This is a genomic window from Kribbella sp. NPDC055071 (assembly GCF_053608045.1).
This window is the reverse complement of record NZ_JBSGUS010000003.1, coordinates 123820-180783: the sequence shown is the minus strand read 5'-3', so window position 1 is coordinate 180783 and position 56964 is coordinate 123820. Positions and strand designations below refer to the sequence as shown.

52 protein-coding genes (1 of these 52 only partly in view) are annotated in these 56964 nt (G+C 67.8%); 24 read left to right on the top strand and 28 right to left on the bottom strand.

Annotation, left to right across the window (positions count from 1 at the left end; genetic code table 11):
• Positions 1 to 1308, top strand: the final stretch of a protein-coding gene (locus ACWF4Z_RS07500; RefSeq protein ID WP_452242125.1) for a S8 family serine peptidase. The gene continues 3045 nt to the left of window position 1, outside the view; the window shows 1308 of its 4353 coding nt (coding positions 3046-4353); the start codon falls outside the window, past its left edge; its stop codon occupies positions 1306 to 1308.
• 82 nt (positions 1309 to 1390) lie between these two features.
• On the opposite strand, the gene ACWF4Z_RS07495 is transcribed toward ACWF4Z_RS07500, so the two are convergent.
• Positions 1391 to 1975, bottom strand: a complete 585-nt coding sequence (locus ACWF4Z_RS07495; RefSeq protein WP_452242124.1) for a winged helix-turn-helix domain-containing protein — start codon at positions 1973 to 1975, stop codon at positions 1391 to 1393.
• 308 nt (positions 1976 to 2283) lie between these two features.
• On the bottom strand, positions 2284 to 3594 hold the full coding sequence (locus ACWF4Z_RS07490; protein ID WP_452242123.1) for a glycoside hydrolase family 18 protein: 1311 nt from the start codon (positions 3592 to 3594) through the stop codon (positions 2284 to 2286).
• A 240-nt stretch (positions 3595 to 3834) separates the two neighbouring features.
• Between ACWF4Z_RS07490 and arfA the strand changes: the two genes are divergently transcribed.
• The 7 genes from arfA to ACWF4Z_RS07455 all read left to right on the top strand — a co-directional run bounded on the left by arfA (position 3835) and on the right by ACWF4Z_RS07455 (position 12656).
• Positions 3835 to 4926, top strand: a complete 1092-nt coding sequence (gene arfA, locus ACWF4Z_RS07485) for a channel-forming protein ArfA/OmpATb (RefSeq protein WP_452242122.1) — start codon at positions 3835 to 3837, stop codon at positions 4924 to 4926.
• A 116-nt stretch (positions 4927 to 5042) separates the two neighbouring features.
• The gene (locus ACWF4Z_RS07480) at positions 5043 to 5597 is read left to right on the top strand and encodes a sunset domain-containing protein (protein ID WP_452242121.1); all 555 of its coding nucleotides are present in this window, start codon (positions 5043 to 5045) and stop codon (positions 5595 to 5597) included.
• A gap of 64 nt (positions 5598 to 5661) precedes the next feature.
• The gene (locus ACWF4Z_RS07475; RefSeq protein ID WP_452242120.1) at positions 5662 to 5874 is read left to right on the top strand and encodes a type II toxin-antitoxin system HicB family antitoxin; all 213 of its coding nucleotides are present in this window, start codon (positions 5662 to 5664) and stop codon (positions 5872 to 5874) included.
• Complete coding sequence (locus tag ACWF4Z_RS07470; protein WP_452242119.1) at positions 5874 to 6236, top strand: type II toxin-antitoxin system HicA family toxin; 363 nt, start codon at positions 5874 to 5876, stop codon at positions 6234 to 6236. Before ACWF4Z_RS07475 ends, ACWF4Z_RS07470 begins: the two co-directional genes overlap by 1 nt.
• Before the next feature lie 299 nt (positions 6237 to 6535).
• Positions 6536 to 8254 carry a maltose alpha-D-glucosyltransferase gene (gene treS / locus ACWF4Z_RS07465; protein ID WP_452242118.1) on the top strand — a complete coding sequence of 573 codons (1719 nt, stop codon included), beginning with the start codon at positions 6536 to 6538 and terminating at the stop codon, positions 8252 to 8254.
• On the top strand, positions 8251 to 9666 hold the full coding sequence (locus tag ACWF4Z_RS07460; RefSeq protein ID WP_452242117.1) for a maltokinase N-terminal cap-like domain-containing protein: 1416 nt from the start codon (positions 8251 to 8253) through the stop codon (positions 9664 to 9666). The genes treS and ACWF4Z_RS07460 overlap by 4 nt, the downstream gene beginning before the upstream one ends.
• A gap of 86 nt (positions 9667 to 9752) precedes the next feature.
• Positions 9753 to 12656, top strand: coding sequence for an ATP-binding protein (locus ACWF4Z_RS07455; RefSeq protein WP_452242116.1), 2904 nt, complete (start codon positions 9753 to 9755; stop codon positions 12654 to 12656).
• Here the strand turns inward: ACWF4Z_RS07455 and ACWF4Z_RS07450 are convergent.
• Complete coding sequence (locus tag ACWF4Z_RS07450) at positions 12653 to 13057, bottom strand: type II toxin-antitoxin system VapC family toxin (protein WP_452242328.1); 405 nt, start codon at positions 13055 to 13057, stop codon at positions 12653 to 12655. The genes ACWF4Z_RS07455 and ACWF4Z_RS07450 overlap by 4 nt on opposite strands.
• Positions 13057 to 13293 carry a ribbon-helix-helix domain-containing protein gene (locus ACWF4Z_RS07445; protein WP_452242115.1) on the bottom strand — a complete coding sequence of 79 codons (237 nt, stop codon included), beginning with the start codon at positions 13291 to 13293 and terminating at the stop codon, positions 13057 to 13059. Before ACWF4Z_RS07445 ends, ACWF4Z_RS07450 begins: the two co-directional genes overlap by 1 nt.
• Positions 13294 to 13447: 154 nt before the next feature.
• Here ACWF4Z_RS07445 and glgB point away from each other — a divergent pair, with 154 nt between their 5' ends.
• Both glgB and ACWF4Z_RS07435 read left to right on the top strand, forming a co-directional pair.
• Positions 13448 to 15670: a 1,4-alpha-glucan branching protein GlgB gene (gene glgB / locus ACWF4Z_RS07440; protein ID WP_452242114.1), complete on the top strand. Its 2223-nt coding sequence runs from the start codon at positions 13448 to 13450 to the stop codon at positions 15668 to 15670.
• 10 nt (positions 15671 to 15680) lie between these two features.
• A complete protein-coding gene (locus tag ACWF4Z_RS07435) occupies positions 15681 to 16556 on the top strand; it encodes an NUDIX hydrolase (protein ID WP_452242113.1) in 876 nt (291 codons plus the stop codon).
• Here ACWF4Z_RS07435 and ACWF4Z_RS07430 read toward each other — a convergent pair.
• A complete protein-coding gene (locus ACWF4Z_RS07430) occupies positions 16549 to 17706 on the bottom strand; it encodes an MFS transporter (RefSeq protein ID WP_452242112.1) in 1158 nt (385 codons plus the stop codon). The two genes, ACWF4Z_RS07435 and ACWF4Z_RS07430, sit on opposite strands and share 8 nt — an antisense overlap.
• 24 nt (positions 17707 to 17730) lie before the next feature.
• Between ACWF4Z_RS07430 and ACWF4Z_RS07425 the strand changes: the two genes are divergently transcribed.
• On the top strand, positions 17731 to 18183 hold the full coding sequence (locus tag ACWF4Z_RS07425) for a MerR family transcriptional regulator (RefSeq protein WP_452242111.1): 453 nt from the start codon (positions 17731 to 17733) through the stop codon (positions 18181 to 18183).
• Here the strand turns inward: ACWF4Z_RS07425 and ACWF4Z_RS07420 are convergent.
• Positions 18163 to 19449 carry an RNA polymerase sigma factor gene (locus tag ACWF4Z_RS07420; protein WP_452242110.1) on the bottom strand — a complete coding sequence of 429 codons (1287 nt, stop codon included), beginning with the start codon at positions 19447 to 19449 and terminating at the stop codon, positions 18163 to 18165. The two genes, ACWF4Z_RS07425 and ACWF4Z_RS07420, sit on opposite strands and share 21 nt — an antisense overlap.
• A gap of 1 nt (position 19450) precedes the next feature.
• On the bottom strand, positions 19451 to 19822 hold the full coding sequence (locus tag ACWF4Z_RS07415; RefSeq protein ID WP_452242109.1) for a YciI family protein: 372 nt from the start codon (positions 19820 to 19822) through the stop codon (positions 19451 to 19453).
• 153 nt (positions 19823 to 19975) lie between these two features.
• Between ACWF4Z_RS07415 and ACWF4Z_RS07410 the strand changes: the two genes are divergently transcribed.
• A complete protein-coding gene (locus ACWF4Z_RS07410; RefSeq protein ID WP_452242108.1) occupies positions 19976 to 21463 on the top strand; it encodes a flavin-containing monooxygenase in 1488 nt (495 codons plus the stop codon).
• On the opposite strand, the gene ACWF4Z_RS07405 is transcribed toward ACWF4Z_RS07410, so the two are convergent.
• A complete protein-coding gene (locus tag ACWF4Z_RS07405; protein ID WP_452242107.1) occupies positions 21411 to 22550 on the bottom strand; it encodes a citrate/2-methylcitrate synthase in 1140 nt (379 codons plus the stop codon). The genes ACWF4Z_RS07410 and ACWF4Z_RS07405 overlap by 53 nt on opposite strands.
• A 95-nt stretch (positions 22551 to 22645) precedes the next feature.
• On the opposite strand from ACWF4Z_RS07405, the gene ACWF4Z_RS07400 reads away from it, so the two are divergent.
• A complete protein-coding gene (locus ACWF4Z_RS07400) occupies positions 22646 to 23806 on the top strand; it encodes a citrate synthase (protein ID WP_452242106.1) in 1161 nt (386 codons plus the stop codon).
• Positions 23807 to 23809: 3 nt separating this feature from the next.
• Here the strand turns inward: ACWF4Z_RS07400 and ACWF4Z_RS07395 are convergent, their stop codons facing one another.
• From ACWF4Z_RS07395 to ACWF4Z_RS07385, 3 genes are all read right to left on the bottom strand, one after another.
• Positions 23810 to 25222: a hypothetical protein gene (locus ACWF4Z_RS07395; RefSeq protein ID WP_452242105.1), complete on the bottom strand. Its 1413-nt coding sequence runs from the start codon at positions 25220 to 25222 to the stop codon at positions 23810 to 23812.
• Positions 25223 to 25258: 36 nt separating this feature from the next.
• A complete protein-coding gene (locus tag ACWF4Z_RS07390; protein WP_452242104.1) occupies positions 25259 to 26143 on the bottom strand; it encodes a MurR/RpiR family transcriptional regulator in 885 nt (294 codons plus the stop codon).
• A gap of 70 nt (positions 26144 to 26213) precedes the next feature.
• Entirely contained in the window at positions 26214 to 27191 is a 978-nt protein-coding gene (locus ACWF4Z_RS07385) for a hypothetical protein (RefSeq protein ID WP_452242103.1), read from the bottom strand.
• Positions 27192 to 27288: 97 nt separating this feature from the next.
• Between ACWF4Z_RS07385 and ACWF4Z_RS07380 the strand changes: the two genes are divergently transcribed.
• Positions 27289 to 27735 (top strand): MarR family winged helix-turn-helix transcriptional regulator, encoded by a 447-nt coding sequence (locus ACWF4Z_RS07380; protein WP_452242102.1) that lies wholly within the window; start codon positions 27289 to 27291, stop codon positions 27733 to 27735.
• Here the strand turns inward: ACWF4Z_RS07380 and ACWF4Z_RS07375 are convergent.
• From ACWF4Z_RS07375 to ACWF4Z_RS07330, 10 genes are all read right to left on the bottom strand, one after another.
• Positions 27732 to 28673, bottom strand: coding sequence for a tetratricopeptide repeat protein (locus ACWF4Z_RS07375; RefSeq protein WP_452242101.1), 942 nt, complete (start codon positions 28671 to 28673; stop codon positions 27732 to 27734). The two genes, ACWF4Z_RS07380 and ACWF4Z_RS07375, sit on opposite strands and share 4 nt — an antisense overlap.
• A gap of 52 nt (positions 28674 to 28725) precedes the next feature.
• Positions 28726 to 30513, bottom strand: a complete 1788-nt coding sequence (locus ACWF4Z_RS07370) for an NAD-binding protein (protein WP_452242100.1) — start codon at positions 30511 to 30513, stop codon at positions 28726 to 28728.
• On the bottom strand, positions 30434 to 32107 hold the full coding sequence (locus tag ACWF4Z_RS07365) for an acyl-CoA mutase large subunit family protein (protein ID WP_452242099.1): 1674 nt from the start codon (positions 32105 to 32107) through the stop codon (positions 30434 to 30436). The genes ACWF4Z_RS07370 and ACWF4Z_RS07365 overlap by 80 nt, the downstream gene beginning before the upstream one ends.
• 67 nt (positions 32108 to 32174) lie before the next feature.
• Complete coding sequence (locus tag ACWF4Z_RS07360) at positions 32175 to 33794, bottom strand: dipeptide ABC transporter ATP-binding protein (RefSeq protein ID WP_452242098.1); 1620 nt, start codon at positions 33792 to 33794, stop codon at positions 32175 to 32177.
• The gene (locus tag ACWF4Z_RS07355; protein WP_452242097.1) at positions 33791 to 34297 is read right to left on the bottom strand and encodes a GbsR/MarR family transcriptional regulator; all 507 of its coding nucleotides are present in this window, start codon (positions 34295 to 34297) and stop codon (positions 33791 to 33793) included. The genes ACWF4Z_RS07360 and ACWF4Z_RS07355 overlap by 4 nt, the downstream gene beginning before the upstream one ends.
• Positions 34297 to 35754: a serine hydrolase domain-containing protein gene (locus ACWF4Z_RS07350; protein WP_452242096.1), complete on the bottom strand. Its 1458-nt coding sequence runs from the start codon at positions 35752 to 35754 to the stop codon at positions 34297 to 34299. The genes ACWF4Z_RS07355 and ACWF4Z_RS07350 overlap by 1 nt, the downstream gene beginning before the upstream one ends.
• A complete protein-coding gene (locus tag ACWF4Z_RS07345) occupies positions 35755 to 36636 on the bottom strand; it encodes an ABC transporter permease (RefSeq protein WP_452242095.1) in 882 nt (293 codons plus the stop codon). It lies immediately after the preceding gene.
• The gene (locus ACWF4Z_RS07340) at positions 36629 to 37555 is read right to left on the bottom strand and encodes an ABC transporter permease (RefSeq protein ID WP_452242327.1); all 927 of its coding nucleotides are present in this window, start codon (positions 37553 to 37555) and stop codon (positions 36629 to 36631) included. Before ACWF4Z_RS07340 ends, ACWF4Z_RS07345 begins: the two co-directional genes overlap by 8 nt.
• Positions 37555 to 39141, bottom strand: coding sequence for a peptide ABC transporter substrate-binding protein (locus ACWF4Z_RS07335; RefSeq protein WP_452242094.1), 1587 nt, complete (start codon positions 39139 to 39141; stop codon positions 37555 to 37557). Before ACWF4Z_RS07335 ends, ACWF4Z_RS07340 begins: the two co-directional genes overlap by 1 nt.
• Positions 39142 to 39272: 131 nt before the next feature.
• Complete coding sequence (locus ACWF4Z_RS07330) at positions 39273 to 39776, bottom strand: MarR family winged helix-turn-helix transcriptional regulator (protein ID WP_452242093.1); 504 nt, start codon at positions 39774 to 39776, stop codon at positions 39273 to 39275.
• A gap of 63 nt (positions 39777 to 39839) precedes the next feature.
• Between ACWF4Z_RS07330 and ACWF4Z_RS07325 the strand changes: the two genes are divergently transcribed.
• The 3 genes from ACWF4Z_RS07325 to ACWF4Z_RS07315 are packed head-to-tail and all read left to right on the top strand — an operon-like array spanning position 39840 to position 42224.
• Positions 39840 to 40586, top strand: a complete 747-nt coding sequence (locus ACWF4Z_RS07325) for a maleylpyruvate isomerase family mycothiol-dependent enzyme (RefSeq protein ID WP_452242092.1) — start codon at positions 39840 to 39842, stop codon at positions 40584 to 40586.
• A 60-nt stretch (positions 40587 to 40646) separates the two neighbouring features.
• On the top strand, positions 40647 to 40994 hold the full coding sequence (locus ACWF4Z_RS07320; RefSeq protein ID WP_452242091.1) for a YciI family protein: 348 nt from the start codon (positions 40647 to 40649) through the stop codon (positions 40992 to 40994).
• A gap of 6 nt (positions 40995 to 41000) precedes the next feature.
• Positions 41001 to 42224, top strand: coding sequence for an RNA polymerase sigma factor (locus tag ACWF4Z_RS07315; protein ID WP_452242090.1), 1224 nt, complete (start codon positions 41001 to 41003; stop codon positions 42222 to 42224).
• On the opposite strand, the gene ACWF4Z_RS07310 is transcribed toward ACWF4Z_RS07315, so the two are convergent.
• The 4 genes from ACWF4Z_RS07310 to ACWF4Z_RS07295 form a co-directional block, all read right to left on the bottom strand.
• On the bottom strand, positions 42221 to 42940 hold the full coding sequence (locus ACWF4Z_RS07310; protein ID WP_452242089.1) for a PH domain-containing protein: 720 nt from the start codon (positions 42938 to 42940) through the stop codon (positions 42221 to 42223). The genes ACWF4Z_RS07315 and ACWF4Z_RS07310 overlap by 4 nt on opposite strands.
• Before the next feature lie 90 nt (positions 42941 to 43030).
• The gene (locus ACWF4Z_RS07305; RefSeq protein WP_452242088.1) at positions 43031 to 43189 is read right to left on the bottom strand and encodes a hypothetical protein; all 159 of its coding nucleotides are present in this window, start codon (positions 43187 to 43189) and stop codon (positions 43031 to 43033) included.
• Positions 43190 to 43486: 297 nt separating this feature from the next.
• On the bottom strand, positions 43487 to 44443 hold the full coding sequence (gene meaB, locus ACWF4Z_RS07300) for a methylmalonyl Co-A mutase-associated GTPase MeaB (RefSeq protein ID WP_452242087.1): 957 nt from the start codon (positions 44441 to 44443) through the stop codon (positions 43487 to 43489).
• The gene (locus ACWF4Z_RS07295; protein ID WP_452242086.1) at positions 44444 to 45643 is read right to left on the bottom strand and encodes an acetyl-CoA C-acetyltransferase; all 1200 of its coding nucleotides are present in this window, start codon (positions 45641 to 45643) and stop codon (positions 44444 to 44446) included.
• A 92-nt stretch (positions 45644 to 45735) separates the two neighbouring features.
• On the opposite strand from ACWF4Z_RS07295, the gene mce reads away from it, so the two are divergent.
• From mce to ACWF4Z_RS07260, 7 genes are all read left to right on the top strand, one after another.
• Positions 45736 to 46155 carry a methylmalonyl-CoA epimerase gene (gene mce / locus ACWF4Z_RS07290; protein WP_452242085.1) on the top strand — a complete coding sequence of 140 codons (420 nt, stop codon included), beginning with the start codon at positions 45736 to 45738 and terminating at the stop codon, positions 46153 to 46155.
• 91 nt (positions 46156 to 46246) lie between these two features.
• The gene (locus ACWF4Z_RS07285) at positions 46247 to 47149 is read left to right on the top strand and encodes an anti-sigma factor RsbA family regulatory protein (RefSeq protein WP_452242084.1); all 903 of its coding nucleotides are present in this window, start codon (positions 46247 to 46249) and stop codon (positions 47147 to 47149) included.
• 146 nt (positions 47150 to 47295) lie between these two features.
• On the top strand, positions 47296 to 48627 hold the full coding sequence (gene ccrA, locus ACWF4Z_RS07280; RefSeq protein ID WP_452242083.1) for a crotonyl-CoA carboxylase/reductase: 1332 nt from the start codon (positions 47296 to 47298) through the stop codon (positions 48625 to 48627).
• 92 nt (positions 48628 to 48719) lie between these two features.
• Positions 48720 to 50279: a transposase gene (locus ACWF4Z_RS07275; protein WP_452242082.1), complete on the top strand. Its 1560-nt coding sequence runs from the start codon at positions 48720 to 48722 to the stop codon at positions 50277 to 50279.
• Entirely contained in the window at positions 50276 to 51658 is a 1383-nt protein-coding gene (locus tag ACWF4Z_RS07270; RefSeq protein WP_452242081.1) for an AI-2E family transporter, read from the top strand. The genes ACWF4Z_RS07275 and ACWF4Z_RS07270 overlap by 4 nt, the downstream gene beginning before the upstream one ends.
• 387 nt (positions 51659 to 52045) lie before the next feature.
• Positions 52046 to 54082: a DUF222 domain-containing protein gene (locus ACWF4Z_RS07265; protein ID WP_452242080.1), complete on the top strand. Its 2037-nt coding sequence runs from the start codon at positions 52046 to 52048 to the stop codon at positions 54080 to 54082.
• Positions 54083 to 54462: 380 nt separating this feature from the next.
• A complete protein-coding gene (locus tag ACWF4Z_RS07260; RefSeq protein ID WP_452242079.1) occupies positions 54463 to 55026 on the top strand; it encodes a hypothetical protein in 564 nt (187 codons plus the stop codon).
• Here the strand turns inward: ACWF4Z_RS07260 and ACWF4Z_RS07255 are convergent, their stop codons facing one another.
• The 3 genes from ACWF4Z_RS07255 to ACWF4Z_RS07245 form a co-directional block, all read right to left on the bottom strand.
• On the bottom strand, positions 55027 to 55743 hold the full coding sequence (locus ACWF4Z_RS07255; RefSeq protein ID WP_452242078.1) for a PIG-L deacetylase family protein: 717 nt from the start codon (positions 55741 to 55743) through the stop codon (positions 55027 to 55029).
• A 156-nt stretch (positions 55744 to 55899) separates the two neighbouring features.
• Positions 55900 to 56664: an alpha/beta fold hydrolase gene (locus ACWF4Z_RS07250; RefSeq protein WP_452242077.1), complete on the bottom strand. Its 765-nt coding sequence runs from the start codon at positions 56662 to 56664 to the stop codon at positions 55900 to 55902.
• Positions 56665 to 56675: 11 nt separating this feature from the next.
• Complete coding sequence (locus ACWF4Z_RS07245; RefSeq protein ID WP_452242326.1) at positions 56676 to 56918, bottom strand: hypothetical protein; 243 nt, start codon at positions 56916 to 56918, stop codon at positions 56676 to 56678.
• Between the last annotated feature and the right edge of the window lie 46 nt (positions 56919 to 56964).

Genomic DNA, 56964 nt, shown 5'->3' with positions numbered 1-56964 from the left:
TACCCGGCGGCAGTGATGGACAACCGGGTGGTCAGCCTCGACGGCAAGACCTACTCGATTGCCGGTGGCAACGGTTCGGCCTCGAGTGCGAACAGCTACGTGTACGACCCGGCGTCGCTGGCCTGGACGCCGATCGCTCCGCTGCCGGCCGCCCGTAACGCCATCACCGTCGGCGTCGTGGGTGGCAAGATCATCGCCAGCTCCGGCTGGGGTGCATCCGGTCCGGACGCGGCGACGTGGTCCTACGACCCGGCTGCGAACGCCTGGACGGCCCTCGCGGCCAACCCGGCGCCGCGGGCCGCGGCCGGCCAGGCTGTCGCGGACGGCAAGCTGTACGCCGTCGGTGGCTGCACGACCGCAAGCTGCCTGCCGATGAGCAACACGGTGGTCCGGTACGACCCGGCCGCCAACTCGTGGCAGACACTGGCGAACTACCCGCAGTCGGTCGCGTTCGCGTCCTGCGGCACCATCGACGGCAAGGTCTACTGCGCCGGTGGTAACGACGGCACGAACTCGCTGAAGTCGGCGTACGTCTACGACCCGGGAGCGGACTCCTGGACCGCGATCGCCGATGCTCCGGCCGACCACTGGGCGGCGTCGTACGCCGTTGCCAACGGCAAACTTCTTGTCGTCGGCGGTGTCCAGGCCGGTGCCGTCACCAACGCCGGGTTCTCCTACGACCCGGCGACGGACAGCTGGACGGCCCTGCCGAACGCCAACCAGGCACGCTACCGCGGTGGCGCGGCCTGTGGCTTCTACAAGGTCGGTGGCTCGTCCGGTGGCTTCACCGCCACGGTCGACAGTGAGGTCCTGCCGGGTCTGGAGGACTGCTCCGAGTCCGCGGCGGACGTGAGCTGGTTGTCGCTCGACAAGACCGAGGCCACCCTGGCCCCGGGACAGTCGACGACGGTCAAGGTCACGCTCACCGCGAACGTCGACCAGCCCGGCACCTACAGCGGTGCCGTGACGATCGGCGAGAACACCCCCTACACGGTCGCACCGGTCGGCGTGACGATGGTCGTCACTCCCCCGAACACCTGGAGCAAGCTGCAAGGCACCGTCACGAGCGTCAGCTCGACCGGCGTCACAGCACCGCTCCCGGGCGCGACCGTCGAGGTGGACTCGTGGGCACAGTCGTACACCTTCATCACCGACAAGGACGGCAAGTACGCCTACTGGCTGGACCGTCGCAACAACCCGCTCACCCTGATCGCCGCCAAGGACGGCTACAAGCCCCAGACCCGCACCACCAAACTGGTCGCCGGTGAGCCAGTAACCGAAGACTTCGCCCTGAAGTCGATCAAGTAATCACAACGCAGTAGAAACGCCCGGCCCCGGACACATTGTCCGGGGCCGGGCCTGTTCCCGGTCTAGAAACGGGGCGGGCGCGCTAGGCGGTCTGTAGTAGGTGGAAGCCGACGCCGCGGACGGCGTGAATCGTTACAGTGGCGCCCAGGTTGGAGAGCTTTTGGCGCAGGCGCTTGACCACCGAGTGGATGTGGGAGCCGTGGCCGAGGTGTTCGTTGCCCCAGACTGCGTGGTGCAAGCGCTGGTAAGTCCAGACGCGTCCGGGTTCCGCCACCAGGCAGTGCAGGAAGTCGTGCTCCAGCCGGGTCAGTGAGACCTCACGGTCCTTCCACCGAACCACTCTGCGCCCCTCGTCGAGCTCGATCTGGTCAGCCTCGACCGGAGCAGCCTCGACCGGTACAGCCTCGATCGAGGCAGCGACAGGCAGCTGGGCAGCCGAAACCTGAGCAGCCACAGGCATCTGGGCAACGGTGGGCAGCACCGTCGGAGTCAGTACGACGGGACCGACCGGAGTGACCGAGGTGAGCTCCAGGAACGCCCGGGCTTGATCCGCGCTCGACACCAGCAGCAGTGCGTCCGCCCCACCCAACAGCCGCGCGAGTTGCACCCGTTCGGCCGTCGAGGTAGCCACCCCGATGATCAACGACGAATCCGACGACCTCTGCATGGCAAGCCCCTCCCCAATCCAACGCCGGCCAGCCACAAGTACGGTTCACGGCACGAACTAAGTCAAGGGATTCCCCGCGCGCAGGGCTGGCACATATGCGCCCTGTCCGAGAAAGGACAAGACCGCGGACGGGCCAAAATCGAAGCAGAACCTGATCGCAAACACACAGCGTGCGCACAGCTGTGCCGATCATGGGCCGATCATGGGCCGAACAAGCGCCGGACAAGGGCAGCCAAGGACACGTGAAGAGCCGGCCGGGCCCGGGGCGGCGGGCGCGGCCGGCGGTCCTGCAGTGGTGTTGGCAGGGGTCAGCCGATCGTCTTCACCGCGCTGATCAGCGTGCCGCTGGTGGTGTCGCCGGACAGCTCCCAGAAGAAGGCGCCGCCGAGGCCCTGGTTGTTCGCGTACGTCATCTTGGTCTGGATCGTGGCAGGCGTGTCATAGCCCCACCACTGCCCGTTGCAGAACGCGTACGCCGTACCTCCGACCGTCCCCGTGGACGGGCAGCGGGTCGAGATCAGCTTGTAGTCCTCGATCCCGGCCTCGTACTTGCCGGGCGCCGCGCCGGTCGCTGAACCACCGGGCGCGGCCTGCGTGACCCCGGTCCAGCCACGACCGTAGAACCCGACCCCGAGCAGCAGCTTGGACGCCGGGATGCCCTTCGACTTCAGCTTCTGGATCGCGGCATCGCTGTAGAAGCCGGCGGTCGGGATTCCGGCGTACGACGTCAACGGCGAGTGCGGCGCGGTCGGGCCTTGTGAGCTGAATGCCCCGAAGTAGTCATAGGTCATGGGCATCAGCCAGTCGAGCTTCCCGGCCGCGGCGGCGTAGTCGGTCGCGTCGATCTTGCCGCCGTTCGTACCGTCGGCCGTGATCGCGGCGGTCACCAATGCCGACGAGCCGAACTTGTTACGCAACGCGGTGATCACGTTGTTGAAGGCGCTCGGGCCGGAGGTGTCGCAGCTGAGGCCGCAGGCGTTCGGGTACTCCCAGTCGATGTCGATGCCGTCGAACACGTCGGCCCACCGCGGGTCCTTGACCAGGCTGTAGCAGGAGTCCGCGAACGCGGTCGGGTTCCTGGCGGCGTCGGTGAAGCCGCCGGACCACGTCCAGCCACCGAACGACCAGACCACCTTGAGGTTCGGGAACTCCTTCTTCAGCTTGCGCAGCTGATTGAAGTTGCCGCGCAGCGCACCGGTGTCCCAGGTGTCCGCGACGCCGTCGACCGACGACGCCGCGTCGTAGAACTTGTCGTACGCCGCGTACGAGTCGCCGATCGCACAACGGCCACCGGTGGTGTTGCCGAACGCGTAGACGATCGTGGTCAGCTTCGCGGCCGATCCACTCGTCTTGATGTTCTTCACGTGGTAGTTGCGGTCGTAGACACCCCACTCGGTGAAGTAGCCGACGACCTTCTTACCAGCGGCGGGCTGTGCGGCGGGCTGTGCCGCCGACTGTGCCGCCGACTGTGCCGCCGACTGTGCCGCCGACTGTGCCGCCGACTGGGCCGCCGACTGGGCCGCCGGTTCAGCTGTTGGTCGAGCGGCGATGGCGGGCGACGCCAGACCGGCGCCGAGAAGGGCCGTCGCGGCGGCCAGAACCAGAAAACGCAGACGCATGAGAGTTACCTCCTGGGGGGCGGAAGAGGAACTGTCCGCACCCTATCGACCACATCCAGTTAAGAAAAGAAGTTAACCGAATAAAAATGAGCTCGTGATCATCGCGTCGCGGCAGGTAACCCGTTCACCACCGCGATCCGACACGCCGTCCGGGAGTTGCCGATCGGCGTGCGGTGGGAGTGCGAAGCGGAGTAATCTCCTCGCGCACGGTCACTCTTGACCGCATCCGACGGAGGAACAGTGCCCAGTCCGGTTCGACGGCCGCTCGTTCGGCGACCGCTCGTCATCTGGCTGCTCGCGGCCCTCGCCGTCCCGGTGCTGCTGACGGCGATCCTCATCCCGGCCAGGGCAGGCACCACCGAGGACGATCTGCACGATCGGACCCTGGCCGCACTCCAGGCCCGCGGGATCGAGACCGGCTCGATCGACTTCGACGGTCGCGATGCGAAGGTCGTCGTACCGGCTGGTGTCGATGCCGAGCTCGTGCGTCAGGTGGTCGGATCCGTCGACGGCGTCCGTACGGTCCGGATCGAGGGTGCGACGACGTCACCGTCGGCCGCTCCACCCGCCGAGCCGGCGGTTTCGCCGTTCGAGGTGGGCCGGACCGATCAGTCGATCCGAGTGCAGGGTGCGGTCAAGGATCAAGCGGTCCAGGACGCGATCGCCGCCGAGGTCGCGAAGGTGCTCGGAGACAATCGCGAGTACGACGACCGCACGACGATCGACGCGAACGGCCTGCCCGACGCGACTGCGGTGTCCTCGCTGTTGTCCGCGATCGCGGTGGGGAGCGGTGACGCGTCGGTGCGGTGGGACGGCAGCACACTCACCTTGTCGGGTGAGGTGCCGGACCAGGCGACCAAGGCCACCATGGCCCGGGCCGCCGCGAAGGCCGTGCCTGGTGCCGTGATCGCCAACCAGCTCGAGGTTCCGCCGCCACCGGTGGCTCAGGTCAGCGAAGCGTGCCGGACGTTCCCGAGCCGGCTGTCGGAGTTCACCCGGCAGCACAAGATCAACTTCCTGTCCGGTACGGCGATCGTCAACGACGCATCGAAGCCGACCGTCGTCAAGGCGGCCGCGTTGCTGAAGACGTGTCCGGACGCGTTCATCGAGGTGGCCGGTCACACCGACAACCTCGGGTCGCCGGCGAGCAGTCTGCCGCTGTCCGAACGCCGGGCCGCCGAGGTCAAGGCCGAACTGGTCAAGCTCGGCGTGGCCGCCAACCACATCCACTCGACCGGTTACGGCCAGGCCTTCCCGATCGCGTCCAACTCCACCGCCGGCGGCCGGATCGAGAACCGCCGAGCCGAGATCCGAGTACTGCAAGGGAACTGAATGAGCTGGCTGATCGCACAGACCTGGGTCCTGCTGCTGGTCGCGTTCGTACTCGGCAGCGCGGCCGCCTGGATCGTCCACCGGCTGGTCCGCACCCCGGCGAGAGGAGACCGCTGATGAGCTGGCTGTTCCGCAACAACTGGCCGTGGTCCCTCCTGGCCTTCTTCGTCGGCGCCGTCATCACGTGGATCCTCCTCGAACGCCGCACTCCCCCGCTCGCCGCAGACCCAGAACCTGAGCAGGAGAAGGAAGAGGTCCTCGTCGGCGCAACCACGGTCGCCGACCCGGCCGAACCCGCGGTGCAGGCCAAACCCGAGAAGCCCGCCGCGAAGCCGTTCTCCGAACTGATGGAGCCCGACCCGACGCTCTTCGACGACATCGAGCCGGCCGACGCCCCGAAACCTCCACAGCCGTTGCAGTCGCGGGAGTACGCCGAAACCCCGCCCGGACGCTTCGGTGCGGGGTCGGCCGACGCCGTACCGCACCAGGCCGCGCCGGACGGTTTCACCATCAAGGGCAACGCCCAGTCGATGCTGTTCCACACCCCCGACTCGCCCTACTACGGCCGCACCAAACCCGAAGTCTGGTTCCGCACCGAAGCCGACGCCGAACGAGCCGGCTTCACCAAATACACCCGCCGCCCCCGCAAATCCACAGACCCCCGCAACTGACGTCCTACGCTGACCCTGGCCCGGTCCTACGATCGCGGAAACACTGAGTAACCAGGAGGCGAAGTTGCAACGCGACATCACAGTTCCCTTCACCATCGAGCAGGACGAGAACGGCACCTGGTGCGCCTCGGCCGCACTGAACCCGGACTCCTTCGCCAACGGTGATGGGGCGACGCGGGAAGCGGCCATCGAGGACCTGAAGGAGGCCATCATCGCCCTGGCCGACGTGGTCGGCGTACCTGAGCAGGTGACCGTCACCGTCGAGGTCGACGGCTGATGGCGGCTCCGAAGAAGCGTCGTGACGCCGAGCGGGAGCTGAAGAAGAAGGGCTTCGCACCCGTCAAGGGTCGCGGCAAGGGCAGCCACGAGGTGTGGCAGGACCCGAGCGGTAAGTCGGTCGTCGTCCCGAAGCACGGCGACGAGATCGCGGCCGGTACCTGGCGGTCGATCGAGAAGCAGGCCCAGGCACCGGCGCGGGACACCCAGGCAGCGGCCGACACGGACGCCGCGCAGAGACTGGCCAACGGCGGTCAACGTCGAGCCGGCAGCGGCACCGGTCAGGAGGGTCAAGGCCAGCGAGGTCAGCAGGGCGGCCAGCAGGCCGCACCCAAGAAAAAAGGGATCTTCCGCCGCAGCTGAAACAGCCGATCGGCCCGGCCGGCACCCGATCGGGTGCCGGTCGGATAGGGGGATCGGGCCCCCATTTGCTTGTACTGGCAAAGGGCGGTCAGACTAGGCGGAACGCCTTGCGGGACCGTCCTACCGACGGCGTCACCACATCAGTGGGTTCGTCCGGCTTCATCGTGTTGTTCCCCTTTTTGTGAACCCTCGAACGGGGTACGGGACCAGTGCGGATCCGGGTGGTTCCACACATCGCTGTCACGTCGTGGCGGCAAGCCCAGTTACACGCGCAGTACCGCTAGGTTTGGAGACACCCGATGGAGGTGAGCGTGACCGACATGCTGCCGGAGCAGCACCACGGACTGACGAAGAGTGACCCGCTGTGGTTCAAGCGGGCCGTCTTCTACGAAGTCCTCGTGCGGTCCTTCAAGGACTCGAACGCCGACGGCGTCGGCGACCTGCAAGGCCTGACCGAGAAGCTCGACTACCTCGAGTGGCTCGGCGTGGACTGCCTCTGGTTACCGCCGTTCCAGCCGTCACCGCTGCGCGACGGCGGGTACGACATCTCCGACTACACCGGCGTGATGCCCGAGGTCGGCACGATCGCCGACTTCGCCGCGCTGATGGACGCCGCGCACGCGCGCGGGATCCGGATCATCGTCGACTTCGTGATGAACCACACCTCGGACCAGCATCCGTGGTTCCAGGCCTCGCGCGAAGACCCCGACGGTCCGTACGGCGACTTCTACGTGTGGTCGGACACCGACGAGAAGTACTCCGACGCCCGGATCATCTTCGTCGACACCGAGTCCTCGAACTGGACCTGGGATCCAGTGCGCGGACAGTACTTCTGGCACCGGTTCTACTCCAACCAGCCGGACCTGAACTTCGAGAACCCGGCCGTCGGCGACGCGATGATCGAGGCGCTGAAGTTCTGGCTCGACCTGGGGGTCGACGGTTTCCGGCTGGACGCCGTTCCGTACCTGTTCGAGTCCGAGGGCACCAACTGCGAGAACCTCCCGCGCACCCACGAGTTCCTCAAGCGGGTCCGCAAGGAGGTCGACGCGAACTACCCCGACCGGGTGATGCTCTGCGAGGCCAACCAGTGGCCGGCCGACGTGGTCGAGTACTTCGGCGACCGCAGCTCGGGCGGCGACGAGTGCCAGATGGCGTTCCACTTCCCGGTGATGCCGCGCATCTTCATGGGCGTACGCCGCGAGTCCCGCTTCCCGATCTCGGAGATCCTGGCTCAGACTCCAGCGATCCCCGACACCTGCCAGTGGGGCATCTTCCTGCGCAACCACGACGAGCTCACGCTCGAGATGGTCAGCGACGAGGACCGCGACTACATGTGGGGCGAGTACGCGCAGGACCCGCGGATGAAGGCGAACATCGGGATCCGCCGCCGGCTCGCGCCGCTGCTGGACAACGACGTGAACAAGATGGAGCTGTTCACGTCGATGCTGCTCAGCCTGCCCGGTTCCCCGATCCTGTACTACGGCGACGAGATCGGCATGGGCGACAACATCTGGCTCGGTGACCGCGACGGCGTGCGGACGCCGATGCAGTGGTCCCCGGACCGGAACGCGTCGTTCTCCACCGCGACACCGGGCAAGCTCAGCCTGCCGGTGATCATGGATCCGGTCTACGGCTACCAGGCGGTGAACGTCGAGGCCGAGATGGAGAACGCGTCCTCGTTGCTGCACTGGACCCGGCGGATGATCCAGACCCGTAAGCAGCACCCGTGTTTCGGCATGGGTACCTTCACGGACCTGGGGGGATCCAATCCGAGCGTGCTGTCGTACGTTCGCGAGTTCGGTGACGACGTGGTGCTGTGCGTGAACAATCTGTCCCGGTTCCCGCAGCCGATCGAGCTGGACCTGCGGCAGTGGCAAGGGGTGGATCCGGTCGAGCTGCTCGGTGGTGTGCACTTCCCGACGATCGGTGAGTTGCCCTACCTTTTGACGCTCGGCGCGCACGGTTTCTACTGGTTCCGGTTGCCGGTGCCGGCTGACCATGAGGAGAGCGATTCGTGACTTCCCATCTGGACCAGGTCCAGTCCTTCTGTGCGGGCCAGAGGTGGTTCGGGGAGAAGGGACACGACGTCCGTGTCGACGCGATGGCCACCTCGGTGTGGTTGTCCGGCGCGGACGCCTGGCCCGCGGTCCGGATCGGGTTCGTCTACTGTTCGGGGCCTCCCGGGGTGGAGATCCCGATCCGGGTCTACCAACTCCCGGTCAGCTACCACCGCGCCCCGGTGGACAATCTCGGCCACGCGCTGATCGGCGAGTGGTCCGAGCCCGACCTCGACGACGCGCAGGTCTGGGTGTACGACGCTTTGCACGACAAGGAAGCGACGCCGTACTGGCTCGACGGGCTGACCCACGGCCGGCGGCTGGACGGGTTGGAGTTCCATCCCGTCCACGCTCCGGACCGGAGCCTCGTCGTACCGGAGGACGCGCAGTCGCTCGTCCTCACCGTCGAGCAGAGCAACACGTCGCTGGTCTTCGGCGATGTCGCGCTGCTGAAGGTGTTCCGCCGGCTCGAGCCCGGGAGCAATCCCGGCGTCGAGATCGAGTCGGCGCTCACCGAGGCCGGGTCCGAGCTGGTCCCGGAGGTGCTCGGATCGGCGCGCGGCAGCTGGCCGCGCGCCGGCGGCGGCACCGACAACGGTGAGCTCGCGATGATGACGGCGTTCCAGAAGAACGCGACCGACGGCTGGACGTTCGCGACCTCGTCGGTGCGGGACCTGTACGCCGAGGCCGACCTGCACGCCGAGGAGGTCGGCGGCGACTTCGCGGGCGAGTCGCACCGGCTCGGCGCGAGCACCGCTCAGGTCCATTCCGAGCTCGCCAAAGCGCTCGGGACGGACATCTGGGAGCCCGCGAAGCTGGTCGAGAGCGCGGCGGCGATGCGGCGGCGGCTGGACCAGGCGGCCGCCGCGATCCCCGAGCTCCAGCCGTATGCGGCCGGTCTCGCCCGCGCGTTCGACGCACTCGCGTCGTACGGGCAGGCGGTGACGGTGCAGCGGATCCACGGTGACTTCCATCTGGGTCAGGTGCTGCGGACCATCGACGGCTGGAAGCTGATCGACTTCGAGGGTGAGCCGGCCAAGTCCCTGATCGAACGGCGGGCGCTCGACACCCCGATCAAGGACATCGCCGGGATGCTGCGCTCGTTCGACTACGCGGCCCGGTCGCTGCTGCTGGCCGATCACAACGGCGACCAGCAGATCGCCTACCGCGCCGCGGAGTGGGCCGGCCGCAACCAGCAGGCCTTCTGCGACGGGTACGCCGAGGTCGCCGGGACGGATCCACGCGAGCAGAAGGTCCTGCTCGACGCGTTCCTGGCCGACAAAGTGATCTACGAGACACTCTACGAGGCCCGGAACCGGCCGACCTGGCTCCGCATCCCGATGGCTGCGGCGGCCCAGTTGGCCGAACGGTAAGGATTACCCCAAATCTCAGCTAAGTAATCCTCAGCGAGATGAGAATTACAGAGCGTGGGTGAGCGACCACTGTAATACTTGCGGGTATGCCCCCCGAGCCGCAACTAGAGGTCCTGGTCCTCGGGCCTCTGGTCGTCAGGCTCGGCGGTGCCTCGATCTCGGTCGACCGTCCGCTGGAGCGGGCGCTGCTGGTCCGGCTCGCGCTGGCCGGCGGCATGTCGGTCCCGGATCACCGGCTCGCGGCCGACCTGTGGGGTGACGTCGATCTGGCCCGCCCGACCGAGCGGTTGCGCGTGCTGGCGTCCCGGCTCCGGGCCGCGATCGACTCCCCCAACTCGCTGACCCGCGTCAATGGCGGCTACGCCCTGGCGGCCGAGCTCACCGACCTGGCCGAGGCCCGCGCGGCGGCCGAGCGCATGCACGCTGCGGTCCGCACCGGCGACCACTTCGCGGTCCGCAGCGCAGCCCGGGACGCCCTCGCGCACTGGCGCGGGTCGTCGCTGGCCGACCTCCGGACGATTCCGTACGCCGTTGCCGAGGGCGAGCAACTGGATGCCTGGCGGCTGACCCTGCAGGTGGAGCTGTTGTCTGCCGAGCTTTCGCTCGGTCACGCGGCCGAGGCAGGCCGTGAGCTCGAGGCTCTCGCCGCCGAGAACCCGCTGCACGAACGCCTGTGGTGTTTGCTTGCCTTGGCCCTCTATCGGACCGGCCGGCAGGCGGATGCCCTGGCCCGGATGGCGAAACTGCGCACCCGGCTCGCGGACGAGCTCGGCGTCGACCCGGCGCCGGACACCGCCGCGATGGAGTTGCGGTTGCTTCGGCAGGACCCGACGTTGTTGCTGCAGGCCACTGAATCGACGCCTCCCCCGGCCGTCCCGGCGGAGGGCCCGGCGGCCGAGCTCCCGTCGCCGCTGACGAGTTTCGTCGGCCGGGAGAAGGAGCTGTCGTCGCTGGTCAAGCGGCTCGGCGAGCCCGGTCTGACCACGCTGACCGGCGGTCCCGGCAGTGGCAAGTCGCGGCTGTCGTTCGAGGCCGCGCGGGCAGTGTCGGGTCGCGCCGTTCGACTGGTCGAACTGGCTCCACTCCAGCGTGAGAGCGCCGTACTGGAAGCCATCGTGGGCGATGACGCCAGCGGTCACGACCCGTTGGGGGCGGCTGCTGCGGCCTTGGACGGCTCGGTGCTGGTGCTCGACAACGCCGAGCATGTGGTCGAGCAGGTCGCGGAGATCGTCAGCGGATTGTTGCGGCGGGCACCTACTTTGACGGTCCTGGTGACGTCGCAGCGGCCGCTGCAGCTCGGCGCCGAGGAGGTCCGGCCGATGCGGCCGTTGGACGCGCTCGCCGCGGCCCGGCTGTTCACCGAGCGCTGTGCTGCCGATGCGCAGGGAGCCGATCCGGAGCAGGTCGCAGCGATCTGTACGGCGGTCGACCGGTATCCACTCGGGATCGAGCTGGCTGCCGGTCTGACCAGGACGCTGACCGTTCCGCAGTTGGCGCAGCGGTTGGCCGATCGGATGCGGTTGCTCGTGGCCGGCGGCCGTGATTCGCAGCTGCGGCACACCAGTCTGGTCGCCGCACTGGACTGGAGTCACCAACTTCTGGGGGACGTGGAGCGCGCCGTACTGCGTCGGGTCGCTGTCTTCGCCGGCGGGTTCACGCTGGAGGCAGCCGAGCAGGTCGCCCTCGATCCGCGGGACGTCGCACCCGCGTTGACCGAGCTGGCCGACCGGAGCCTGCTGACGGTCGAGGCCGTGAACGGCCGGCGGTTCCGGTTGCTCGAGACCGTCCGCGAGTATGCGCTGGCGAAGCTCGAAGAGGCCGGCGAGACCGAGCTGGTCCGGGCGGCCGAGCTCGACTGGGCGCTGAACTATGTGCTCGCGGCCGGACGCAGCGACGACGACTTCGCGCATGCCGAATCGGTCGCCGACGTCTTCGCCGAGTGGCCGAATCTGCTCGACATCCTGGATCGCGCGCCCGGCACGGACCGCGCGGTGGTCGCACTGCGGCTCACGCTCGCCATGCACACCCCCTGGCTGATCCGCGGCTGGTATGCCGAGGCCGCGCGGCACTTCGGCGCGTTGACGAACGCACCGGGCGCGATCACGGGCGAGCGGATCACCGCGCTGTCGAACCACGGCTTCGTGCTGACGATGCGCGGCCGGTTCGACGAGGCGGCGGCGTTGCTGTCCGAGGCCGAGGCGCTGGCCCGGACACAGGACGACGACACGCTCACGCTGACGGCGCTCTACTACCGCAGCATCGTCGAGATCGAGCGCGGTCACCTCCTCGACGCGTTCACCCCGTTGCTCGCCGGCCAGGCGCTGGCCCGTACGTCGCCGGAGCACGAACGCCGACTGTCGTCGTTCACCGACGCACTCGGCACCCTGTATGTGTACGCCGGTCAGCCGGAGAAGGCGCTCGAATGCTACGACGTCTGCATCGTCGCCGACCGCGAGTACGGCGATGAGCACGGCCTGTCCCGTGGACTCAGCAACCTGGCCGGCGCACTCATCAGCTTGAACCGGCTGGACGACGCCCTGCGCGCAGCGGCCGAATCGGATCACTACGCCCGCCGCCTCGACGACCGGCAGATCCTTCCGCTGAACGACGTGATCCGCGGCCTGGTCGCGATCGAGCAGGGCCACCTGGACGACGCGGAGAAGTTCCTGCGGGCCGCGGTCGACTACGCGATCGCCGACGACACCGGCATCACGCACGCCTACATCGACCTGGCCGACCTCCTCATCCGCCAGGGCGAGATCGTCGAGGCGGCCACGCTTCTCGACGCCGTCTTCGCCGAAACCCCCGAGTACAGCACCTCCTGGCTGGCCGGCCGCGCCGTCGCCGCCGCCCTTGCCCTGGCCCAGGGCGACCACGCCCGAGCCACCGCCCTGGTCGCCGAAACCACCACCGCCTACACCAGAACCGGCTTCGGCTGGCCCCGCTACGTAGCCCGTCTCAACGAGGTCCGCGCCGCCTTGAATGCTTAGGGAAGCAGCAGGAATGCCTCACAGTGGATGGGCCGGACGACGCTGAAATGGCGGCGATCCAACGTTGCCACCTCCTCGACGCCGAGACGCTCGGCCGCGGTAATCACCGACGCGTCCGCCGTCCCCAACGGCAGATCGCGGTAGACCGACGTCAGTTCGGCAATGCGAAGCCAGTCCCTTGGAACGACGGGCTCCGCGACCAGATTGCCGTTCGCGAGATCGCCGAGGAAGCGAATCTCCGGAACCGGCCCGAGCCGGCTCGCGAGCAGATAGGTCACCTCGGTGACGACGAGCATCGGCACCAGCAAAGGACCTGGATGGGTGGCCAGCAGCTCGAGGCATTCCTCATGATGCTTGTCGTCCGCGTCGACGTAGGCGTAGAGCGGACCGGCATCGACGATCAGCGCGATCGGTCGACCTCCGCCGCGAGGATCTCCTCGATCCGCTCCGACACATCCGACTGTCCGCTCCGCCCGGCACCGGCCGCCAGCAGCCGTCGCCGCTTGGTCCGGCCGTTGGCCAGGTGGGTTTCGACGGCCTCACGAGTCAGCTCCGAGATCGTCATTCCACGGCGTGCCGCCTCGTGCCGCAGCCGGGAATCGAGCTCGTCGGGGAGCTTCACTGTGGTTCGCTTCATGGTATGCCAGCATACCGTACAGCGGGCTTCGGGGTGTCGCCCCCGAGCCGGTGGGTACTGGGTGCAGTCAAGGTGAGTGTGATCGGGCAGGATGGGGTTTATGGGATCGAGCGAGCGGGACGCCGGGCCGGCGACCGATGCTTTGGTGGAGCCAGTGACTGACGCTTTTGTGGAGCCGGTAGCCGAGGCCGAAGAGCCTGTGGTGACAGCGGTTCCGGTGGATCGGAGCGTGCTGGAGCGAGTGGTCGGCGGGACCTTCCACGATCCTCATCAGGTGCTCGGGCCGCACCTCGGCGAGCACGGCGTCACGGTCCGCGCGCTGCGGCCGTTCGCCAAGAGCGTGACGGTCTTGTACGACGACGAGCGGCTCGACCTGCGGCACGAGTTCGAGGGCATCTGGGTCGGCGTGCTCGACACCGACAAGGTGCCCGATTACCGCCTCGAGGTCACCTACACCGACGGCCCCGCGGTCGAGCTCGACGATCCGTACCGCTACCTCCCCTCGCTCGGCGAGGTCGACCTGCACCTGATCGGCGAGGGCCGGCACGAGCAGCTGTGGACAGTCCTCGGCGCCCACGTCCGGCGGTACGACGGATCAGGCGGCACCATCACGGGGACGTCGTTCGCCGTCTGGGCACCCAACGCACAAGGCATCCGGCTGACCGCGGACTTCAACTTCTGGGACGGCCGCGCACATCCGATGCGCTCGCTGGGATCGTCCGGCGTGTGGGAGCTGTTCGTGCCCGGCGTAGGCGCGGGCACCCGGTACAAGTTCGACATCTGCGGTCGTGACGGCGTGTGGCGGCAGAAGGCCGACCCGATGGCCAACCTGGCCGAGGTCCCCCCGGCGAATGCGTCCGTCGTGCACGAGTCGTCGTACGAATGGAACGACGCGGCCTGGCTGGAGCAGCGGGCCGCGGCGCAGGCCTACGCCGAGCCGATGAGCGTGTACGAGGTGCACGTCGGGTCGTGGCGCGAGGACAAGTCGTACGCCCAGCTGGCCGACGAGCTTGTTGCCTATGTCAACGATATGGGATTCACCCACGTCGAGTTCATGCCGGTGATGGAGCATCCCTTCGGCGGTTCGTGGGGTTACCAGGTCACGTCGTACTTCGCGCCGACCTCGCGCTTCGGCGACCCGGACGAGTTCCGGTTGCTGGTCGACAAGCTGCACCAGGCCGGTATCGGCGTACTGGTGGACTGGGTGCCGGCGCACTTCCCGAAGGACGCGTGGGCGTTGGCCCGCTTCGACGGGACCCCGCTGTACGAGCACCCGGACCCGCGCCGCGGCGAGCAGCCCGACTGGGGCACGCTGGTCTTCGACTTCGGCCGTCCGCAGGTCCGCAACTTCCTGGTCGCGAACGCGATCTACTGGGCCGAGGAGTTCCACATCGACGGCCTGCGGGTCGATGCGGTCGCGTCGATGCTGTACCTGGACTACTCCCGCACCGAAGGTCAGTGGGTGCCGAACCAGTTCGGCGGCCGCGAGAACCTCGAGGCGGTGTCGTTCCTGCAGGAGATGAACGCGACCCTCTACAAGCGGGTCCCCGGCGTCATCACCGTGGCCGAGGAGTCGACCTCGTGGCCGGGCGTGACCCGGGCGACGCATCTGGGCGGGCTCGGCTTCGGCTTCAAGTGGAACATGGGCTGGATGAACGACTCGCTGCGCTACCTGGAGCACGAGCCGATCCACCGCCAGTACCACCACCATGAGCTGACGTTCTCGATGATGTACGCGTACTCGGAGAACTTCGTCCTCCCGCTGTCGCACGACGAGGTTGTGCACGGCAAGGGTTCGCTGCTGCGCAAGATGCCGGGCGACCGCTGGCAGCAGCTGGCGAACCTGCGCGCCTACCTGGCGATGATGTGGGCGCACCCGGGCAAGCAGCTGCTGTTCATGGGCAGCGAGTTCGGCCAGGAGTCGGAGTGGTCGGAGAAGGGCGAGCTCGACTGGTGGTTGCTCGACCACAGTGATCACCAGGGCCTGCAGCAGCTGGTCCGCGACCTGAACGGCGTCTACCGCGACACCGCGGCGCTCTGGCGGCACGACCACGAGCCGGAGAAGTTCACCTGGATCGACGCCAACGACGCCGCCAACAACGTCTTCTCGTTCATCCGGTACGGCGCGGACGGCGAGCCGACCATCGCCTGCGTCGCCAACTTCTCCGCGGTCCCGCACTTCGGCTACCGCCTCGGCCTGCCGTACGCCGGACGCTGGGAAGAGGCGGTCAACACCGACGCCGAGTCGTACGGCGGATCCGGGGTCGGCAACTTCGGCGCCGTACAGGCTGACGGCCCGGAGTGGCACGGTATGACGACCAGCACCGAACTGTCCGTCCCACCCCTCGCGACGGTGTACCTGCGCTACACGGGGTAGCGTTCACGGGGTGACCGCCATACCCCCACTCACCGATGGCGACCTGACCCTGCAACTGATGCGGAACGACGATGAGGTCGTCGGCTTCGACGCCTTCCACGGGAACCGCCTCGGCACGGTCGAGATCCGGCGTACGTCGGCCGGCGTCGGCCTGGTCGTGTGGGCACTCGAGGGCGGGCCCGGAGCCGCGCAGCAGGCGGTCCGGTTGGTCGCCGAGTATGCGTTCAAGGAACTCGGTCTGGAGCGTCTGCAGATCGAGGTCGACCCGGAGTTGCGCAGGTTCGGCATGGTCGCCATCCGGTCCGGATTCCGGCGCGAGGGGTTGCTGCGCGGCGGGGCGTTGGTCGATGGTGAGCGCCGCGATGTCGCGGTCTACGGGATGCGCGCCGACGACCCGCGCCCGGACACCCTGCACGGGTGGACCGCGCTGATGGACTCCACGCTGCCCAAGAAGCGCGTGATCGCGCATGTGGTCGTGCGAGACACCGCCGGCCGCGTGCTGCTGTGTCAGGTCAGCTATAAGCAGGACCTGGAGCTGCCGGGCGGTGTGGTCGAGCCCGACGAGGATCCGGCGACCGGCGCCTCCCGCGAGATGACCGAGGAACTCGGCGTCGCCCTGCCGCTACTCGGCGTACTCGCCATCGACTGGCTCCCCCGCTGGGAAGGCTGGGGCGACGCGGTAGAGATCCTGTACGACGGCGGCGTCCACGACCCGACGTTGATCGACCAACTACAACCGGACGGCTTCGAGATCAAGGCCCTCTCGTGGCACGAGCCGGACGCCCTCGCCGGCCTGGTCTCCCCGCTGAACGCCCGTCGTCTCCCCCTGATCCTCAGCAACCCGTCGACGCTCTACAACCTCAGCAACGGTTCGCCCATCACCTGACAGTCCGCTGCGCCCACGCGCTTGTGCTGACGAGGGCGAGTACGACGACCACGACGCCCATCCCGATCGTCGGCCACCAGACCGTGTGAGCGTTTCGGGTGAATACGCGCGGGTCGGTCGCGGTGGACCCGACGATCGATCCCGCGATCGCGATGCCGAGGGAGACGCCGGTCTGGCGGCCGACACTGGCTAGTGAGGCGGCCAGGTCGGTCATCGAGGCGGGCATGCCGGAGACGGCGGAGTTGGCGATCGGTGGATTGACGGTGCCGAGGAAGATGCCGAAGAGCAGGAAGGTCGCGAGTACGACGAACAGCGGGGTCGCCGGCCCGATCCCGAGGGAGGCGACCGCGGTCAGGGTGAGCGCCGTACCGGCAACGACGAGAGGCAGGCGCGGCCCGATCGAACCGACGATGCGACCGGTGAGTGGGGACAGCACGATGATGAGGACGCCGACCGGGAGCAGGCAGAGGCCGGCGGCGAGGGCGGACAGACCGCGGACGCTTTGCAGGTAAAGCGTGGTGACGAAGAGGAACGCGCCGAAACCGCAATACGCGAAGAGGGCGATCACCACCGCCGAGCTGAACGGGACGGAGCGGAACAGCCGGAGCTCCAGGAGGGGTTGTGCGCGGCGGTTCTCGGACGCGATCAGGGCGACGGCCGAGATCGCGGCCACGGCCAGGAGGGCGAGGACGAGCGCCGTACCCCAACCGTTCTTCTCGGACTCGATGATCCCGGCAACGAGGCCGCCGAGGGACAGGACCACAAGCGCCTGACCGACCGGATTGAGCATCGTGCCACCGACGGCCTGGATGGCGCGGGCGGCGATCAGTACGCCGATGCTCGGCGCGAGGCTGCACAGGAGCGAGCCGACGCCGAAGCTGATCAGACCGAGCCGGAACATCCGGCGCCGACCAAACCGGTCCGCGCTGGATCCGGCCAGCAGCAGGAAGCAGGCCAGGACCAGCGTGTAGGCGTCGACAGTCCACTGCAGCCCGGCCGTCGAGGCCTGCAGGTCGTCGCGGATCGAGGGCAGGGCGACGTTGACGATGGAGATGTCCATCACCGAGACCAGCAGGCTCGTACAGCAGATGACCAGGACGGCGACCTTGCGCGCCGGGCTCAGGGTGGTCGTCGCTTGAAGGGCGGTCATATCCTCGACGGTAGGATTTAGAGCGTGCTCGAAGTCAAACAATCTGCTGAGATCCCCGCGCAAGGCATCAGCATCGCCGAGGCCGCCGAGCGGACCGGAGTGAGCGTGCACACCCTGCGCTACTACGAACGCGCCGGCCTCGTCGTCACGAGCGTCGGCCGGACCGCGGGCGGCCGCCGACGCTACCACCAGCTCGACCTCGACTGGATCCGTATCTGCACCCGCTTCCGCGCCACCGGCATGCCCATCCGCAGCATCCGCCGGTACGCCGAACTCGTCATCGCCGGCCGCGGCAACGAGAAGGACCGCTTGGAACTCCTCGAGTCCCACCGGGCCGAGGTCCTCACCAAACTCGCCGAGCTCCAGGACAGCCTCGAGCTCATCGACCACAAGATCGACGTCTACCGCGGCCGCCTCCAGGCCGGCGACGCCGACCAACTCTGGGCGCCGCTGCCGTCAGAGGTCGAGGGCGCTTAGGCGGCGGGTGAGGAAGCGGCGTTCGGTTTCGTTGGGGGTCAGGGTGATGGCCACCTGGTAGGCGGCGGCTGCTTCTTCGGCGCGGTTCAGACGGGTCAGGATGTCGGCCCGGGCCGCGGGGAGGTAGGCGTAGGTCGCCAGGGCCGGTTCGTTGCTGAGGGCATCTAGTTCGGCGAGGACGGCGGTCAGGTCGGCGCCCGGGACGAGGCTGTGGGCCGCGGCTCGGTTGAGGGCGACGATCGGCGTCGGCCAGCTGATCATCATCGCGTCGTACATCCGGACGACTTGTTTCCAGTTGGTCTTCTCCCACGACGGCGCGGTGACGTGGAGACCGGCCACCGCGGCCTGAAGCACGAAGCGGCCCTGCCCCCGAGACAGAGCCGCGGTCGCTCGTGACACTCCTTCCGCCAGGAGATGCACGTCCCATCGCGAACGGTCCTGGTCTGCCAGGAGCACCAGTTCACCGTCCGCGCTGACCCGCGCATCGCCGCGCGCCTCCGTCATCAGCAGCAATCCCAGCAAGGCCTGCGGCTCCGGCTCGTCCGGCATCAACCGAACCAGCAATCGCGCGAGCTCCACCGCCCGCCCGGTCAGGTCGGTCCGCGTCAACTCCGGACCCGCCGCAACATGCCCAGCCGTGTACACCAGGTGCACAACCGTCAGTACGACGTCGAGCCGCGCCGGCAACTCGTGATCCGCCGGGATCCGGTACGGGATGCCCGCGGCGGCGATCTTCTTCTTCGCCCGGGTGATCCGCGCGGCCGCGGTCGGCTCGCTGATCAACAGCACAGCCGCGACCTCGCGGGTCGTGAGTCCGCAGATCAACCTGAGTGTCAACGCCACTTGAGAATCGCGCGCCAAAGCCGGGTGGCAGCAGGTGAACACAAGCCGTAGTGGGTCCGTCGGCTGCTCGACATCGCCCGGTGCGATCGGGTCCTCGACCAGCAACGGCAGCTTCCGCCACAGCGTCGTCTCCCGGCGCAACCGGTCGAGCGCGAGCCGCCGCGCGACGGTCGTCAGCCACCCGCCCGGATTCGACGGTATCCCGTCCGGCCAGGACCGCAGCGCCCGGACGAACGCGTCCTGCGTGCAGTCCTCGGCCAGATCCAGATCCCGGGTCAGCCGCACCACCGAGGCGAGCACAGTCGACCAGCACTCCCGATGCGCGGCAGCAACGACCCGCGCGACCTCCACCGCCGTCGCCTGCTCGCTGACGGCAGGCGGGTCCCCCGACGGGTGTCGTCGAGTACCCGCCTGCTCGGTCACGTCAGGCCGGGCCTTGCGACCCGCCGGAGGTGTCCATCACCGGTCGGACCTCGACGTTGCCGGAAGGACAGATCTTGGCGAGCTCGAGGGCCTGGTCGAGGTCGCGGGCCTCGATCACGTAGAAGCCACCGAGGGCTTCCTTGGTCTCGATGAACGGTCCGTCGGTGACCAGCGGCTCGCCACCCTCGCGCTGCTTGACCGTGCTGGCCGTACTCGACCGCTCCAGCGCCTCCCCACCGAGTATCCGCGCGCCGGCCTTCTCGACCGCCTCGGCGAAGGCACCGTGCAGCTTCATCGCCTGCTGCCACTCCTCTGCGGTGACGTTGTCGTACCACTCTTCGCTGTCGAACAGCAGGAACATGTACTGCGCCATCTTCGACTCCCAGGGTTGGTGCTCTTGTAGGACATCTTGCTGACGAACGACACCGGAGGGAATCGACAGCCCGCACGAACGAGTTTTTGTGCGTACTGTTGACCATGTACTCAACAAGCCCCTGCGTACTTACCAAGACCCGGGAGGTATCCGGTGGAGCACCTCGACGTCCTGATCATCGGCGCCGGACTGTCCGGTATCGGAGCCGCCTACCGTCTGCAGACGCGCTGCCCGGACCGCTCGTTCGCGATCCTCGAGGCCCGCGACAACCTCGGCGGCACCTGGGACCTGTTCCGCTACCCCGGGGTCCGGTCGGACTCCGACATGTTCACGCTCGGATTCCCCTTCCACCCGTGGAAGGCCGCCAAGTCGATCGCCGACGGACCGTCCATCCTCGAGTACATCCACGAAACCGCGTCCACGTACGGCATCGACAAGAAGATCCGGTACGGCGAACACGTAGTACGCGCGGACTGGTCGTCGGACGACGCGCTCTGGACCGTGGAGACCAGCAAGGGGACGTACACCTGCTCCTTCCTGTATGCCTGCACCGGCTACTACAACTACGACCAGGGTTATGTGGTCGACTTCCCGGGCCAGAGCGACTTCGAGGGGCGGATCGTCCATCCGCAGCACTGGCCCGAGGATCTGGATTACACGGGTCAGCGCGTGGTTGTGATCGGCAGTGGTGCGACCGCGGTGACGCTGGTGCCGACAATGGCCCGTACGGCGGAGCACGTGACGATGCTGCAGCGTTCACCGAGCTATGTGGTGTCGACGCCGGCCCATGACCCGGTCGCGGACCGTATCCGCGCCGTGCTGCCGGAGAAGCTCGCCCACCACGTCATTCGCGGCAAGAACGTCGCGGTGAGCACTGCGCTCTACAACGCACTGCGGAAGTGGCCTGCCCACGGGGCCTGGTTCCTGAACAGCACAGCGGCCAAGCAACTGCCCGACTCCATCCCGGCGGATCCACACTTCCGGCCGCGCTACAAGCCGTGGGACGAACGGCTCTGTCTGGTGCCAGATGCGGATCTCTTCAAGGCGCTGCGGACAGGGTCCGCCTCTGTGGTCACCGACGAGATCGAGGCCTTCACCCCAACCGGGCTGCGACTGCGATCCGGTCAGGAACTGCCGGCCGACCTCGTGATCACTGCGACCGGACTGAGCATGGTTGCACTCGGCAATATCAGGCTGACGGTCGACAGGCGGTCGATCGATCCGCACGACACCTTTGTCTACAAGGGGACGATGCTGAGCGGTGTACCGAACCTGGCCTGGTGTGTCGGCTACACGAACAACTCCTGGACGCTGCGCTCCGACCTGACGTCCCAGTACCTGTGCCGGCTGCTCAACCACCTCAGCGCCACCGGCACCGACATCTGCGTCCCCGACATCGACCCGGCCGAGTACGACGCTCCCCGGCGTCCCGTGGTCGAGCTCACGTCCGGCTACATCCAACGCGCCGCCCATCTCCTCCCGCGCCAGGGCTCCACCGGCCCCTGGCGCCTGCGACAAAACTACCCCCGCGACCTGCTCGCGCTCCGCCTGAACCGCGTCGACGACGGCATCATGCAGTTCAGAACAGCTACGGGACCGGCACAGGCGGCTGTGGGCCGACGTACGTCGCGATCGGCCTGATGATCTTGGGATCCATCGACTGCTCGAGGATGTTGGCGGACCACCCGATCACCCGGCTGACTGCGAACGTCGGCGTGAACATGGCCCGCGGGATCCCGCAGAGCTCCATCACCACACCGGCGTAGAACTCGACGTTCGCGTACAGGTTGCGACCGGGCTTGAGCTCGGCCAGTACGTCGACGATGCGCTGCTCGACCGTGGTGGCGAAGTCGACCAGGTCGCCGCCGATCCCGCGGGCGATGTCGCGCAGCATCAGGGAGCGCGGGTCCTCGGTCCGGTAGACCGCGTGGCCGAAGCCCATGATCCGGTCACCGGCCTCCACCTTCTGCCGCACCCAGGCGTCGATGCGGTCCGGAGTACCGATCTCGTCGAGGCTTGCCAGCGCCCGGTCCGGAGCGCCGCCGTGGAGTGGGCCGGAGAAGGCGCCGATCGCGCCGGCGACCGCGGAGACGACGTCGGCGCCGGTCGACGCGATCACCCGCGCGGTGAACGTGGATGCATTGAACCCGTGATCCATCGTGGCGACGAGGTAGTGCTCGATCGCGGTCGCCTCCACGACGCTCGGCTCGGTGCCTGTCACCAGGTACAGCCAGTTGGCCGCAGCGGTGAGGTCGGCGCGCGGCTCCAGCGGCTCGAATCCCGCCCGCAACCGGTACAGGGCCGCGAGGATCGTCGGCGTCACGGCGCAGACCAGCATCGCGTCGGCCTTCCGGCGGTCCGGATCGGCGTCCCACAGCGGCGGCAGAGCACGGACAGCGGCCAACAGCGACAACGCGGTCCGCAGACCGGCGAGCGGATTGAACGTCGGGCCCGCCGTCGCGATCGCGGGCAGGACCGCGCGGACCTCTTCGGGCAGGACCCTGAGCGGTGCCAACTCGGCGGCGAAGCGTTCGTGCTCCGCCGGCGTCGGGAGGTGTCCCTCGAACATCAGGAACCAGACGTCTTCGAGCGTCTTCGACTTGGCGAGCTCGATCGCCGAGTACTGCCGGTAGTGGTAGAAACCTTCGTCGCCGCGCACGTCTCCGAGGGTTGTCTCGGTCACCACGACGTTGCGAAGGCCTGGCGGAACATTGATCGTTGTTGACATATCTTCAGAGTTGATAGCTAATCAACTATTGTCAATGTTGATCCAGTCAATGTGAACGCTCGACGAGGCCCGATCGACGCTCGGAGGAGCGGGAGATGTCAGACCAGAGTGACGAGAATTACCTGACCACGGCCGAGGTCGCGCGCCGGCTCCAGGTGAAGCCGGAGACCATCTACGCGTACGTGAGCCGCGGTCTGCTGACCAGCGTTCGCGCTCGGGGCCGCCGCGGCAGCCTGTTCGCGACGGCCGACGTCGAGCGACTGGCGAGCAGATCGATCGAGCACTCCGGCGTGGTCGAGCGGATCGAGTCCGAGCTCACCCTGCTGCAGGACGACGAGCTGTACTACCGCGGCCAGTCGGTCCGCGATCTCGCGGCCACCTCGACGTTCGAGGCGGTCGCCCGACTGCTCTGGACCGGCCGGCTCGGCCAACACCGGCCCTTTGAGACGCAGCGTTCGTCGGTCCGGCTGGCGAGGTCCGCGATGGCGGTCGTGCCCAGCTCAGCCCGCCTCACCGATCACCTCCGCGTGGCCGTCGCCGTGCTGGGAGCTGGGGATCCGCTGCGCTTCGACCTCTCCCCCGGCTCGATCACCACGGCAGCCGAGACCGTCATCGAGACACTGGTCACCGCCCTCCCAGGCCCCACCGCATGGGAATCGAAGACCCTGGCCGCAGGGCTCTGGCCGAAGCTGTCGTCCCAACCACCTCAGCCGGAGATCCTCAACCAGGCCCTCATCCTGCTGGCCGATCACGGGCTGGCCGTGTCGACCGTCGCCGCCCGAGTGGCCGCCAGCGCCCGAGCCAATCTGTACGCCGTGATTTCCGCGGGCCTCGGCGCGCTCGACGGCCAGTACCACGGCGCCGCACCGACCCTCGCCTACGAATTCCTCAGCCGAGCACAGCACGATCCGGTCGGCGCCTTGTCGGACCAACTGCGTTCAGGCGAACCCGTCCCAGGCTTCGGCCACAAGATCTACCAGCAGCACGACCCGCGCGCCGAGGTCCTCCTCGCCCTCCTCGGCGACCACCCGATCGTGAAGACTGTGGCCACGATCGCCGAGCGGACCCCGGCGTTCCCGAACAGCGATCTGGCCGTCGCCGCGATGATGCATGCCTACGATTTCCGGCCCGACGCAGGAGACGCGTTGTTCGCCCTGGCACGGATCGTGGGCTGGACCGCGCACGCGTTGGAGGAGTACGCGGCCCCAGCCCTCCGCTTCCGCGCGATGGGTGTCTACACCGGCCAGACCACCTGATCGCTACTTCGCGTCGAGATAAACGAGGGTTGCCGCGCCAGGCGCGAGGTCGAGCCGCACCGGACCCGCGCCGTGGCGGCGGTAGGTCTCGCTCGCCGGCTGGAAGATGCTGACCGAGCCGACGTTTGTCGCGTTCGGCGTCAGTACGGCGTGGGTCCGTGTGCTGTGTGAGCGGTTGGCGACCAGCACCCAGCGATCACCCGAGCCTACGGACGAATCGCGAGACCGGAACGTCCCGACCACAACAGCACCACCGGTGATACTCGTGACCAGGTTGGTCGGAGTGAAAGCGAGAGTCCCGTTGGGTAGCGGGCTTTCGTTCGCGTGGGCAACGGACTCGGACACCAACGGCTTGAGTTGGCGACCGACCTGGTGAAGCCAGGTGGTGTTGATGGTGCGGGCTGCGGCGTACCGGGGTGTTCGACGGCCGTCGACGGTGATCAACGCGGGGCCGAAGCCTTCGCCGCGGGCGGCTTCGGGCGTCCAGTACGTGAAGTACTGAATGCCCTTCGCGCCGTACGCGAGGCTGATGTTGACCTGCCACAACAGCTCGGCCGCGCTCGGTTCGCGATGGTTGTTATAGGCAAGCGTCTGGATGAACACCCAGGCGGGGATATCGCCGTGCAGTGCCGCGTCGCGGACGATCGCCCAGTTGTGGAAGTAGTTCGCGTCCTCGCGCCCCTCGGACAGCAACGGATACCGGTCGAACGAGATCAGCGACGGCTTCACGACGTCGACGAAGTCGCGGTAGTACGCCGGATCGTCCGACGGGAGCATGTTGATGTACGGCAGCAGTCCAGGCGCGAGGTCGCGCGAGATCGCCAAGGTCTTGGCGAGCGTGCCGAACCAGCCCGCGCCGGGTTCGTCGTAGAAGTTGAAGCCGGCCAGCGACGAGAACGGACCATAGGCGTCGCGGGCGCGGACATACAGAGCGCGTGCCTCGTCCGGGGTGACGCTGAGGAAGTCCGCGGGATTGTCGGAGATGGAGAACCAGCGGGACATGTTGCGGATCTGGATGTCGTCCGAGATCAGCAGCTGCAGACCGGCGGTCCGGGCCAGTCCCAGCTGGTACTGGAAGATGTTGCCGTCGCCGGCGTAGTTGCCGGACAGAATGAAGTCGAACCCGGCGGACTTGATCTCGGCGTACCGCTCCGCCGTACTCGCGTAAGGATGCGGCGGCCAGAAGATCCCGATCGGAAACTCCGGACCACCGGTCAACGGCAAACTGTCCGGCGACGGGATGGCCGCCGGTGACGCAGCAGCCGGTACGACGGCGCCCGCGGAGGCGGCGACCCCGGAGGCGGCGACCCCGGAGGCGGAGGCGACGTCGGCTGTTGCGGCGGTCAGGGCGGTGGCGCCGGCGCCGAGCAGCAGCGAGCGGCGGCTAGGACCGAGGACGCGGTGTGGACTCTCCATAGTTTCTCCTCCGAAGGGCGGTCGAGCGGAGTGGGTTCAGCTACGGCGGCGGTGTTGCGAGACAGCGTCAGCGGTGGCGTCGAAGGCCTGCTCGGCCAGTGGATAATCGCGTTGAGCCACGCCGAGATAGAGCGCGTCGAGCACGATCATCTGCGCGTGCCGCCCGGACAACCCACCCGTGCGGAACGTCACGTCACGAGCGGCAGTCAGCAGTACGACGTCAGCCGCAAGAGCCAACGGCGAGCGGGGATAGTTGGTGATGGCAACGGTCGTAGCGCCCTGACCGGCAGCCCGAGCCAGTGGTTCGAGCACCTCGACGGTCTCGCCACTGTGCGAGATGCCGACGGCAACGTCCCCGACCCCCAACAGAGCCGAGCTCGCCAGCGCGGTGTGGACATCGCTCCATGTGCTGGCGCCGCGCCCGATCCGATGCAGCCGAAGCCGAAGATCCTCGGCGACCGATGCCGATCCGGCCACGGCGTACAGGTCGATCCGGCGGGCGTCGGAGATCGCCCGGACCGCACGACCGAGCGCGTCGACGTCGAGCGCCGCGACCGTGTCCTCGAGAGCGCGCGTGTCGGCACGCAGCAAAGTCCGGAGGACGTCGTCGAGCGAGTCGTCCGGGCCGACTTCGGACCCGGTCCCCCGCTCCCAGCTGATGCTGCTCCGGCCGCTCTCGGCCGCGAGTGCCAGCCGGAGCTCGGCGTACCCAGACAGGCCGAGCGCGATGCAGAACCGCGTCACGCTTGGCAGCGACGTCCCGCACCGGGCTGCCAACTGGCCGATCGTGGAGCCTGCCACCGCGCCAGGATCCCGGAGTACCTCGGTCGCGATCCGGGTCTGCGCCGGGCTGAGCACCGGCAGCAGACCATGGATGCGCGCTTCCAGACTGGGCCGCGGCGACTCGGCGAGAACCGTCATGTGAATTATTCTCAGACCATCCTCAACCTGATTGCAAGAGTTCACACCGAGCCGCCCGCGGCCACCGCAATCACATCCGGTGCAGCGTGAACGCGTCGGACTGACCACCGGCCACGAGTACGTCGATACTCCCGCTCAACACATAGAGCCCGGACGGCGTGATCGCGGCCGTCGTGGGACCACTCACCGGCCACGGCGTGACCGACCGCACGCGCGTGCTGCGGTAATCGTCCGTGCTGCTCAGCACGGTGACAGCCTCGACTCCAGCAGCGCCAAGCTTGTTGGTGACGGCAATCAACCGGCGATCTGCCGTGAACGCCAGTCCGTCACCACCAACCAACCGGTTGCCAAGAGCAACTTCAGCCAGATCTCCACGCGTAGAGATCCGGAAGAGCTGCCCGGTGTCATAACGAACAGCGAGCAGGAACCCCGCCGGATCCCACACGATGCCATTGGCACCGATCGTGGAACTGCGCAGCTGGTCATCGCGAACCAGCACCGACGCCCGCCCCGACGGTGTGATCCGGTAGATCGCATCGCCGGCCGGATCGGTGACGTAAGCGTTGCCCACGGCATCGATCGCGAGATCGTTCACGCTGTGATGTCCCCCGGCGGGGTTCAGCTGAAGGGTGTTCAGATCGACCCTGCGCTCCAGCCGGCCGGTGCGCAGGTTGTAGATACCGACTCCGGATTGCGTGTACGCCGTCGCGTCCGACGAGCGTTCACCGTTGCCGATGTCGCCGTACGTGACCAGGAACCGGTTGCGGGCCACGTCGACATGCAGCCCGAACGTGGAGACGCCAGGCGCCGCGGCAAAAGGATGCGGTACGCCGTCGCGCCCGACGACGGAGATGCGGCCGGTGGCGATCGAACCGATCAGGAACGCCTGCCGGGTCGGATCCCAGGCGATGCCCTCCGGATACCGATCGGCGGTCCGGCCGTGGATCTCAGCCGGAAGCGCCGGCCGGGCCACGGCCGGAACGACGGACAGCGAGATGGAAACTGTGGCAGCGGTCAGGACCGCGGCCAGGAGGTGACGAAGCTTCATGACCAACCTCTCGTGAGCGGATACGAACACAGAGACTAATCAGAGCCCTGATGATAGTCAATGCATATATCATCGACGGGGTTCGTACGATGGACCCATGCGGATGTCCTTCGACCAGCGGCTCGGTAGTCACCTCAAGCGGGTCGAGCAAGAACTCCAGGCCGCCAAGTCGGCCGCCGTGAAACCGGCAGGCCTGACCGTGCCGCAGTACGCGGCGCTGTTCGTCCTGGACGAGCAGCCGGGGATCTCAGCCGCCGAGCTGGCGCGTCGCTGCGCCGTCACCCCACAGACGATGACGACGATCCTGCGCAACCTGGAGTCGGCAGGGTTGATCGAGCGGACCCCACATCCGCTGCACAAGCACGTGATCGAGACCCGCCCGACCCCGGCCGGCCGCAAGGCCCTGGATCACGCGGACGAGCGCGCGGCCGGCGTCGAACGCAGACTGGCCGCGGCGTTCAGCGAGGAAGAGCTCGACACGCTCCGAGCCCTCCTCGCCCGCGTCTCGGAGTCGTTGACGAACGACCCCATCCTGAACAGTTAGAAGAGCGCGGCCATCAGCCGGCGACGCGCCTTCACGACCCGGTCGTCGTCCGTGCCGACGACCTCGAAGAGCTCGAGCAGGTGCAGCCGGACGGCGTTCCGCTCGTCCCCAGCCGTCACCTGAACCGTGCTGATCAACCGGCTGAACGCATCATCGATGTGCCCACCCATCAGATCGACGTCCGCGACCAGCAGCTGCGCCTCGACATCCGCCGGGTTGTCGGCGGCGCGCGTCCGTACGTCGGCGGGCACGTCCTGCGTCCGCTTCACCAGCTGCACCCGGGCCAGCCCGGCCTTCGCCTCGGCGTCGTTCGGCGTCTCCTTGAGCAGCTCCTCGTACGCCGCAATCGCGCCATCGAGATCGCCTGCGGCAACGGCGTTGTCAGCCTTCTCGTACCGCGGGTTCGCCGGCTCTTCTTCCTCCGGGCCGGCGCCGTCCTCGGCCGCAGGACCGACGGGCTCGGCGCGACCGGTGATGCCGTTGGCCACCGCAACCGTCAGCAGTTGGTCGAAGTACTGCCGCGCCTCCGCGTCCCCGAGCGCACCCTGGAACAGCGGAACGACCTGACCACGCAGCACCGCGATCACCAGCGGCACCGACTGAACGCCGACCGCCTGCGCCAGCTGGGGGTTCGCGTCGATGTCCACGCGGGCCAGCAGGAACTTCCCGGCGTACTCGGTCGACAGCCGGGCCAGCACCGGACCGAGAGCGATCGAGGCCTCGGAGCGCGGTGACCAGAACTCGACCACCACCGGGACCTGCAGGGACCGCTCGATCACGTCGCTCTGGAAGGTCGGCTCGCTCACATTGAGCACGTATGCCCCGCCGGCAGCCGCACCGGCACCGGCCGGCCCCGCCGACCCAGCCGGCGCCCCGGCAGGCTTGCGCAGAGACGACAGATCGATCGCCCCAGGACGGGAGAAGTTCGACTGACTCACGACTGCCCTCGCATTCCGTTCACGTTCACTGGACCATCTTCCCCGACCGGCCCTAACCGTGGTGAGCCCGGGTGGCCAGGAGCAGGCGGGCCAGGCCGCTTCGGGTGCCGGCGACGGCGATCCGATCGCCCGCGCGGAGCGCCCGGTCGTACGCCGGAGTCCAGTCCCACCGGTCAGCTCCGGCCAACCGCGCCAGCACCCGCAGCCCGCCCGCCTCGTCCAACTCGCCCAGCCGCAGACCCACCGCGACCGAGCCCGGCTCGACCGTCACCTCCGTGAGCAGCAGCACGCGCCGTCCGGCCAGGACCGTGGTCTGACTGCGCCGGTTCGCCACCGCGGCCGCGATCGCCGGCGCGACCAGCATCGACACGGACCGGCTGTGCCCGAGCCCGAGCCGCCGTTCGACCCGTTGGGCCAGGTCGTGATCGAACATCCGCAGCGTGATCCGCGCCTCGGGGTTCAGATCGCGCACGACCATCGCGGACTCGAGGTTCGTGATGTCCCCGTTGGTGATCGCGAGCACGGACTGACACCGCAGTACGCCGGCCGACCGCAGCGTCTCCTCGTTGCTGCTGTCACCGATCACCACCGGGATCCGGAGCCGATGCGCAGTCTGTACGCCGGGTGCGTCGTCGGACTGCTCGACCCCGACCACCGCGACCCCACGCTCGGCGAGGATCTCCAGCACCCGGGCTCCGACCGTACCGAGGCCGCAGACGATGACGTGATTGCGCGGCCGCCCACGAACCCCACCGATCACCCGCGACAACCGGGCACCGATCAGCGAGTCGACGACCACCGCGGTCAGCAGCGCCATCAGCACGATGCCGGTCAGCTGCACCACGACCGAGACCACCTTCACCCAGGGCGGCGCACCGGAGAAGCTGTCGTCCTCGATCCCGGCGGACGTCACCGCACCGGCCGAGAGATAGATCGCCCGCCACCACTCGATGTGCGCAAGGAAATGGACCAGCGCCGTCCCGCCGATGATCAGGAGCGCCATCACCGCGGCGATCCGCCGGACCCGTCGATCGAAGACATCGCGCAGACCCATCAGCCAGCCTGCCCGCCGCACATCCTTGCGCCGCCGGAAGGTCCGTACGCCGGTCCCGAGCACGATGTCGCCGGCCGGGTCGAAGCTCGCGATCGGTAGCAGGTCGGGCGTCGCCGACGAGGTCGTATCGGCCAGCACGGTCAGGTGCGGCTCCCGGATCAGATTGGCCTGCCCGGCAACGAGCCGGCGGCCGCCGAGCTCGAGCCAGGTGAGCTCGTCGTCCTCGAGTGCATCCGAGACGAAGGCCGGCGCCGCCAGTGCGGGACCGGAGATCACCAGGCAGTCGCCCAGCAGCGTGTGCAACTGCTTGCCCAGTCGCGGGTTGACCATCTGCACGATGATGCGCAGATCGGGATCCATGTCGCGTGCCGTCAACGCGGTGTGGACGTTGCGGACGTCGTCGGTGTCCAGCAAGACCAAGGCCTGGGCGGTCGACGGAATGACCGCCTCTCCGTCGTCCCCGAGCTGTGCGTCGATCCCGGCCCGGCGCAGCAGGCTCTCGCTCACGACGCGAACGCCGATCACCTGCGCGCCTAGCTCGTTGATCCGGTCGTAGTGCCGCGAACCGGGGTTGACGATCGCGGTCACCCGCTCACCCGAACTCACCAGCTCGGTGACGACTCGCAGCATGTTGCGGTCCGACCCGATGACAACGACGCTGCGCCCATCCGGGGGGTCGGCCGGTGGGGGCAGCTCCGGCCGCTCCTCAGAATCGGGCGGGCTCTCGGTACTCTCCCCACTGTTCCCGAAGAACGTGACAGATTTCCCCCATCGTGGCCTCCGCACGCGCCGCCTCCAGCATGGGCTCGATCATGTTGCCAGTCCCTTTGGCAGCCTCCACCAAAGCCGCAAGCGTACGACGAACCCGGTCCTCGTCGCGCTGACTCTTGCGCGCCGCGAGCACCCGGCACTGCTCCACCTCGACCTCGTGGCTGACCCGGAGGATCTCCAGCTCGCCGGAGACGGTGTCGGTCAGCGTGTTCACGCCGACGATCTTCTTCTCGCCCTTCTCCAGTTTCTGCTGGTACTCGAAGGCGGCGTCGGCGATCTCGCCCATGAACCAGCCGTCCTCGATCCCGCGCAGGATGCCGCCGGTCATCGTCTCGTCCGGGCTCAGCTCCTTGATCCGGGCGAAGATCTCCTCGGCCTCGGCCTCGAGCTTGTCGGTGAGGGCCTCGACGTACCACGATCCACCGAGCGGGTCCGCGACGTTCGTGACGCCGATCTCCTCCATCAGCACCGACTGCGTGCGCAGCGCGATCTCGGCCGACTCCTCGCTGGGCAGTGCGAGGGTCTCGTCGAGTGCGTTCGTGTGCAGCGAGTTGGTCCCGCCGAGGATCGCGGCCAGCGCCTCGACTGCCGTGCGTACGACGTTGTTGTACGGCTGCTGTGCCGTGAGTGAGACCCCGGCCGTCTGGGTGTGGAATCGCAACCACTGCGCCTTGTCGGTCTTGGCGCCGTAGACATCGCGCAGCCAGCGCGCCCAGATCCGCCGGGCCGCGCGGAACTTCGCGATCTCCTCGAAGAAGTCCAGGTGGCTGTCGAAGAAGAACGAGAGGCCGGGTGCGAACACGTCGACGTCGAGTCCTCGGGACAGCCCGAGCTCGACGTACCCGAAGCCGTCGGCGAGCGTGTACGCAAGCTCCTGGCCGGCCGTCGAGCCGGCCTCGCGGATGTGGTAGCCGGAGACGCTGAGTGGCTTGTACGCCGGGATGTTGGCGGCGCAGTACTCCATCAGGTCACCGATCAGGCGCAGGTGCGGCTCCGGCGGGAACAGCCACTCCTTCTGCGCGATGTACTCCTTGAAGATGTCGGTCTGCAGCGTCCCGTTCAGCTTGGTGATGTCCGCGCCCTGGCGCTCGGCCGAGACCAGGTACATCACGAACGCCGGTACGGCGGGGCCGGAGATCGTCATCGACGTCGTGACGTCCTGCAGCGGGATGTCCTTGAACAGCCGGTCCATGTCCGTGGCCGAGTCGATCGCGACGCCGCAATGGCCGACCTCGCCGAGCGACTTCGGCTCGTCGGAGTCACGGCCCATCAGCGTCGGCATGTCGAACGCGACGGACAGGCCGCCGCCACCGCCGGACAGAATCATCTTGTACCGCTCGTTGGTCTGCTCGGCGTTGCCGAAGCCCGCGAACTGGCGGATCGTCCAGGTCCGGCCGCGGTACCCGGTCGCGTACAACCCTCGCGTGAACGGGAACTCCCCCGGCCACCCGATCCGCTCCATCCGCGGGTCGTCGAACCCCTCCGGAGGCCCGTAGGCCGGCTCCACCTCGGTGCCGGACAGCGTGGTGAAGTCCGCTTCCCGCTTCCGCGCCGCGTCGTACCGCGCCTGCCACCGGCTCCGGCCGGCGCCGATCTCCTCGGCATCCATCAGTCAGACCTCCTCGGTCCCTCCCTAAAATACTAGGACGTCCAACTATTTCCAACCTCGTACGCGGTCAGCTTGCGGTGCGGAGAGTCCGGCGGCGGGATTGTTCTTGGGGGTCGGGGACGGGGGCCGCCGCCAAGAGACGGATTGTGTAGGGGTGCTGGGGTGAGCGCAGCACTGACTCGCGGGATCCGTGTTCGACGAGCTTGCCTTGGTTCAGGACGGCTACCTGGTCGCAGACCTGGTCTACTACGGCCAGGTCGTGGCTGATGAAGAGGCAGGCGAAGTGCAGGCGGTCCTGGATGGATCGGAGCAGCTCGAGCACGGTCGCCTGGACGGAGACATCCAGGGCGGACGTGGGTTCGTCGGCGATCAGGAGGTCGGGGTCGAGCGAGATCGCGCGGGCGATGGAGACGCGTTGGCGCTGACCACCAGAGAGCTCGTGCGGATACCGCCCGGCCCAGCCGCGTGGCAGCTCGACGCTGTCCAGCAGCTCTTCGACCCGACCACGCAACGCCGCACCTCGTACGCCGCGATGCACGGCCAGCGGCTCGCCGATCGACGTCCCGATCGTGGCACGCGGATTCAGTGCGCCGGCCGGGTTCTGGAAGACGACGCCGATCCGCGCCCGGGTCTTCCGCAGTACCGCGGACGAAGCACCAGTGAGTGCTTGCCCGGCGACCCGGACCTCACCCGAGGTGATCGGTGCCAAGCCCAGCACGGCCTTCCCGATCGTCGACTTCCCCGACCCCGACTCACCCACCAAGCCCGTGAACTCCCCCGGCTTCAGCTCCAGACTCACGTGATCCACAGCCAGCACTGTTCGCCGCCCGCGATACTCGACCACGAGATCCTCGACAGACAGCGCGGACACCCCCTGCGAAGGCAACGAGACGCTCTCCCGCAGCCCGCCACGCGGCACCGCATCCAACAACGCCCGCGTATACGCCTCAGCCGGCGCGTCGAACAACGCGTGCACCTCGGCCGTCTCCACCACGGACCCCTCGCGCAGGACAACGACCCGATCGGCCACATCCGCGACCACTCCCAGGTCGTGGGTGATGATCATGATCGACCCCGAGAGCTTCGACCGCATCGCGAGCAGTACGTCGAGAACCTCCTGCTGCACGGTCACATCGAGCGCCGTCGTCGGCTCGTCCGCGATCAGCAACTCCGGATCACACGCCACCGCGATCGCGATCATCACCCGCTGACACTGCCCGCCGGACAGCTGATGCGGGTAATACCTGAACCGCGACTCCGGGATCTCGACCATCCGCAACAACTCGAGCGCCCGCTCCCGGGCCTCGCCCCGCGACACCCCCGGTTGATGCGCCCGGATCATCTCGACCAGTTGCGACCCCACCGTGAACACCGGATCGAGCGCGCCGACCGGATCCTGGAAGATCATCGCGATCCGCCCACCACGCAACCCCGTCAGCTCACCGCGCGACATCGCCAACACATCCTGCCCGCCGAAGCTGATCCGCCCGCCGACGGTCGCGGTCGACGGCAGCAATCCGAGCGCCGCCAACGCGGTCACGCTCTTCCCCGATCCCGACTCCCCGACCACCGCAAGGACCTCGCCCGACCGGACCTCGAAGCTCACACCGTCCACCGCGCGATGCGTCGTACCGCCGACGGTGAAGTCGACGGTCAGGTCCTGAAACGCCAGCACCGAAGAGCTCATTCAGGATCTCCGGCATCGAGTTTGGCCTTGTATTCCTGCCAATCGACCAGCATCTTGCGGTGGTACGACGCCAGCCACTCGAAGTAGTTGCGCGCGTTCCGCAGCCGCTTCCGCGGATCCGGCATCCCTTCGGGCAACTCGGCGAGCATGTCCTCGAAGACCTGGCGTTGCTTGCCGAGAAACCGCCGTTCGCCCGCGAGGAAGCTGCCCCAGACGTCGTCCTCGACCTTGAAGTAGTGACTGCGATCCCCTGGTACGGCGTGCCGCGCGATGAACCCGAGATCGATCAGCCGGCGCGTCGTACTCGAGATCGAGCCGGCACTCGCGGACAACGCGCGGGCCAACTCGGCCGACGACACATACGCCTTGTTGCTGACCATCAGATAGCCGATGACGCGGCCTTCCATCCGGGGCGAACCGGCGGCCTCGAACAGCAGCGCGAACTGCTCCACGAAGTCCGCCCGACGTGGGTCCTCCTCCCACTCGTCGTCGTCGATCGCCATCAAGACCTCCTTGCCGCTGCATGCACGTCCGCTGCGGCGATCTGCGCCGCCCGCCGCTCCCGGAACACCTCGACCGGCCACCGCGAGCTCCCGCCGTACCGGATCTGCGCCGCCTTTCCCTCGTCGTCCCACGTGTAGACGACGGACTCGCCGATCGATCCGAACCCGGCAGTCGGTACGACGGCGAGGGTGTTCTCGTCGACGACCTGCAGCTCCTCGTAACTCTCGACCGGATCCGGTGCGGCGGCGAAGAACCCGACCAGGCGTCCGCCGAGCAGGGCGACGTTCATCACGCCCATCAGGTTCGCGAAGCTCCCACAAAACCGGCCGGCGTCAACAGCGGTCGGCACCTGCGAGCCGGCCGGCGGTGCGGCCGCGAGGTTGAGCAGCTTGACCACACCGGTCGCGAGGTTCCCAGCGGGTCCGCCGATGCAGTTCGTCAGCACAGAGACGACAATCTGCTCGTCGGGGTCGATGAAGGTCCGGGTGATGTGCCCCGGGTACCCGCCGCTGTGGCCGACCAGCCGCCGCCCACCGATCGTGGTGATGTCCATCCCGAGCCCGTACCGGCCGATTTCCTTGCCATAGGCATTGACCAGGCTCTCGTCCCGCTGCAACAGTCGTTTGCTCGCGTCGGACAGCAACTCCTCGGCCCCGAAGAAGTGCGCGGCGCCGTACGTCGTCAGATCCTCGGCAGTCGAGTAGAACCCGGTAGCAGCGGCCATCGCCCGGGTATCCACGTGCGGGATGACCTCGCGTACGTCGCTTCCGTCGAGCAGACCGGTGTGACCGCCGGCGTAGTCGCCGGCACGCTCGGGATCCCACTCGGCGCCGGTGTTGGTAAGACCCAGCGGGTCCACGATGCCGGCCGCGACCTGGCCGGCGTACGACAGGCCGCTCGCCGACTCGATCACCAGGCCGAGCAGCGAGTAGCCGATATTGGTGTACTTGAAGTGCTCGTTGCGCTCGAAGACCTGGCCGTGTGATCGGCACAGCTCGATCAGGGCCGCACGGTCCGGGAACGGATCCATCAACTGCCAGTAGTCCTTGTCCACGCCGTCGCGGATCACGCCGCCCTGGTGACCGAGCAGCTCCCGGACCGTGATCGGACCGAGTGCGGTGCCGGCCAGCTCCCCGACGTACTGCGCGACCGGATCGTCGAGGCGGACCTTGCCCTGCTCGACGAGCTGCATGATCGCGGTCGCGGTGAAGGTCTTGCTGTGCGACGCGATCCGGAACAGATGGTCGGTCCGCAGCGGCGTCCCGGCGACCTCGTCGCTGGAGCCGAGCGCGACCGAGAGGACCACCTCGGCACCGACTCTGATCGCCGCTTGGATCCCTGGTGTGCGCAGGTAGCGACGCTGGAACTCGAGCCAGCTCTGGATGGCTGGGGCGGCTTCGCGGGCGGTGTCGAGCGAGTAGAACAAGGCGGCGTCCGTTCTGTGTGAGGTAGGCATTCAGGAACGTCCCTTCGGGTTGACCGCGTCGCGCAGCACGTCCCCGAGGGTGATCAGGCTCAGGACGGTCGCGGCGAGGAAGAGACCCGGATAGATCAGGGTGTGCGGCGCCTGCTGGAACCGCGACTGCGCGGTGGCGAGTTGCAGGCCCCACGAGATCGACGGCGCCCGCAGGCCGAGCCCGAGGAACGTCAGCGTCGACTCCGCGACGATCACGCCACCCACGGTCAGCGTTGCGACCGCGAGGACCGGGCCGATCGCGTTCGGCAGGACGTAGTGCGTGAGGATCCGCGTGGCCGGGAACCCCATCGCCTTCGCCGCCTGGACGTACTCCGCGTCCCGCGTCGAGCGCACCGTCGTCCGGACGATCCGGGCCAGCACCGGCCAGGAGAACACCGCGAGCACCAAGGAGACCGACACCACCGACCGGTCGCCGAGGCTGTTCAGTACGACGATCGCCCCCAGCAGGAACGGGAATCCGAGGAACACATCGGTGAGCCGAGCGAGAACCGAGTCCGCCCAGCCCCCGACGTACCCGGCGACGGTCCCGACCAGTACGGCGATCACCAGCGCGATCACCGTCGAGATCAGGCCGACCGACAACGAGGCCCGTGCACCGTGGATGACATTGGAGTAGACGTCACACCCCTGGAGATCCTCCCCGAAGGGGTGACCCGGCGACGACGCACGCGCGCTGGCCGAGATGTCGCAGGCCCGCGGATCGGCATGCGCGAACCATTGCGGGACAACGGCCAGCAGGAACAGTACGGCGAGGACGGCGACCGGCAGCCAGAACAGCACACGCCGCCGGACGGTCGCCCACACGCCACGACCGGCAAGCACATCGTCTCGGACGGTTTGCGCGAGTACCTGATCAGTCATGGCGGATCCTCGGGTCGAGGAGGGAGTTCAAGATATCGACGATCACGCTGGTCAGCAGGAAGATCAAGATCAGAGCGGTCGAGATTCCGACCACAGTCGGCCCTTCGTGCACCCGGATCGACTCGAACAGCAACTGCCCGACGCCCGGCAGGTTGAAGATCCCCTCCACCACGACGGCACCGCCGAGCAGCGCACCGAGGTCGATCGCGAGATAGGTCAGCACCGGGATCGCCGAGTTCCGCAGGACGTGGACACCGATCACGCGGCGCCGCGACAACCCCTTGGCCCACAGGGCGCGGACGAAGTCGGAGCTCATCGTGTCGATCACGCTCCCCCGGGTCAGCCGCGCGACCGCGGCCAGTCCGTAGAGCGCGATAATCGTTGCCGGAAGCAAGTACGACAGCGGCCAGCCGTCGGTGACGCCGGCGATCGGCAGCAGCGACAGCTTCACGCCGAAGACCAGCTGCGCCGTCACCGCCAGCACGAAGACGGGCACCGACGAGATCAGGATGGTCAGGAGCAGGATGCCGCGATCGATCCAGGTGTTCTTCCGCAACCCGGCGACCAGACCGAGACCGGTACCGATCACGACCTGGATCACCCACGCGGTCACCGCGAGCCGGATCGTCACCGGCCAGCGCAGCGCCAGCCGCTCGGACACCGACCGCCCGTGGAAGTCGATGCCGAGGTCGCCGGTGAGCAGATGGCCCAGATAGCGCAGGTACTGCGACCAGAGCGGATCGTTGAGGTGGTACAGCTCGCGGATCCGCTCGACCACCGCCGGCGACAGCGGCTGATCGCCGCCGAGGCTCGCGATCGGATCACCCGGCAGCGCGAACACGGCCGCGTAGATCGCGAACGTGACCCCGAAGAACACGATCACGAGCTCGACCAGCCGCCGGATGGTGAACCGCAGCATCACTTCGCCGCGACGGTGGTGTTCTCCAGCTCGATGCCGCTCGAGCCTTCGGTGAGTCCGGCGATGTGGTCCGAGGTGGCGAACGCGTACTTCTCGAAGAACATCGGCGGCGCCGGGAAGTCCTTGAGGATCGCCTTCTGGACGTCGACGTACCCCTGGGTCGCCTGCTCCGGATCAACCTGCGCGTCGGCCTTGGCGAGCAACTGCTCGACCTGCGGCGGGTAATACGGCACGCAGTTCACGCAGCCGCCGACCTTGGTGTAGATGTTGCGCAAGGTGTTCTGCTGGCTGGCGTAGAGGGCGCCCCACCGGGAGAAGTACGGGCCGCTCAGCTTCTGGTCGCTGCGCAGCTTCAGGAACTCCGGGAAGTCGGTCGTCGGCGTCGCGGTGACGTCCTTGAGACCGAGGTTCTGCCGGAGCTGGTTCGCGTAGGCGTTGAAGAGGTCGTCGAAGCCGGAACCACCCGGGTACCTGAGCTCCATCTTGCCGCTGAAGCCGCCCGCCTCGGCCAGCAACTGCTTGGCCTTGGTCGGGTTGAACGTGCACGGCTCTCCACACAGGCCTACCGGCGTACCTGCCTCGCCCGGCGGGGTCAGCGCGGTCGCAGGGGTCCAGATGCCGCCGTAGATCACGTTGCTGACGGCCTGACGGTCGATCGCCATCGAGATCGCCTTGCGGACCCGGATGTCCTGATAGCGCTTGTCCCACAGCGGCAGGCCGAGGTAGTTCATGCCGAGACCCTGGAAGACGTACGCGTGATCGCCGAAGTCCTTCTTCAGCTGGGCCATTCGGCTCGCCCCGACGAACAGGACGTCGAGGTTGCCGGCCTGGACGTCGGTGTAGGCGGTGTTCGTGTCGGAGTACGGCTTGAAGACGATCTCGTCGACGGACGGCTTCGGGCCCTTGTACCCGGCGTACGCCTTGACCGTGATCGGCTCGTTCTCGGTGTAGGTGCCGGTCATCTCGAACGGTCCGTTGCCGATCGGCTTCTTCCCGAACCCGTCGAGATCCTGGTACGCCGCCGCCGGCAACGGGAAGAACCCGGTCTGGGCCTGCGAGAGCTGGACCGGGAACTGGCCGTCCGGGCTCTTCAGCGTCACGATGAAGGTGAGGTCGTCGATCACCTTCAGACCCGACAGGTGGGTGGTGGCGGGCTTGCCCTTGGGCGGGTTCAGCCCGTCGTACCCGGCGATGTTGACGAGCTGCCCGCTGTTCTCCCAGCCATTGGGGCCATAGGCAGCCGTGTCCCAGGCCTTCACGTAGCTCTGGGCGGTGACCTTCTCGCCGTTGTGGAACGTCCAGTCCGGGCGCAGCTTGATGGTCCAGTGCACCGCGTCGGTGGATTTCACCGACTCCGCGTTGCGGTAGGTCAGCGTGCCGTCGCGCTTGACGTAGGTGAGGCTCGAGAAGAGCTGCTCGACCTGCGAGAAGGCGAGCGTCTGGCGGCCCGGATTCAGGGTCACCGGATCGCTGACGCCGTCCGAGATCGACCTGATCCCACTGTCGCCCTCACTGCCGGAACCGCCTCCGGAACAGCCGGCCACCATCATTGTGCCGACCAGCAGGGCGGCGGCAGCACGCTTCATGGATCCTCCAACGACGTCCCGATGTGTGTCCCGATCGTGGCGTGGAGGCTGCTGTCTGGCAATAGGGAAACTACGGAAGTTTCAGTAGGAAATGAACTTTTAACACGACGGACCCGCGGAAGAGGGCAGGGTCAGCTGAAGTCGCCGGCGTTGTGGCGCAGTGGCTCCAGCACCGACCAGAGCATCTTGAGCTGCTCGTCGGTCAGTCCGCTGAGCGCGAAGTCGGCGGCGACCAGGTCCGCGGTGGCGCGCTCGACCAGCTCACGGCCCTCGGTCGTGATCTCGCACAGGATCGCCCGCCCGTCGTCCGGGTGCGGCGTGCGGGTGACGAGTCCGGCCGCCTCGAGCCGCCGGACGATCGAGGTCACCGAGGTGGGGTGGACCTGCAGCCGCTCGCCCATCTTGCCCAGCGGCAGCGAACCGCGGCGCGAGAACGTCAGCAGCACCAGGGCCTCGAACCGCGCGAACGTCAGCCCGTGCTTGCGCAGGATGTCGTCCAGCTCACCGATGACGATCTGCTGAGCCCGCATCAGCGACGTGACGGCGCGCATCTGCTCGACCGCGCCCCAGCGCCGCCCCCACTGCCGCGACGCCTCTTCGATCGGGTCGAACGGCAACGCCCTCTTCCTCGCCATGTGCCGAACATTAACCCGAACCCACGCTGGCAAACTGTCCGTGCCGTCTGGAAGTGTCCGGGTATGACGTTGTCGACAGAGCGAGCCTCGTTCTATCTGGGGCAGGTGCGGGCCGACTCAGCCCGCTTGGGTGAGGTTGGCCGGATGGGGCTGGAGGCAGCCGTGCCGAGCTGTCCGGGCTGGACCGTGGAATCGGTGCTGCAGCACGTGGCCCAGGTCTACGAGCACAAGCTCGAGGTGTTGCGGCTCGGCGCGCTACCCGCCGACTGGCCACCGGACTTCAGCGGACGCGAGACCTTCGAGTGGTACGACGAGACTCGATCGGCGATCGTCGACGCGCTGGAGAAGGTCGGGCCCGCGCTGGAGACGTGGACCTTCAACCCACGCGATACGACCTCGGCGTTCTGGTACCGGCGGATGGCGATGGAGAGCCTGGTCCACCGGATCGACGCCGAACAGGCCCATGACGTCGTCACCCCGATCGACCCGGAGCTGGCGCTGGACGGGATCGACGAGGTGCTCTATCCCAACCTCGGCGGCCCGTGGTGGGCGGAGGGCGATACCGAGCATCCGATCGACGCGACCGTCCGCATCACCTCGGCCGGCCGGTCCTGGACGATTCGCGCGGACAGCACGAGTATCGAGATCAGTCAGGGTGCCGAGGGCGATCCGGACGCGGAGATTTTCGGTGACCCGGCTCCGGTCTACCTGTGGCTGTGGGGCCGGGTCGGCGACGACGCGATCCAGACCGCCGGCGACGAGGACGTCGTACGGGCGTTCCGCGCTCGGCTCGCGGAATCGACCAGGTGATGTCCTTCCCGGCTCTCGCTGTTCGTTCCTCTCCAAAGGAACCATTCAAGGAGGACTCCGATGGCGCAGTACCTTGCACTGACCTACACCGCGGACGTGGATTGGTGGGCACCTGAGCAGGCCGACGAGCTGGCCGAGTACCGGAGGTTCGGCGTCGAGTACGCCGAGCAGGTCAAGGCGAGCGCAGTCCTGCACCCGACCGCGACGGCGACCGTCGTCCGGGTCGAGGGCGCCCGCGGCGGACCGGTGATCACCGCCGACGGTCCGTACGCCGAAACCAAGGAAGCACTCACCGGGTACTACCTGATCGACGCCGAGGACCTGGAGGAGGCGGTCAAGATCGCGGCCCAGATCCCGGCGGCCTGGAACGGCGCGGTCGAGGTCCGCCCGGTCATCGTCGCCAAGTAGCCAAGCATGTACGACGTCGTCGCCGACACGATCCGGATCGAGGGCACGCGCATTCTCGCGACCCTGATCCGGACCGTCGGCGACGTCCAGCTGGCCGAGGACGCGGTCCAGGAAGCGACCCTGGCCGCCCTCAACGCGTGGCCGGTGACCGGCGTACCGCCCGAGCCGCGGGCCTGGCTGACCGTGACCGCCCGCCGGAAGGCGATCGACATCATCCGGCGCGAACAGGCTCGCTCCACCAAGGAGCGGGACGGGACGCGGCTCATCGAGCTCCGCCGACGCGTCGAGACCCAGCCCGCGGAGACTGAGGACGATCTGCTCCGGTTGATCTTCACCTGCTGCCATCCGGCGCTCTCCCCGCCGACCCGCGTCGCCCTGGCACTGCGGACGTTGTGCGGTCTCTCGCCGGGACAGATCGCCGGCGTGCTGCTCACCACCGAGGTCGCGACCACGAAGCGTCTGACCCGCGCACGCCAGAAGATCGCCGCCGCCCGCATCCCGTACCGCGTCCCGTCCGAGGCCGACCTCCCCGACCGTCTCCCGGCCGTTTGCGCGGTCATCCACAGCCTCTACACCGCGGGACACGCTCCCGTCGAGGGCGAGGCGCCGTACGACGTCGACGTCTGCGCGGAGGCGATCCGCCTGGCTGAGCTCCTGCACTCGCTCCTGCCCGACCAGCCCACGCCAACGGCGGTCCTGGCCCTGCTCCTCCTCACCGAGGCCCGCCGCCCAGCTCGCGTCGACGCAGCCGGCGACGTGGTCACGCTCGACGAACAGGACCGGACCCGCTGGGACCAAGACCTGATCACCCGCGGTATCGCCTTACTGAACGACTCCCTGCAGCGCTCCAACCGCCAGGCCGACGCGTACCAACTCCAAGCCGCGATCGCCGCCGAGCACGCCCGAGTCCCCAGCTACACCGCCACGGACTGGCGCGAGATCCTCCGCCTCTACGACCTACTCGTCGAGATCGCCCCCAGCCCACCCGCCCAACTAGCCCGAATAGTCGCCCTAGCCGAGTCCGGCAACGTCCCCTCAGCCCTAACCCTCCTGGACGCCGAACCCCGAACCCCCCGCTGGCACGCTCTCCGAGCCGAACTCCTGGCCCGACAAAGCCACTACGCGGAAGCCGTCAAAGAACTAGACCAGGCCCTGGCAACCGCCCCCGCAAACCACCCCGAACGCCCCCACCGAGAACGTCGGCGGGCTTACTTCGCACGGCAGGCTTAGTCGCGGTCTTCGGTCCAGTTGCCTCGGTCGCTGTTGAAGATTGACTTGGCGCTGGAGGAGGCCGGGGCGGGGCGATGCCCGCCGCCGGAGTTGGAGGGCGCCGAGGTCGTGGTGGAGACCTCCTGCGCGGAGTCCATCCCGATCGGGCCGGTGCCGTCGTCGTCGGTATCGTCGTCGCCCTGCACGACGTCGACGCTCGCCGACGCGCGCAGGCCGGTGCGCTGGATGACCCGCTGGATCGTCAGGTCGCGGTCGTCGGGCCGGCTGACCCACTTGATCTCGCGGAAACCCTGGTCCTGCGCGGCGGACTCGAACACGAAGTGGCCGTAGCCGAAGATCCGCCCGACGATCGGCTTCTGCAGCGTGATGTCGAGGATTCGCGCGATCGGGGTGGTCGCGACCGTCTGCGAGAAGACCCCGCGGATCCGCATCACCCGCATGTTGGTGACGACGAACCGGTCGCGATGTTGCGTGAGGAATTGCCAGAAGGCGTGCGCCAGCAGCACCAGCACGATCACCAGCAGCACCTGCGCGCCGCCGATCGAGGTCGTCACCAGGGCGACCAGCAGGGCCGTCGCGAGGATGACCTCCAGCACGGGCACCGTGAACACCACCCAGTGGTGCCGCACCTCGTCGATGACGACTTCGCCCTCGTCCGAGATCAGATGGCGCCGAACCTTCGGGTCGAAGATCCGGAACAGGCCTATTCCGGCCATCCGCTCACTCCCCTGTCACGCCGCGTCGGTGTCCTCACAGGACAAGTGTCCCGCACGATCGCTCGTCGCGGGACACTTGAACGCAGCGGTTCAGGCGAACAGCGCGGTCAGGAACGTGATGACGCTCCCGAACGCGTCGCCGACGGCGGAGAACGCGCCTCCGACCGCGTCAGCGGCGCCCTTCGGCTGAGTGAACAGATAGAAACCGGCAAAGGCGATGAGCGACCAGATCAACAGCTTCTTCGGCATGTCGCCACTCCTCGTTCGCAACCACTCGGTCGACTGTGTTTGAGTTTGTATCACGGACCGTCACCAATTGTCACTGACTGAACACAGCCCACCGCACAATGCTCACCAGCTACAAGGTCCATTGTGTAACGGATCCGGGGGCATGGCACCCACCGGCGCGCCGCCGGGATGCGTGGATCGCCCCTTCGGGCGCACTTCCCGGAGTGTTTGCCCGAATTCGGAACAACATGTGGGGAATGACGCGGGAAGAAACGATGTGACAGTGCGTGGTCGAGTGTTCCACTACCGAGACCAGAATCACAGGGCTGCGATCACTTCGTCCGCTGCCGAATAGGGATCCGTCCCCCCATCGGCGACCTTGGCCGCGAGTACGTCCAGCCGCGCGTCACCGTGCAGATGCGCGAACCGGGACCGCAGCGCCGTCATCGCGATCGCCTCGATCTCGTCCCGCGCCCGGGACTGCCGCCGCTGAGTCAGTACGCCGTTCGCCCGCATCCACCTCAGTCGTTCGTCGATCGCGACGACCACCTCGGCGACCCCCTCGTTGCGCGAGGCGACCGTCTTGAGGATCGGCGGCGACCAGGCGCCCGCGGGACGCTCGGCCAGCGCGAGCATGTTGCGCAGGTCGCGGGTGACGGCCTGCACCCCGTCGCGATCGGCCTTGTTCACCACGTAGATGTCGCCGACCTCGAGGATCCCGGCCTTGGCCGCCTGAATGCCGTCCCCCATCCCGGGCGCGAGCAGCACCATCGTGGTGTCGGCCATCCCGGCGATCTCCACCTCCGACTGCCCCACCCCGACCGTCTCGACCAGAACCACGTCGAACCCGGCCGCATCCAGGACCCGCAACGCCTGCGGCGTCGACCACGCCAACCCACCGAGATGCCCACGCGACGCCATCGACCGGATGAACACCCCGGTGTCGGTCGCGTGATCCTGCATCCGCACCCGGTCCCCCAGCAACGCTCCACCGGAGAACGGGGACGACGGGTCCACCGCGAGTACGCCGACCCGCTTGCCGGTCTCCCGGTACGCCGAGACCAGCGCCGACGTCGACGTGGATTTGCCGACCCCCGGCGATCCCGTGATCCCGACGATGTGCGCGTGCCCGACGTACGGCGACAGGGCCGCCATCACCTCACGCAGCAGCGGCGACTCGTCCTCGACCAGCGAGATCAGCCGAGCGACGGCCCGGGAATCACCCTCCCGGGCCCGCTCGACCAGCTCGCCGACGGGGGCGGTGCGGCGTGGCATCTAGTTCGCTACGCGGACGATCAGAGCGTCGCCCTGACCGCCACCTCCACACAGCGCTGCAGCACCAACGCCACCGCCCCGCCGCTTCAACTCGAGCGCGAGGTGCAGCACGAGCCGCGCCCCGGACATCCCGATCGGGTGCCCGAGGGCGATCGCTCCGCCGTTCACGTTGACCTTGTCGGCATCGACCTTCAGCTCCCGCGTCGACGCGATCCCCACGGCCGCGAAGGCTTCGTTGATCTCGATCAGGTCGAGATCGCTCGGCTCGATGCCCTCCTTGCCGCACGCCTTGAGGATCGCGTTGGCCGGCTGGCTCTGCAGCGACGAGTCCGGCCCGGCGACCGAGCCGTGCGCGCCGATCTCGGCGAGCCAGGTCAGCCCGAGCTCCTCGGCCTTCGCCTTGCTCATCACGACGACCGCACACCCGCCGTCGGAGATCTGCGAGGCCGAACCCGCCGTGATCGTGCCGTCCTTGCCGAACGCCGGCCGCAACCTCGCCAGCGTCTCCACCGAGGTGTCGCTGCGGACGCCTTCGTCGCTGTCGACCACGACCGGGTCGCCCTTGCGCTGCGGCACCTCGACCGGGATCACCTCGTCGGCAAACACGCCGTTCTTCCAAGCAGCGGCCGCGTTCTGGTGCGAGCGCGCGCTGAACTCGTCCTGCTCCTCGCGGGTCAGCTTCAGACCCTCGGTGTTGGCCTGGTCGGTGAGCGCGCCCATGGCCTGATCCGTGAACGCGTCCCACAGGCCGTCGTACGCCATCGAGTCCACCAGCGTGGTGTCGCCGTACTTGAAGCCTTCGCGGGACTTCGGCAGCAGGTGCGGCGCGTTCGTCATCGACTCCATCCCGCCGGCCACGACGACGTCGTACTCACCGGCACGGATCAGCTGGTCGGCGAGCGCGATCGCGTTCAGCCCGGACAGACAGACCTTGTTGATGGTGATGGCCGGAACGTTCATCGGTATGCCGCCCTTGACCGCGGCCTGGCGGGCGGCGATCTGGCCGGCGCCGGCCTGCAGCACCTGGCCCATGATCACGTACTCGACCTGGTCCGGCGAGACACCGGCCTTCTCCAGGGCACCCTTGATCGCGAACCCACCGAGCTCGGCGCCGGTGAAGCCCTTGAGACCGCCCAGCAGCCGCCCGATCGGGGTGCGTGCGCCGGCGACGATAACCGATTGGTTCCGCGTGTCAGACATGTAGTCACGATACCTGCGACGGCACTGGTACGCGGCTGTCGATCAAGTCACACGCGCCCTGGATCGAGGGTTCCGGCCCCTAGGCTGAGGGGATGCATGGTGACCTTTTCGAGGCGATCGACCACGTCGGCATCGCGGTGCCCGACTTCGACGAGGCGGTCCAGTACTACGCGGACGTCTTCGGCATGAAGGTCGCGCACGAAGAGGTCAACGAGGACCAGGGCGTCCGCGAGGCGATGCTGTCGGTGGGCGGATCGGGTTCGTCGATCCAGCTGCTCGCACCGCTGTCGGACGCGTCGCCGATCGCCCGGTTCCTGACCAAGCGCGGGCCGGGCATCCAGCAGCTCGCCTACCGCGTCCGCGACCTCGACGCCGTCTCCGCGACCCTGCGCGAGCGCGGCGCCGAGCTCCTGTACGACGAACCTCGCCGGGGTACGGCGGGGTCCCGCGTGAACTTCATCCACCCCAAGTCGGCGGGCGGCGTGCTGGTCGAGCTCGTCGAACCTGCCTAATCCACCGGCCCAGTGTTACGGCTCGCCGACAGGGTGTGACGGCACGCGCGGAGCCCCTTTTGTGTGGCCTTGGGCGGACTACGCTGTTCGGGTGCTGAAGGACAGCGCCACCGACTTCCTGCACGGTGCGCCGGCCGGGTTCCAGCACGACGCCTTCGTCTATGCATCGGACGAGGAGTTCGTGCGACTCGCCGTGCCGTTCGTGCGCGCGGGGCTGGCGGCGGGGGAAACGGTCGTGGCCGTCGTGCCACCCGAGCGGATCGCGCTGCTGCGCGCGGCCCTCGGACCGGAGCACACACAGGTGCGGTTTATCGATATGACCGTTGCCGGGGGCAACCCTGCCCGCCTGATCCCGCTCTGGCGGGACGCCCTCGAACAGAGCGCCGGCGTTCCACTGCGCGGACTCGGCGAGGCCACCTATGCCGGCCGGAGCGCCGCGGCGTACGACGAGGTGCTGCTGCACGAGGCCCTCACGGACATCGCGTTCGCCGACGATCGCTCGTTCCAGCTGCTCTGCTGCTACGAGGCGTCGATCGGATTCGACCCGACGAGCACCCACTCCGGCGCGGAAGCCCTGGCGGAGAAGGTGTTCCGTACGCCGTTGAGCGACGTACCGGATCGTGGTGAGCGCTGGGAGTTCGGGCTGGCCGATCTCGTGAACGTACGGAACTGGGTGAACGCGCAGGCATCGTCGTACGGAGTGATGCGGGACCGCCTGGACGATCTGGCACTGGCGCTGCACGAGATCTGCACGAACACGATCCGGTTCGGCGGCGGGCGCGGGACGCTGTCGGTGTGGGTTGCCGACGGCGCGCTGATCTGCGACGTGGCCGACCGCGGCCGGATCGACGACCTGCTGGTCGGGCGCGTGCTACCGCCGCTCGACGGACTCGGCGGGCGGGGTGTCTGGCTGGCGAACCAGCTCTGCGATCTGGTCCAACTGCGATCCGGCGAGGACTTCACCCAGGTCCGGCTGCACACGCGCCTGCGGTAAGACCCCGGCGATAGGACCACTGACAACGGTGGACTGATCGAGTGACGGTCGTCTCACCCGCCGTTCGCTGTGTTACACGGCACAGCCAGGCGTGCATACTCAGCGGTAAGTTCCGCTCACCCACACCGCCTGTGCAGGAGGTACACGTGAAGCAGATCCTCGACGCGATCCTTGCCGGTGACAGCGCGGCCGTCGCCGGGCTCGACGTACCAGATCACTACCGGGGCATCACCGTGCACGCCGACGAGGCGGGCATGTTCGAGGGCATGGACAGCAAGGAGAAGGATCCGCGCAAGAGCCTGCACCTCGACGACGTACCGACGCCCGAGCTCGGGCCGGGTGAGGCGCTGGTCGCGGTGATGGCGAGCGCGATCAACTACAACACCGTCTGGACGTCGATCTTCGAGCCGGTGTCGACGTTCTCCTTCTTGAAGCGGTACGGGAAGCTCTCGCCGTTGACCGCGCGTCACGATCTGCCGTACCACGTGGTCGGCTCCGACCTCGCGGGCGTCGTACTGCGCACCGGTCCCGGTGTGAACGCGTGGAAGCCGGGCGACGAGGTGGTCGCGCACTGCCTGTCGGTCGAGCTGGAATCGCCGGACGGGCACAACGACACGATGCTCGACTCCGAGCAGCGGATCTGGGGTTTCGAGACGAACTTCGGCGGACTCGCCGAGATCGCGCTGGTGAAGTCCAACCAGCTGATGCCGAAGCCGGCCCACCTGACCTGGGAAGAGGCCGCGTCGCCGGGGCTGGTGAACAGCACGGCATACCGGCAGTTGGTGTCCGCGAACGGCGCGAACATGAAGCAGGGCGACGTCGTACTCATCTGGGGCGCATCCGGCGGACTCGGGTCGTATGCCACCCAGTTCGCGCTGAACGGCGGGGCGATCCCGGTCTGCATCGTGTCGTCGCCCGAGAAGGCGGAGATCTGCCGCGCCATGGGCGCCTCGTTGATCATCGACCGGTCGGCGGAGGGGTACAAGTTCTGGTCGGACCCGGTGACCCAGGACCAGAAGGAATGGAAGCGGTTCGGGGCGCGGATCCGGGAGCTGACCGGTGGCGACGACCCCGACATCGTCTTCGAGCATCCGGGTCGGGAGACGTTCGGGGCCTCGGTGTACGTCGCGCGGCGCGGCGGCACGATCGTGACGTGTGCGTCGACGTCCGGATTCATGCACGAGTACGACAACCGGTACCTGTGGATGAACCTCAAGCGAATCATCGGCTCCCACTTCGCCAACTACCGCGAGGCCTGGGAGGCCAACCGGCTGATCGCTCGCGGGATGGTGCACCCGACGGTCAGCAAGGTCTACGCACTCGAGGAAACGGCGCAAGCGGCGTACGACGTCCACCGCAACCTGCATCAGGGCAAGGTAGGCGTCCTCACGCTCGCCCCGACCGAGGGACTCGGCGTACGGGACCCTGCACTGCGGGCTCAGCACGCGGACGCCATTAATCGCTTCCGCAACAGGTAGTTGCCTCGTCTCCCCCGATTGGGCGGTTACGGGGTCCTTCTGACAGGCTTAAGGTGGGGGATTCAGTGAGCCGCCAGAAGGGAATCTCGGGAATGCCTGACGAGTCGAGCCTGCCGTTCTTCGACCGTACGGCGACAGCGGCCGGGGGCTTCCCGGTCAGTCGCCGTGGGTACGACAAGCAGGCGGTGGACGACTACGTCCGCGCGCTGGAGATGCAACTCGTCGAGGCCCGTGGCCGCGCCGACAACCTGCAGGCGAGTGTCGCCCCGATGCAGCAGCAGCTGGACGAGACCCGGCGCCAGCTCGACGCCAGCGCCAACCCGTCGTACGCCGGCCTCGGCGACCGGGCCGCACAGATTCTCCGGCTCGCCCAGGACCAGGCGTCCGAGGCGCTCGAGGAGGCGCGTCGCGAGGCCGAGGAGCTGCGGGCGAACGCGGCCAAGGAAGCAGCCTCCAGCCGCGCAACCGGCGAGCGTGAGGCCGAGGACATTCGCACAGTCGCGCTGAACGAGGCGGACAGCATGCGCCGGACCGCCGAGGGTGATGCCGCCGAGCTTCGTCGTACCGCCGAGACCGAATCCGCCGAGGTGCTGCAGGCCGCCCGCCGGAAGGCGGAGACGCTGCAGCTGACGGCCGAGTCGCAGGCGAGCACGCTCAAGAACGGCGCGCTGCACGAGGCGGAGAAGATCCGGACCGCGATCCAGCGCGAGTCCGCGGCACTGCGAGCGCGGCTGGCCGACGAGCGGGAGCAGCAGGCCAAGGAGCTCGCCGACAAGCACCAGCAGATCGCTGCCGACACCGAGAACCTCACCACCCAGATGAAGGAGGCCGCCGAGGCCTCCGAGCGCCGGGTCGCCGAGGCGACCGAGCAGGCGCGCAAGATCCGTGCCGAGGCCGAAGAGTCTGCCGAGCGGACGATCTCCCGCGCCCGCCGCGAGGCCGAGCAGCTTCTGACCACGGCCCGGACCCGCGCCGAGGCCGAGCTGGCGAACGCGGCCGACGAGGCCGAGCGCTCGCGAACGATCGTCGCCCGCGAAACCGAACGCCTCGCCAAGCGCCGCGACGGCATCCTGACCCAGATCGCCGGCCTGAACGAGATCGCCAGCAACATCGCCCGCCAAGCCGCCGAGCTGGACTCCGAAACCGCCGCCCCGCCGTACACAAGCCCCTTCACCCGCCCGACCGAACCTCCCGCGCCTCAGGCAGCCAACCCGTTCGTGGAGCCGGAGGGTGCGACCAGCCCGTTCGCCGGTGGGAGTACGCCGGCTCCGAGCGAGACGTCGTACGACGAGGACGAGGTCGGCCCCTTCACTGGATCGAGCCCGTTCGTCGGGATCGGTGCGGGTGACGCCCGGGTCGACGAGACGCGGATCGACTCCGGACTGCGCGTCGACGCGAAGGACGTCGACGACCTCGCCAGCAAGACCGCCGGCGGCCCCGCCGATCCTGACGACGGCGACGACGGCGACGACGGCGACGACGACGACGGCGACGACCCGGCCGACTCGACCAGGATCGACGAACTCCGGCTGGATGACCTCAAGAACGAGGAGACTCGGGTGCAGGCGGGACCGGAGGGTTCGGCCGCCGACGACGAGAAGACCGACGAGGCGAAGTCCGGCTCGCGATCCCCGAAGGACAAAACGACGTGACGCCACCCGGCGACGAAAACTCCACAGCGAACACCGGCGAGCTCGCCGAGGCCACCCTCGAAGCCAGGACCGCCGCCGCCGTAGCCCAAGCCGCGGCGGAAGAAGCCGACGACTCCGCGCACGACGCCAAACAGTCCGCGCGCAAGGCGGACGAATCCGCCGACGAAGCCGAGGACTCGGCGGAGGACGCGGACAGCGCCGCCGACAACGCGAAGGACTCTGCGCAGTCCGCGGAGACGTCCGCCGTGAAGGCAGCCGACGCGGGCGAGCAGGCTGGAGAAGACCTCGCCAACGAACTCCTGATCGACGAGCGCCACCCGGACGTCGGTATGGGCGTGCCGGGTGCGCCGTTGCGACGTTCGAGCCCGTTCATGTTCGGTTTCTTCGCGGCTCTCGGCGTACTCGTCGCCTGGGGTCTGTGGAACGCCGCCGGCCAGGCCCGCTCGGTCCTGATTCTGTTGCTGGTGGCAATGTTCATCGCCGTCGGCCTGAACCCGCTGGTCGAGTGGTTCATGCGCCGCGGCCTCGGGCGTGGTGTCTCTGTCGCCGTCGTGTTCCTGTTGATGATCCTCGCGGTCGCCGGCGTCGGCGTCGCGATCGTCCCGGTCGTCACCGACCAGATCAACGGCCTGATCAAGAACGCACCGCAGTGGCTCGACCTCCTCGAGAAGTCGAAGACGCTGAACGAGCTCAACAACCGCTACCACTTCATCCAGAAGGCCCAGGACTACATCCAGGACCCGGCGCTGGCGCAACGCGCGTTCGGCGGCATCCTCGGCGTCGGCAAGGTCGTCGCGAACGCTCTGTTCAACACCTTCACCATCCTCATCCTCACGCTGTACTTCCTCGCCTCCCTGCCCACGGTGAAGCGAGCCGCGTACAGTCTCGTGCCGCGTTCCCGTCGTACCCGCGTCTCGATCCTCGGCGACGAGGTACTCACCCGGGTCGGTGGCTACGTCAGCGGCCAGTTTCTGGTGGCGCTGTGCGCGGGCGTCCTGATGTTCATCTTCCTGGAGATCATCGGCCTGCGTGAGTACGCCGTCGCGCTCGCGATCGTGGTCATGTTCTGCGACTTCATCCCGATGGTCGGCGGCCTGATCGGCGTCGTGGTCGTCGCCCTGATCGGGTTCACCGACGGCCTGGGCACCGGCATCGCGTGTCTGATCTACGGCATCGTGTACCAGCAGATCGAGAACTACATCGTTGCCCCCCGCATCATGCGCCGGGCGGTAGACATCCCCGGCGCCGTCACCGTGATCGCGGCCCTCCTCGGCGGCGCCCTCCTCGGCGTCGTCGGCGCCCTCCTGGCCATCCCGTCGGCCGCCGCCATCCTCCTCATCATCAGAGAGGTCTGGGTCCGCAAAGCCGACGCCTCCTAGGCCCGCGCCACACCTCCACACACCACTCGCTTCACACAGCACCTCTTCTTCGGACAGCAGCTCTGCTATACACACCAGCTGTCTTCACGTAGCAGCTTTCTTCACGTAGCAGCTGTCTTCACTTAGTAGCTGTTCACAGCTCTCTTCACACAGCAACTCCCTGCACACAGCAGCGTCGCGCGGATCTCGCGCGGCGCTGCTCGTTTGTACGCCCCCGCGCCGCACAACCGCCCTTCAGCTTCTCGAGCCGAGCGTGACCTTCTCGCCGACAACAGACTCCTACACCATTCGAGGCCGCTCCCCGATGTGAAGTTTCCCCTTGTGGATAAAGGATTATGAGCCATCCAAGATTTTGCACGCACCGGCTGGCGGCGTAGAATAGAACACATGTTCGACGGAGATCTCACCTCGCTATCGACGACCGACCTGCTGGAGTCGGCCGCCGATCACCGCGCCGAGATCAACCGCCTCGAAGCCCGCCTCCTCGAACACGCCCAACTATTTGCCGACCGCCACCACCCCGACACCTGCCCACCTCGCCCCGGCCGTCACCTCGGTCGCGATACTGCCGGCGGCCGGGAACGCGGAATCGTTCTAGGTGGCGACGGCTGCCCCGAGATCGCCGAGTTCGCTCCGGCCGAGTTCGGTGCCGTGCTCGGGATGTCGACCTACGCGGCCGCGGCCTACATCGGCGAGGCCCTCGCACTCCGGCACAGATTCCCCCGGATCGGCGCCAAGGTCCAGGTCGGCACCGCCACCGCCTGGCGCGCCCGCAAGATCGCCGAAGCCTGCCACGACCTCGACCAGGACTCCGCCGCCACCGTCGACAAGCGCCTCGCCCGCAGCGTCGACACCGTCACCCCACAACGCCTCGAAAACATCGTCAAGGCCGCCCAAGCCCACGCCGACCCCGCAGCAGCCCGCGCCAAGGCTCAGCAGAAGGCCCGCGAACGCGGCGTCTACGTCGGGCGCTCCGACGACCACGGGACCAAGTCCATCCACATCCGCACCGCCTCCGGCAACGCGATCCGCTACAAGGCCGCCCTCACCAGCATCGCCGAAGCCCTGAAGATCTTCGGCGACACCCGCTCCACCCAAACCCGCCTAGCCGAAGCCGTCGGAATCAGCGCCGACCCCCGCTACACCCAAGAACTCCTGGCCCAAGCCCAAGAACACCTCCGCACCAACCCCCACCCCACCACCACCACACCCCCCGTCACCCACCCCGCCCCAACCACCGCCCCCACCGAAGCCAACCCCGCCACCCCAAAGGCCAACGCAGCCCCGCAAGCCCGCACCCACCCCCGCCCGCACTGCGGCAAACACGCCGACCCGCCCGGCAGCGCACCCACTGACCCGCGCAGTGGCACCCACTCCGGCACACACACCGACCCGCACGGTGCCACGCACGAGGGCGCGCACGGTGACGCCGACCTGATGACGCCGCGGGGCCTCCACCCGAACGAAGCCAGGCAGCGGCAGGACCACTCAAACTCCAAAGACCTTCCGAAGAACCCGACTAACCACGACCAGCGACCGAAGAACTGGACGGACCATGACGAGCAACTGGCGAACTGGTCAAGTGAAGACGAGCCAGGCCCGTACGCCGAGGCCGATCGCGAAGCCCCTCATCCCAGTGAGGGCGACTACCCCGATCCACTCGACAACCCCAGCTCCACGCCAGTCGAACCATTCGACCCTGGCCTATGCATCGAGCCCGACGACGGCGAACCCATGGACCCCACCGCCCAACGAGCCCTAGCCCTACGCCTCGCCCAAATCAAACAAGACGCACACACCCCCACCCGCACCAGCCGCTCCAACCGCACGAGCGGTACAGGCGGCACGAGCAGTGCGGGCAGCACGAGTTCCCACGGCACGGGCAGTACGAGCAGCGCGGGCGCTCACCTACGCCCCGGCCAGACCGAGATCTACGTCCACCTGACCGACCACACCCTGGCCACCGGCACCGGCGTACTCCGCGCCGAAGCCATCGGCCCCCTCATCGCCGACCAACTCACCGAACTCATCGGCCACGGCCCGTACACCGTGAAGCCCATCATCGACCTCAACGACGCCGTCAGCGTCGACGCCTACGAGATCCCCGACAAGATCCGCGAACGAGTCAAGCTCATCCACCCGATGGAAGTGTTCCCCTACGGCACCCGAGCATCCCACCAAGCCATCGACCTCGACCACATCCAGCCCTACGACCCGGTAGGCCCACCAGGCCAAACCAGCACCCAAAACCTCGCACCCCTCGGCCGCCGCAGCCACCGAGTGAAGACCCACGCCCGCGGCTGGTCAGTCCAGCGAATCGACCCCAGGACTCTCCAATGGACCACACCCCACGGCTTCACCTTCCAAGTCGACCCCACCGGCACCCACCGAGTCGCCCCGTCCAACCCCGACACTCCAACCTGACCAGACCAAACAGGAACAACCCCGGAACCGCAGCCAGCCACCAACCCACCACGCCCAAGGCAGCAACCAGCCAAGCTCCCAAGCCCGTCTCATGCCATGACTCCGATGACGACGGGATCATGCTGTGCATGCGACATCCGTGCCATGACCGGGAGCTCGGGTGTGACCGGGAGCTCGGGTGTGACCGCAGAGATGTGCCAATGAGTACGGGGTTTGTGTTGTGATTTCGGATATCGTGCCGTGCGCCGCCGAGCTCGTGTCGGGATCACGAAGCTTGGGCCGTGACTGCGGAGTGGGCAGCGACTGCCATAGGCGCACTCGGCGATGTCGCAAAATGCGGAGTCTGTGGCTACTGAATGATCCCCGGAAGGACGACCACGATGGATCACCGCCAAGCGACCGGCCCCGTCTCGGACGACGACCAGACTCCTCGGGTTCGGGTGTTGATGATCAGTGGGCCGGTGGGCGTAGGGAAGACGTCTGTGGCTCACGAGATGTTTGATCAGTTGAGTGAGCGGGACATTCCCCACGCAGTCATCGACATCGATGCTCTCGGCATCAGTTGGCCGTTCGGAGACGGTGATCCGTACAACAACCAGATGGCCATGCGGAACCTCGCCGCCGTCTGGTCCAACTTCGCGGCAGCTGGCGCGACCCACGCCGTACTCCCCCGCGTCATCGAGTCCGAGGCCGACCTAGCGCCGTACCGCGAAGCAATCCCCGGCGCCGACATCCGGGTCTGCCGCCTGATCGCCACCCAGGACACCCTCCGCGAACGCATCACCACTCGCGAAACCGGCTCCTCCCAAGAAGCCCTGCTCCACCGCGCGATCCAACTAGCCCAGTCCCTCGAAACCTCGCCCACCGACTTCACAATCCCCACCGACGGTCGCACCCTCCCAGCCATAGCCCAGGAAGCCCTCACCAAAGCCGGCTGGCTCTAGCTATGGGCCGGCGAGTTTCGTGACCTCCACGCCCACGCCAGAGTGAAAGGCGCACGCCCGGGGGTAGCCGGCCAGACAGCCGCGCGTGGTCATGAGCGCCGTGTAGTAGTCGATGTACCGAAACCCATAGGTTTCCCCGCGCGCGAAGGCCTGGTGACGGATAGCGGAGATCCAACGGTAGAAGGCTTCGTCCGGGATAGGGACGTACTGCGTAGGCCGGAAACCTTCCATGTCTTCCCAGTTCTCGGCGTGCAGGAAGGTACGGACCGAGTGCCGCGGGAGCTCAGCAAGCCTGCCCAGACCGTCGGCGGAGTCAACGGGGAGGCCGGCCAGGAAGCGGGCGCGTTCTGACAGCGAAGCCGCGTGTTCGTGATCCCGGTGGATGCTGTGTTTCCAGTGAGTGATCAGAGTGTCCGGCTGTTTCGAACGGATCAGACGCGCCACTTCCACAGCAACCTCGTCGGTGTCGGGGAGGAACCCGTCGCTGTGCTCGAGGACCACGAAGTCCGCGCCGATCGCTTCCGCGAACGCCGAACCCTCGGCGACCTTCTGCTTCTTGTACTCGGCCGGCGACAGCCGCGGATGACCGCGCTCCCCTGGGGTCAGCGCGACGATGGTGGCATCGGCTCCCTCCAGGATCAGCTTGGCAAGGGTCGGACCGGCGGTCAGGTCCATGTCGCCGATGTGCGCCCCGATCGCGAGCACTGTTCTGGTCACAACGGTCTCCTCACTTGAGGCCACTGAGTACAACAGCGACACCATGAGCTGCGGCCAGAACCACCCCAGCGGTCATGCGTGGAGAACTTACCGACGCCGTTCGGCGAAGGTCAATGGATTACGGACAAACGTTTTCCAGAGCCGCGGCAAGCAGAGTCAGGGCAGGAACGGTGTGAGCGCGGCGAGGAAGTCGTCGAGGCGTTCGGCGTGGACCCAGTGGCCGGCTTCGGGCACCTCGGCGTACTGGACGTGCGGGAAGTACGACGCGATGGTCGCGCGGTGATCCTGCTGTACGTAGTCGGATTTGCCGCCGTAGATGAAGAGCGTCGGGCCGTCGTACGTGAGCCCTTCGACCGCCGGCCATCCGGAGATTGCCGGCAGGGCCGCCTCGATCACCGGAAGGTTCGGCCGCCAGCGGGCGCCGTCCGCGTCGAGGATCAGGTTCTGCAGGAGAAAGGCGCGGGTCCCTGGCGTGGGGACCGCCGAGACGAGTTGGGCGTCGACGTCGGCGCGGCGGGTGACGGACGACAGGTCGGCGTTCCGCATCGCCTTCGCGTACTCGACGAAGGCGGGCGGGTAGGCGACCGGTGCGGCATCGACGACGACCAGCCGCTCGACGACGGCCGGGTACTGAAGCGCGGTGAGCATCGCCGTCTTGCCACCCATCGAGTGACCGACGAGCGCGACCGGTCCGAGACCGAGCGACTCGATCGTCTCGCGGACGTCGTCGGCCATCTCCGGATAGCTCATCGTGTCGGTGTGCGGCGACGTCCCGTGGTTGCGCAGGTCGAACGCGAACACGCGATGCTGGTCGGCGAGCCGACGGGCTGCAGTCATCCAGTTCCGCCCGGACCCGAAGAGCCCGTGCATCACCACCACCGGCGAGCCAACGGACCCGTACGACGTCACCGGGAGCTTCATCAACGCACCTTTCACGACCGACGTTGCCAGCAAGCAGTGTGCCAGTGGCGCCGCTCGTCGAGGGACTGGGCACCGCCGATCGCGGCGAGCAGGCTGGGGCTCTCCGGCCAGACGACGACGTGCGGTGTCACCGGCGGGATCTGCTGGTCGCATCCGGGGCAGCGATACGACTTCGCCGACGCGGAGCCCGACACGCGGCGGACGTTCCACGAACCGTCGGACCGCTCTTCCCGGGACTGGGTACCACCGAGCAGCGGGCCGGGGCGGAAACGCCCCCGGGCCGAGGGAGTGGAACTAAGC

Excerpts from the sequence above, each read along its gene's own strand:
- ACWF4Z_RS07495 (WP_452242124.1), bottom strand. The coding sequence starts at position 1,975 with ATGCAGAGGTCGTCGGATTCGTCGTTGATCATCGGGGTGGCTACCTCG.
- ACWF4Z_RS07490 (WP_452242123.1), bottom strand. The coding sequence starts at position 3,594 with ATGCGTCTGCGTTTTCTGGTTCTGGCCGCCGCGACGGCCCTTCTCGGC.
- ACWF4Z_RS07480 (WP_452242121.1), top strand. The coding sequence starts at position 5,043 with ATGAGCTGGCTGTTCCGCAACAACTGGCCGTGGTCCCTCCTGGCCTTC.
- ACWF4Z_RS07470 (WP_452242119.1), top strand. The coding sequence starts at position 5,874 with ATGGCGGCTCCGAAGAAGCGTCGTGACGCCGAGCGGGAGCTGAAGAAG.
- treS (WP_452242118.1), top strand. The coding sequence starts at position 6,536 with ATGGAGGTGAGCGTGACCGACATGCTGCCGGAGCAGCACCACGGACTG.
- ACWF4Z_RS07455 (WP_452242116.1), top strand. The coding sequence starts at position 9,753 with ATGCCCCCCGAGCCGCAACTAGAGGTCCTGGTCCTCGGGCCTCTGGTC.
- ACWF4Z_RS07445 (WP_452242115.1), bottom strand. The coding sequence starts at position 13,293 with ATGAAGCGAACCACAGTGAAGCTCCCCGACGAGCTCGATTCCCGGCTG.
- ACWF4Z_RS07430 (WP_452242112.1), bottom strand. The coding sequence starts at position 17,706 with ATGACCGCCCTTCAAGCGACGACCACCCTGAGCCCGGCGCGCAAGGTC.
- ACWF4Z_RS07415 (WP_452242109.1), bottom strand. The coding sequence starts at position 19,822 with ATGGCGCAGTACATGTTCCTGCTGTTCGACAGCGAAGAGTGGTACGAC.
- ACWF4Z_RS07405 (WP_452242107.1), bottom strand. The coding sequence starts at position 22,550 with ATGTCAACAACGATCAATGTTCCGCCAGGCCTTCGCAACGTCGTGGTG.
- ACWF4Z_RS07400 (WP_452242106.1), top strand. The coding sequence starts at position 22,646 with ATGTCAGACCAGAGTGACGAGAATTACCTGACCACGGCCGAGGTCGCG.
- ACWF4Z_RS07395 (WP_452242105.1), bottom strand. The coding sequence starts at position 25,222 with ATGGAGAGTCCACACCGCGTCCTCGGTCCTAGCCGCCGCTCGCTGCTG.
- ACWF4Z_RS07390 (WP_452242104.1), bottom strand. The coding sequence starts at position 26,143 with ATGACGGTTCTCGCCGAGTCGCCGCGGCCCAGTCTGGAAGCGCGCATC.
- ACWF4Z_RS07385 (WP_452242103.1), bottom strand. The coding sequence starts at position 27,191 with ATGAAGCTTCGTCACCTCCTGGCCGCGGTCCTGACCGCTGCCACAGTT.
- ACWF4Z_RS07380 (WP_452242102.1), top strand. The coding sequence starts at position 27,289 with ATGCGGATGTCCTTCGACCAGCGGCTCGGTAGTCACCTCAAGCGGGTC.
- ACWF4Z_RS07365 (WP_452242099.1), bottom strand. The coding sequence starts at position 32,107 with ATGGATGCCGAGGAGATCGGCGCCGGCCGGAGCCGGTGGCAGGCGCGG.
- ACWF4Z_RS07360 (WP_452242098.1), bottom strand. The coding sequence starts at position 33,794 with ATGAGCTCTTCGGTGCTGGCGTTTCAGGACCTGACCGTCGACTTCACC.
- ACWF4Z_RS07355 (WP_452242097.1), bottom strand. The coding sequence starts at position 34,297 with ATGGCGATCGACGACGACGAGTGGGAGGAGGACCCACGTCGGGCGGAC.
- ACWF4Z_RS07350 (WP_452242096.1), bottom strand. The coding sequence starts at position 35,754 with ATGCCTACCTCACACAGAACGGACGCCGCCTTGTTCTACTCGCTCGAC.
- ACWF4Z_RS07345 (WP_452242095.1), bottom strand. The coding sequence starts at position 36,636 with ATGACTGATCAGGTACTCGCGCAAACCGTCCGAGACGATGTGCTTGCC.
- ACWF4Z_RS07340 (WP_452242327.1), bottom strand. The coding sequence starts at position 37,555 with ATGCTGCGGTTCACCATCCGGCGGCTGGTCGAGCTCGTGATCGTGTTC.
- ACWF4Z_RS07335 (WP_452242094.1), bottom strand. The coding sequence starts at position 39,141 with ATGAAGCGTGCTGCCGCCGCCCTGCTGGTCGGCACAATGATGGTGGCC.
- ACWF4Z_RS07330 (WP_452242093.1), bottom strand. The coding sequence starts at position 39,776 with ATGGCGAGGAAGAGGGCGTTGCCGTTCGACCCGATCGAAGAGGCGTCG.
- ACWF4Z_RS07325 (WP_452242092.1), top strand. The coding sequence starts at position 39,840 with ATGACGTTGTCGACAGAGCGAGCCTCGTTCTATCTGGGGCAGGTGCGG.
- ACWF4Z_RS07320 (WP_452242091.1), top strand. The coding sequence starts at position 40,647 with ATGGCGCAGTACCTTGCACTGACCTACACCGCGGACGTGGATTGGTGG.
- ACWF4Z_RS07315 (WP_452242090.1), top strand. The coding sequence starts at position 41,001 with ATGTACGACGTCGTCGCCGACACGATCCGGATCGAGGGCACGCGCATT.
- ACWF4Z_RS07310 (WP_452242089.1), bottom strand. The coding sequence starts at position 42,940 with ATGGCCGGAATAGGCCTGTTCCGGATCTTCGACCCGAAGGTTCGGCGC.
- ACWF4Z_RS07305 (WP_452242088.1), bottom strand. The coding sequence starts at position 43,189 with ATGCCGAAGAAGCTGTTGATCTGGTCGCTCATCGCCTTTGCCGGTTTC.
- meaB (WP_452242087.1), bottom strand. The coding sequence starts at position 44,443 with ATGCCACGCCGCACCGCCCCCGTCGGCGAGCTGGTCGAGCGGGCCCGG.
- ACWF4Z_RS07295 (WP_452242086.1), bottom strand. The coding sequence starts at position 45,643 with ATGTCTGACACGCGGAACCAATCGGTTATCGTCGCCGGCGCACGCACC.
- mce (WP_452242085.1), top strand. The coding sequence starts at position 45,736 with ATGCATGGTGACCTTTTCGAGGCGATCGACCACGTCGGCATCGCGGTG.
- ACWF4Z_RS07275 (WP_452242082.1), top strand. The coding sequence starts at position 48,720 with ATGCCTGACGAGTCGAGCCTGCCGTTCTTCGACCGTACGGCGACAGCG.
- ACWF4Z_RS07265 (WP_452242080.1), top strand. The coding sequence starts at position 52,046 with ATGTTCGACGGAGATCTCACCTCGCTATCGACGACCGACCTGCTGGAG.
- ACWF4Z_RS07260 (WP_452242079.1), top strand. The coding sequence starts at position 54,463 with ATGGATCACCGCCAAGCGACCGGCCCCGTCTCGGACGACGACCAGACT.
- ACWF4Z_RS07250 (WP_452242077.1), bottom strand. The coding sequence starts at position 56,664 with ATGAAGCTCCCGGTGACGTCGTACGGGTCCGTTGGCTCGCCGGTGGTG.